Origin of the sequence: Alkalihalobacterium elongatum, from assembly GCF_019024285.1 — a bacterium.
Lineage (GTDB): Bacteria > Bacillota > Bacilli > Bacillales > Bacillaceae_F > Alkalihalobacterium > Alkalihalobacterium elongatum.
The window spans coordinates 1-57,671 of record NZ_WMKZ01000024.1 but is presented as its reverse complement, the minus strand read 5'-3'; the positions used below and the strand labels follow the sequence as shown (position 1 = coordinate 57,671).

Annotated in this window: 55 protein-coding genes and 1 other annotated feature (1 of these 56 running past the window's edge); of the genes, 50 read left to right on the top strand and 5 right to left on the bottom strand. The window is 36.6% G+C overall.

Translation table 11 applies throughout. The features are described from left to right. On the bottom strand, positions 1 to 1,213 hold the 5' portion of the coding sequence (locus GKP30_RS18195; RefSeq protein WP_216830895.1) for an FAD-dependent oxidoreductase. The gene continues 275 nt to the left of window position 1, outside the view; only the first 1,213 of its 1,488 coding nucleotides appear in the window; the start codon lies at positions 1,211 to 1,213; its stop codon lies off the left edge, out of view. 269 nt (positions 1,214 to 1,482) lie between these two features. On the opposite strand from GKP30_RS18195, the gene GKP30_RS18190 reads away from it, so the two are divergent. Next, on the top strand, positions 1,483 to 1,761 hold the full coding sequence (locus GKP30_RS18190) for a YlbG family protein (RefSeq protein ID WP_216830894.1): 279 nt from the start codon (positions 1,483 to 1,485) through the stop codon (positions 1,759 to 1,761). Between the two features lie 43 nt (positions 1,762 to 1,804). Here the strand turns inward: GKP30_RS18190 and GKP30_RS18185 are convergent, their stop codons facing one another. Beyond that, a complete protein-coding gene (locus GKP30_RS18185) occupies positions 1,805 to 2,197 on the bottom strand; it encodes a DUF7147 family protein (RefSeq protein WP_216830893.1) in 393 nt (130 codons plus the stop codon). Between the two features lie 464 nt (positions 2,198 to 2,661). On the opposite strand from GKP30_RS18185, the gene rsmD reads away from it, so the two are divergent. Both rsmD and coaD read left to right on the top strand, forming a co-directional pair. Next, on the top strand, positions 2,662 to 3,213 hold the full coding sequence (gene rsmD / locus GKP30_RS18180) for a 16S rRNA (guanine(966)-N(2))-methyltransferase RsmD (protein WP_216830892.1): 552 nt from the start codon (positions 2,662 to 2,664) through the stop codon (positions 3,211 to 3,213). A gap of 27 nt (positions 3,214 to 3,240) precedes the next feature. Continuing rightward, positions 3,241 to 3,729, top strand: coding sequence for a pantetheine-phosphate adenylyltransferase (gene coaD / locus GKP30_RS18175; RefSeq protein ID WP_216830891.1), 489 nt, complete (start codon positions 3,241 to 3,243; stop codon positions 3,727 to 3,729). Positions 3,730 to 3,753: 24 nt separating this feature from the next. Here coaD and ylbJ read toward each other — a convergent pair whose 3' ends face one another. Then, on the bottom strand, positions 3,754 to 4,971 hold the full coding sequence (gene ylbJ / locus GKP30_RS18170) for a sporulation integral membrane protein YlbJ (RefSeq protein ID WP_407928636.1): 1,218 nt from the start codon (positions 4,969 to 4,971) through the stop codon (positions 3,754 to 3,756). A 136-nt stretch (positions 4,972 to 5,107) separates the two neighbouring features. Between ylbJ and GKP30_RS18165 the strand changes: the two genes are divergently transcribed. Both GKP30_RS18165 and GKP30_RS18160 read left to right on the top strand, forming a co-directional pair. Further along, on the top strand, positions 5,108 to 5,926 hold the full coding sequence (locus GKP30_RS18165) for a patatin-like phospholipase family protein (RefSeq protein ID WP_216830890.1): 819 nt from the start codon (positions 5,108 to 5,110) through the stop codon (positions 5,924 to 5,926). Continuing rightward, complete coding sequence (locus GKP30_RS18160) at positions 5,895 to 6,941, top strand: YlbL family protein (protein ID WP_216830889.1); 1,047 nt, start codon at positions 5,895 to 5,897, stop codon at positions 6,939 to 6,941. Before GKP30_RS18165 ends, GKP30_RS18160 begins: the two co-directional genes overlap by 32 nt. Positions 6,942 to 6,991: 50 nt before the next feature. Here the strand turns inward: GKP30_RS18160 and GKP30_RS18155 are convergent, their stop codons facing one another. Further along, on the bottom strand, positions 6,992 to 8,218 hold the full coding sequence (locus GKP30_RS18155; RefSeq protein WP_216830888.1) for a nucleotidyltransferase: 1,227 nt from the start codon (positions 8,216 to 8,218) through the stop codon (positions 6,992 to 6,994). 341 nt (positions 8,219 to 8,559) lie between these two features. Here GKP30_RS18155 and GKP30_RS18150 point away from each other — a divergent pair, with 341 nt between their 5' ends. The 4 genes from GKP30_RS18150 (at position 8,560) to GKP30_RS18135 (ending at position 11,226) form a co-directional block, all read left to right on the top strand. Further along, entirely contained in the window at positions 8,560 to 9,072 is a 513-nt protein-coding gene (locus GKP30_RS18150) for a YceD family protein (RefSeq protein WP_216830887.1), read from the top strand. A gap of 117 nt (positions 9,073 to 9,189) precedes the next feature. After that, on the top strand, positions 9,190 to 9,363 hold the full coding sequence (gene rpmF, locus GKP30_RS18145) for a 50S ribosomal protein L32 (protein WP_075385538.1): 174 nt from the start codon (positions 9,190 to 9,192) through the stop codon (positions 9,361 to 9,363). Positions 9,364 to 9,579: 216 nt separating this feature from the next. Continuing rightward, positions 9,580 to 10,341: an enoyl-CoA hydratase/isomerase family protein gene (locus GKP30_RS18140; RefSeq protein ID WP_216830886.1), complete on the top strand. Its 762-nt coding sequence runs from the start codon at positions 9,580 to 9,582 to the stop codon at positions 10,339 to 10,341. 261 nt (positions 10,342 to 10,602) lie between these two features. Then, entirely contained in the window at positions 10,603 to 11,226 is a 624-nt protein-coding gene (locus GKP30_RS18135; protein WP_216830885.1) for an RsfA family transcriptional regulator, read from the top strand. A 38-nt stretch (positions 11,227 to 11,264) separates the two neighbouring features. Here the strand turns inward: GKP30_RS18135 and GKP30_RS18130 are convergent, their stop codons facing one another. Beyond that, positions 11,265 to 11,756, bottom strand: a complete 492-nt coding sequence (locus GKP30_RS18130) for an N-acetyltransferase (protein ID WP_216830884.1) — start codon at positions 11,754 to 11,756, stop codon at positions 11,265 to 11,267. Between the two features lie 400 nt (positions 11,757 to 12,156). Here GKP30_RS18130 and GKP30_RS18125 point away from each other — a divergent pair, with 400 nt between their 5' ends. The 41 genes from GKP30_RS18125 (at position 12,157) to carB (ending at position 57,596) form a co-directional block, all read left to right on the top strand. Next, positions 12,157 to 13,071 (top strand): 2-dehydropantoate 2-reductase, encoded by a 915-nt coding sequence (locus GKP30_RS18125; protein WP_216830883.1) that lies wholly within the window; start codon positions 12,157 to 12,159, stop codon positions 13,069 to 13,071. After that, positions 13,064 to 13,447, top strand: coding sequence for a DUF3397 domain-containing protein (locus GKP30_RS18120; protein WP_216830882.1), 384 nt, complete (start codon positions 13,064 to 13,066; stop codon positions 13,445 to 13,447). The genes GKP30_RS18125 and GKP30_RS18120 overlap by 8 nt, the downstream gene beginning before the upstream one ends. 91 nt (positions 13,448 to 13,538) lie before the next feature. Next, positions 13,539 to 15,161 carry a bacillithiol biosynthesis cysteine-adding enzyme BshC gene (gene bshC, locus GKP30_RS18115; RefSeq protein ID WP_216830881.1) on the top strand — a complete coding sequence of 541 codons (1,623 nt, stop codon included), beginning with the start codon at positions 13,539 to 13,541 and terminating at the stop codon, positions 15,159 to 15,161. A 163-nt stretch (positions 15,162 to 15,324) separates the two neighbouring features. Beyond that, positions 15,325 to 15,756 carry a division/cell wall cluster transcriptional repressor MraZ gene (mraZ, locus tag GKP30_RS18110; RefSeq protein ID WP_216830913.1) on the top strand — a complete coding sequence of 144 codons (432 nt, stop codon included), beginning with the start codon at positions 15,325 to 15,327 and terminating at the stop codon, positions 15,754 to 15,756. A 38-nt stretch (positions 15,757 to 15,794) separates the two neighbouring features. After that, the gene (gene rsmH, locus GKP30_RS18105; RefSeq protein ID WP_216830880.1) at positions 15,795 to 16,727 is read left to right on the top strand and encodes a 16S rRNA (cytosine(1402)-N(4))-methyltransferase RsmH; all 933 of its coding nucleotides are present in this window, start codon (positions 15,795 to 15,797) and stop codon (positions 16,725 to 16,727) included. A gap of 14 nt (positions 16,728 to 16,741) precedes the next feature. Beyond that, positions 16,742 to 17,110: a cell division protein FtsL gene (gene ftsL / locus GKP30_RS18100; RefSeq protein ID WP_216830879.1), complete on the top strand. Its 369-nt coding sequence runs from the start codon at positions 16,742 to 16,744 to the stop codon at positions 17,108 to 17,110. A gap of 103 nt (positions 17,111 to 17,213) precedes the next feature. Continuing rightward, a complete protein-coding gene (locus GKP30_RS18095) occupies positions 17,214 to 19,394 on the top strand; it encodes a penicillin-binding protein (protein ID WP_216830878.1) in 2,181 nt (726 codons plus the stop codon). A 106-nt stretch (positions 19,395 to 19,500) separates the two neighbouring features. Further along, on the top strand, positions 19,501 to 21,435 hold the full coding sequence (locus GKP30_RS18090; RefSeq protein ID WP_216830877.1) for a stage V sporulation protein D: 1,935 nt from the start codon (positions 19,501 to 19,503) through the stop codon (positions 21,433 to 21,435). 211 nt (positions 21,436 to 21,646) lie between these two features. After that, on the top strand, positions 21,647 to 23,116 hold the full coding sequence (locus GKP30_RS18085) for a UDP-N-acetylmuramoyl-L-alanyl-D-glutamate--2,6-diaminopimelate ligase (RefSeq protein WP_216830876.1): 1,470 nt from the start codon (positions 21,647 to 21,649) through the stop codon (positions 23,114 to 23,116). Beyond that, positions 23,113 to 24,471 (top strand): UDP-N-acetylmuramoyl-tripeptide--D-alanyl-D-alanine ligase, encoded by a 1,359-nt coding sequence (locus GKP30_RS18080; RefSeq protein ID WP_216830875.1) that lies wholly within the window; start codon positions 23,113 to 23,115, stop codon positions 24,469 to 24,471. Before GKP30_RS18085 ends, GKP30_RS18080 begins: the two co-directional genes overlap by 4 nt. A 19-nt stretch (positions 24,472 to 24,490) precedes the next feature. Next, the gene (mraY, locus tag GKP30_RS18075) at positions 24,491 to 25,468 is read left to right on the top strand and encodes a phospho-N-acetylmuramoyl-pentapeptide-transferase (RefSeq protein WP_216830874.1); all 978 of its coding nucleotides are present in this window, start codon (positions 24,491 to 24,493) and stop codon (positions 25,466 to 25,468) included. Next, entirely contained in the window at positions 25,469 to 26,827 is a 1,359-nt protein-coding gene (gene murD, locus GKP30_RS18070) for a UDP-N-acetylmuramoyl-L-alanine--D-glutamate ligase (RefSeq protein ID WP_216830873.1), read from the top strand. Positions 26,828 to 26,927: 100 nt separating this feature from the next. Beyond that, positions 26,928 to 28,028 carry a stage V sporulation protein E gene (gene spoVE / locus GKP30_RS18065; protein WP_216830872.1) on the top strand — a complete coding sequence of 367 codons (1,101 nt, stop codon included), beginning with the start codon at positions 26,928 to 26,930 and terminating at the stop codon, positions 28,026 to 28,028. Between the two features lie 459 nt (positions 28,029 to 28,487). Next, positions 28,488 to 29,588, top strand: a complete 1,101-nt coding sequence (murG, locus tag GKP30_RS18060; protein ID WP_216830871.1) for an undecaprenyldiphospho-muramoylpentapeptide beta-N-acetylglucosaminyltransferase — start codon at positions 28,488 to 28,490, stop codon at positions 29,586 to 29,588. 107 nt (positions 29,589 to 29,695) lie between these two features. Further along, positions 29,696 to 30,613 carry a UDP-N-acetylmuramate dehydrogenase gene (murB, locus tag GKP30_RS18055; protein ID WP_216830870.1) on the top strand — a complete coding sequence of 306 codons (918 nt, stop codon included), beginning with the start codon at positions 29,696 to 29,698 and terminating at the stop codon, positions 30,611 to 30,613. A gap of 114 nt (positions 30,614 to 30,727) precedes the next feature. Next, positions 30,728 to 31,507: a cell division protein FtsQ/DivIB gene (locus tag GKP30_RS18050; protein WP_216830869.1), complete on the top strand. Its 780-nt coding sequence runs from the start codon at positions 30,728 to 30,730 to the stop codon at positions 31,505 to 31,507. Continuing rightward, positions 31,491 to 32,204 (top strand): DUF881 domain-containing protein, encoded by a 714-nt coding sequence (locus GKP30_RS18045; protein WP_216830868.1) that lies wholly within the window; start codon positions 31,491 to 31,493, stop codon positions 32,202 to 32,204. The genes GKP30_RS18050 and GKP30_RS18045 overlap by 17 nt, the downstream gene beginning before the upstream one ends. 4 nt (positions 32,205 to 32,208) lie before the next feature. Then, a complete protein-coding gene (locus GKP30_RS18040; protein WP_216830867.1) occupies positions 32,209 to 32,916 on the top strand; it encodes a DUF881 domain-containing protein in 708 nt (235 codons plus the stop codon). Between the two features lie 7 nt (positions 32,917 to 32,923). After that, positions 32,924 to 33,283 carry a small basic family protein gene (locus tag GKP30_RS18035; protein WP_216830866.1) on the top strand — a complete coding sequence of 120 codons (360 nt, stop codon included), beginning with the start codon at positions 32,924 to 32,926 and terminating at the stop codon, positions 33,281 to 33,283. Positions 33,284 to 33,530: 247 nt separating this feature from the next. Then, on the top strand, positions 33,531 to 34,808 hold the full coding sequence (ftsA, locus tag GKP30_RS18030; protein ID WP_216830865.1) for a cell division protein FtsA: 1,278 nt from the start codon (positions 33,531 to 33,533) through the stop codon (positions 34,806 to 34,808). 156 nt (positions 34,809 to 34,964) lie between these two features. After that, positions 34,965 to 36,107 carry a cell division protein FtsZ gene (gene ftsZ / locus GKP30_RS18025; protein WP_216830864.1) on the top strand — a complete coding sequence of 381 codons (1,143 nt, stop codon included), beginning with the start codon at positions 34,965 to 34,967 and terminating at the stop codon, positions 36,105 to 36,107. Positions 36,108 to 36,305: 198 nt separating this feature from the next. After that, on the top strand, positions 36,306 to 37,229 hold the full coding sequence (gene spoIIGA / locus GKP30_RS18020) for a sigma-E processing peptidase SpoIIGA (protein ID WP_216830863.1): 924 nt from the start codon (positions 36,306 to 36,308) through the stop codon (positions 37,227 to 37,229). Between the two features lie 27 nt (positions 37,230 to 37,256). Next, on the top strand, positions 37,257 to 37,970 hold the full coding sequence (sigE, locus tag GKP30_RS18015) for an RNA polymerase sporulation sigma factor SigE (RefSeq protein ID WP_216830862.1): 714 nt from the start codon (positions 37,257 to 37,259) through the stop codon (positions 37,968 to 37,970). A gap of 121 nt (positions 37,971 to 38,091) precedes the next feature. Beyond that, on the top strand, positions 38,092 to 38,910 hold the full coding sequence (sigG, locus tag GKP30_RS18010) for an RNA polymerase sporulation sigma factor SigG (protein WP_236035179.1): 819 nt from the start codon (positions 38,092 to 38,094) through the stop codon (positions 38,908 to 38,910). Between the two features lie 167 nt (positions 38,911 to 39,077). After that, on the top strand, positions 39,078 to 39,347 hold the full coding sequence (locus GKP30_RS18005; RefSeq protein WP_216830860.1) for a YlmC/YmxH family sporulation protein: 270 nt from the start codon (positions 39,078 to 39,080) through the stop codon (positions 39,345 to 39,347). A 135-nt stretch (positions 39,348 to 39,482) separates the two neighbouring features. Continuing rightward, a complete protein-coding gene (gene pgeF, locus GKP30_RS18000; RefSeq protein ID WP_216830859.1) occupies positions 39,483 to 40,310 on the top strand; it encodes a peptidoglycan editing factor PgeF in 828 nt (275 codons plus the stop codon). A gap of 20 nt (positions 40,311 to 40,330) precedes the next feature. Beyond that, positions 40,331 to 41,005, top strand: a complete 675-nt coding sequence (locus tag GKP30_RS17995) for a YggS family pyridoxal phosphate-dependent enzyme (RefSeq protein ID WP_216830858.1) — start codon at positions 40,331 to 40,333, stop codon at positions 41,003 to 41,005. 26 nt (positions 41,006 to 41,031) lie between these two features. Next, a complete protein-coding gene (locus GKP30_RS17990; protein WP_216830857.1) occupies positions 41,032 to 41,478 on the top strand; it encodes a cell division protein SepF in 447 nt (148 codons plus the stop codon). A 20-nt stretch (positions 41,479 to 41,498) separates the two neighbouring features. Next, a complete protein-coding gene (locus GKP30_RS17985) occupies positions 41,499 to 41,756 on the top strand; it encodes a YggT family protein (protein ID WP_216830856.1) in 258 nt (85 codons plus the stop codon). A 16-nt stretch (positions 41,757 to 41,772) separates the two neighbouring features. After that, positions 41,773 to 42,546, top strand: a complete 774-nt coding sequence (locus GKP30_RS17980; protein ID WP_216830855.1) for a YlmH family RNA-binding protein — start codon at positions 41,773 to 41,775, stop codon at positions 42,544 to 42,546. Positions 42,547 to 42,628: 82 nt separating this feature from the next. After that, on the top strand, positions 42,629 to 43,123 hold the full coding sequence (locus tag GKP30_RS17975) for a DivIVA domain-containing protein (protein WP_216830854.1): 495 nt from the start codon (positions 42,629 to 42,631) through the stop codon (positions 43,121 to 43,123). 54 nt (positions 43,124 to 43,177) lie between these two features. Continuing rightward, positions 43,178 to 43,409 (top strand) — a binding site (T-box leader). A gap of 103 nt (positions 43,410 to 43,512) precedes the next feature. Further along, positions 43,513 to 46,275: an isoleucine--tRNA ligase gene (gene ileS / locus GKP30_RS17970; RefSeq protein ID WP_216830853.1), complete on the top strand. Its 2,763-nt coding sequence runs from the start codon at positions 43,513 to 43,515 to the stop codon at positions 46,273 to 46,275. A gap of 152 nt (positions 46,276 to 46,427) precedes the next feature. After that, on the top strand, positions 46,428 to 47,078 hold the full coding sequence (locus tag GKP30_RS17965) for a TraR/DksA C4-type zinc finger protein (RefSeq protein WP_216830852.1): 651 nt from the start codon (positions 46,428 to 46,430) through the stop codon (positions 47,076 to 47,078). Between the two features lie 166 nt (positions 47,079 to 47,244). Further along, the gene (lspA, locus tag GKP30_RS17960) at positions 47,245 to 47,712 is read left to right on the top strand and encodes a signal peptidase II (protein WP_407928637.1); all 468 of its coding nucleotides are present in this window, start codon (positions 47,245 to 47,247) and stop codon (positions 47,710 to 47,712) included. Beyond that, complete coding sequence (locus GKP30_RS17955; protein WP_216830850.1) at positions 47,712 to 48,617, top strand: RluA family pseudouridine synthase; 906 nt, start codon at positions 47,712 to 47,714, stop codon at positions 48,615 to 48,617. The genes lspA and GKP30_RS17955 overlap by 1 nt, the downstream gene beginning before the upstream one ends. Before the next feature lie 264 nt (positions 48,618 to 48,881). Next, complete coding sequence (pyrR, locus tag GKP30_RS17950; protein WP_216830849.1) at positions 48,882 to 49,430, top strand: bifunctional pyr operon transcriptional regulator/uracil phosphoribosyltransferase PyrR; 549 nt, start codon at positions 48,882 to 48,884, stop codon at positions 49,428 to 49,430. Positions 49,431 to 49,607: 177 nt separating this feature from the next. Beyond that, positions 49,608 to 50,906: a solute carrier family 23 protein gene (locus tag GKP30_RS17945; RefSeq protein ID WP_216830848.1), complete on the top strand. Its 1,299-nt coding sequence runs from the start codon at positions 49,608 to 49,610 to the stop codon at positions 50,904 to 50,906. A 221-nt stretch (positions 50,907 to 51,127) separates the two neighbouring features. Further along, the gene (locus GKP30_RS17940) at positions 51,128 to 52,015 is read left to right on the top strand and encodes an aspartate carbamoyltransferase catalytic subunit (protein ID WP_328703182.1); all 888 of its coding nucleotides are present in this window, start codon (positions 51,128 to 51,130) and stop codon (positions 52,013 to 52,015) included. Positions 52,016 to 52,018: 3 nt separating this feature from the next. Then, on the top strand, positions 52,019 to 53,302 hold the full coding sequence (locus GKP30_RS17935) for a dihydroorotase (protein WP_216830847.1): 1,284 nt from the start codon (positions 52,019 to 52,021) through the stop codon (positions 53,300 to 53,302). After that, positions 53,299 to 54,387: a carbamoyl phosphate synthase small subunit gene (locus GKP30_RS17930; protein ID WP_216830846.1), complete on the top strand. Its 1,089-nt coding sequence runs from the start codon at positions 53,299 to 53,301 to the stop codon at positions 54,385 to 54,387. Before GKP30_RS17935 ends, GKP30_RS17930 begins: the two co-directional genes overlap by 4 nt. Positions 54,388 to 54,407: 20 nt before the next feature. Further along, positions 54,408 to 57,596, top strand: coding sequence for a carbamoyl-phosphate synthase large subunit (gene carB, locus GKP30_RS17925; RefSeq protein ID WP_216830845.1), 3,189 nt, complete (start codon positions 54,408 to 54,410; stop codon positions 57,594 to 57,596). Positions 57,597 to 57,671: the final 75 nt, after the last annotated feature.

Genomic DNA, 57,671 nt, shown 5'->3' with positions numbered 1-57,671 from the left:
GAGTCCGATTAAATATCTTCTGTTCTAATTGTAACTTATTTTCTTTATAGTTTTCCATATTAAACCATCTATTAACATCTGTATGGGTTGAGATCGTTAAGGTTCTAAAGCCATTAGGTGCTCTTAATGTATCACCTTTTTTTGATAGTGATAAAAAAATATGTTCTCCATCACTCAATTTATTTTCTTGTGAGATAACTTGTTGAAACAAAGGTAATTTGTCTAAAGACTGGTCTTCTTTCAAAGCCAAATACATCGTAAACGCTCCCCAAGTAGGAGTACTTGCATTTTTTCTATATTTTAAAGGAAGTTGTTCGAACAGTGCTGGATTAAGGATTTCTCGTAATGAGTGGATAGGGACATTAAATATTACATGGGAACCATGCCATGTATCACCTTTTTGATCTGATAATACCCATTCATTTCCTTTTTTGTTCACATTGACAACTTTCCTTCTTTTCAGCGCCTGGCCACCTTTTTCTTTTATATGATGAACAAGTAGTTCTGCAATAACGTATAAACCACCTTCAACATAAAAAGCACCCTCATGATAAATATCCAGTGCTAAAGCGCCAAGAATGCATTGACAATGTTTACTCGTTGTTTGCATGCTATCGATTAACTGGCCATCAATATATTGCGTAAAAAGGTGATCTTCCTCAAAACCACAACTCCTCAAGAGACTTAATAAGGTTTGATTTATATAAGGAAATAATTTTAGAGATGATGGTGATAAAGATTGAAGGAGAAAAGTCCATTCTCTCATGTTTTGAGGAGGGATAGTAGGAAGCTTTATCATAAGCTTTTTAACTTCGTTTGATAATTTCCAAATTTTCTTGTAAAAAGCTTCGATCGCTAGTTTATCTCTTTGAAAATGAGATTTTAAATTATTTAGATGTTCAAGTCGATCTTGCAAGACCTGTATTTGCATCTTATTTTCAATGTGTACAGTCATAATGTGGTCTAAGCGCTGAGATGTAACAGACAGATTTAAATAATCGATAACACGCTTATGGATACCGCCCTTTTCAAAGCCCATACCTAAAGTTGCACCGACTGGAAAAAGAAAACCCTTCCTACTAAATTTTCCTGCACAACCGCCCCATTCATTAGACCCTTCGAGTACAGTAATATCGTATCCATTTTCGGCTAATAAAGCACCAGCAGTTAATCCACCTATCCCGCCACCAACTACTAAAATTTTTTCACCCATAATTAATCCCTCTTTTATAAAAAAGTTATACAATTATTATACAATATTAGCTATATTTTTCTAATTAATTGTATGGTGCTGCAGATCGGACATCTATCTTGTTTTATCAAGTTTAACTAGTGCTAAGACTCGACTTCAAACCTTTTGAGGAAGCAAAAAAGCTTCATTTATGAGAGTGCTTTCAAAAATAAATTTGCATTCTATTGCTCGATAACATTAATTCTGCTAGACTGAAGAAGTTATATGATATGTGAAAAGGGGAAATATATATGCTTGCTAGTCACAGACAAGGCTTGGCAGTATGGTTACATTCGTTAAAATATGCCAGACAATTACGAAAATTCGGCAACGTTCATTATGTCTCTAAAAAGATGAAATACGTTGTGTTATACTGTGACCAAGAGGATATTGATGGCATGGTTGATCGCCTCCAATCACTTCACTTTGTTAAAAATGTAGAAGTTTCAATGAGACCTTTTGTTAAAACACAATACCAAAATGCAAAGCCTGATAAAGCAAAAGAATACGATTATAAAATGGGCATATAAAAAAAGGGACTGTTATTCAGTCCCTTTTTTTATAAACATTCCCTTAGAATTTCAGTTCTGGAATAAAATGATTTAAGCGTAAAACTCCAATTAAATATTGGTAAAATAATTGCTTTTCATTAAAGATATTTGAAGGCTTTACTTCTAGTTGGAAAATATCTTGGTTTAGGTTTAACGCTAATTTTTCAAAGAGGGAAAAACGTTTATTTTCTTTCCATTCGGGCTGTGGTATACCTTCTCGGCATATGTATAAAGGCATATAGTTCCCAGGATTTACTGGCTTTAAAACAACAACTAATGAAGTCATCTTCTTTTCATCAATAGTAGTATCTAAGCGAATGAGATGATGAATGCGGTGATGGTTACTTTTAGCAATTTCCATCAATTCATAAAGGTCAGAATACCCTTCTCCTAATTCAATAAAACGTTGCAGCATAATCGGTCTCTCCTTATTGGTCCTTTATTAACGCAGTGTTCGACATACTTTTTTAGCATTATAAAGATTTCTTGTTCAGTGTGAATAGCCAAGCGTCTGCTTGGCTATGGTCTAGATGTATATTACCATATATATTCATAAATTATGTAGAAACGAAAAAAATCCTCGCAAGGATTTCCTTGCGAGGTGCCCTACAACATACAATGTATGTACAAGGCTATGGGAGAGGAGAAACCGGAGGAAGAACTTATGGGGAAACGTAAGTCTTCTCCGCGGTTGTTGCAACATCTCTCAATGTTGCTAATCTTATTATGACCACAATAATTTTGACTAATACATCGATTTCAAATTTTTTTCTAACAATAACTGAATTTATGATATTCTTTAGTTTTTAAACCTTTTGTGATAGGATAAAAAAAACAATGAAGATCGCTAGCAACCCATGAAGGAAAGGTGTATATACATTGAGAGTCATTTCAGGTGAAAAAAAAGGGCAGCCATTAAAAGCTGTTCCAGGAACAACAACGAGGCCTACAACAGATAAGGTGAAGGAATCGATATTCAATATTATCGGACCATATTTTGATGGGGGATGGGTGCTTGATTTATACGGGGGAAGTGGTAATTTAGGTATTGAGGCACTGAGTAGAGGAGCAGAGAAAGCAATATTTGTCGATCAAAATAGAAAAGCTGTTGATATTATTAAAGAGAATTTAAAAGTATGTTCTTACACAGATTGTGCTGAAGTGTATCGAAATGATGCCAAACGAGCATTAAAGGCACTTATTAAGAGAGAAGTATCATTTACATATATCTTTTTAGATCCACCGTATGCCGAACAAAAAATTGAGGCTGAAATTGGGATAATTCATGATTTTAATTTATTAAAGGCTGGCGGAACAATTGTTGCTGAACACGATGCATCGATTGAACTTGCCGAAAACATCGGCTCTTTCTCCTGTAAAAGACGAGAGATATATGGGGATACAGCTATTTCATTTTATTCGTATGATTAATTAATAGGTACATGAGGAGGAAGAACAATGGCCAGTATTGCAGTATGTCCTGGAAGTTTCGATCCAGTTACATTTGGACATCTAGACATTATTACAAGGGGTTCCAGAGTTTTTGATAAAGTAATCGTTGCAGTTTTAAATAACCGCAATAAAACGCCTCTATTTACAGTTGAAGAAAGAGTAAAACTCTTACAGGAAGCTACCGCTCATATTAATAATGTTGAAATTGATTGCTTTAATGGGTTATTAGTCGATTATGTAAAGCAGAAAAAAGCGTCAACCATTATTAGGGGGTTGAGAGCCGTATCAGATTTCGAATATGAAATGCAAGCGGCTTCAATTAACAGAAAACTTGATCCAGAGGTTGAAACTTTCTTTATGATGACGAACAATCAATTCTCATACTTGAGTTCTAGCATTGTTAAAGAAGTTGCAAAATACGGGGCAAACGTTTCAGACATTGTTCCAGATGTCGTAGAGGCAGCATTACGAACTAAATATACAGACTTAAAATAAAAACCATTTCATATGAAATGGTTTTTATTTTACCGCTAAGGCTCGCTTCGACTGGATTAAAATATAGATTAGAAGTGAGAAAAGAGTGATGAAAGATCCAAACTGAACGAGTCCATTCCAGCCTATTACTAACCAAGACCAGGATTGTTCTTGAAGAAACACTGGGACTGTTCCATCTGGATGAGCACTAACTTGATTTAGATATAGTGGCTTCCATAGAAGAATAGCGATTACTGAAGCAAATAAACCGTGTAAAATCCGGGCAATGAAATATGGTTTAAAACGAATATCCGTTTCTGCTAGTATACTAGCCACTTGAGCTTGGACGGAAAAGCCACTAAAGGCTAAAATAAAACTAGCGACAATTACTTGTTGAAACAACGATGCGTCTGCTTCTGAAGTTAATTGGCTGCCGAGTGTTATTTCAAAAAGTCCAGCGATAAGAGGCATACTTAATTCATTAGGTAAAGATAAAAAAGTAAAAAGAACTGAAATAAAAGAAGATAATATTGTAAGTACACCTATCAAACTTAAAAGCTTGTTTAGAACTGAAAATAAAATTATAAATCCGCCAATCATTAATAGAGTATTAATGGAAGATTGAACGGCATCACCTAGTAATTTTCCGATCGGCCGACCATCTTTTAAGCGTTCTTCGTGAAGAGAGTTAATGGCTTGTTTGAAACTTTTCGTATGCGAAACACCTGGTGTATTGGGGGGTGTTTCTTTACCACCATGAAATCGCATGATGAAACCAACACAAAAATTCCCTAAATAATGGGCAATAGCAAGGATAACTCCTAAAGCTGGATTATGAAAGAAACCTACTGCAACTGCACCAAAAATAAAGAGTGGGTTCGAAGCATTAGTAAATGTTACGAGCCGTTCAGCTTCTAACCTACTAAGTTTCTTTTCTTGGCGTAAGCGTGCAGTTAACTTTGCACCAGCTGGAAAACCAGATGCTAAGCCCATTGCCCACACGAAACCACCGACACCTGGTACTCTAAACACTGGCCTCATAAATGGGTTGAGTAGTGTACCAATAAAAGTAACGACACCGAACCCTATAAGGAGTTCTGAAACGATAAAAAAAGGCAATAATGAAGGAAACACAACTTCCCACCACATTGTTAAACCACGCAGAGAGGCTTCAAATGATTCTTTTGGATAAATCATTAATGAGGCGGTGAGTGAAGTAGCTAATAATGCAAGTATAATTGTTTTAAACATTGAAGAATTCAAGAGGGCTTCCTCCTTTTTGAACACACACTTGAAACCAATTCAACCTGTCCCACTATTCAATATACGTATAGCTCGTCAAATTAGACCATATGATTGAAAACAGGGGTTGTAAGCTGTAAGATAGGAGTTGATATTTTTGGACCGTCCTAAAATTGGATTAGCTCTAGGGTCTGGTGGCGCTAGAGGTTTTGCTCACATCGGTGTATTAAAGGTATTAGAAGAAGCCAATATACCAATTGATTTCATCGCAGGAAGTAGTATTGGGTCACTAGCTGGGGTTTTATATGGTGCTGGGCAAAATCCTGATACCCTTGAAAAATTTGCAAAGTTATTCCGGCGAAAGTATTATTTGGATTTTACGGTACCGAAGATGGGCTTCGTTGCTGGGAAAAAGGTAAAAGAGCTTATTCACATATTAGCTAAAGGGAAAAACCTAGAAGAACTTTCTCCACCAGTTTGGGTTGTTGCCACAGATTTACTAAAAGGCGAACGTGTTGTTTTTAAAGAAGGGCCAGCTGCACCAGCAATAAGAGCCAGTATATCTATCCCAGGTATCTTTGTTCCAGAAAAATGGAATGGGCGCCTTCTAGTTGATGGTGGTGTTATTGATCGGGTACCAGTTTCTGTTGTAAAAGAAATGGGAGCAGATATAACTATAGCTGTTGACGTTTCGTATTTTCAGGTCGATCCACCTATTTCGTCGATCTACAATGTAATATTACAAACGATGGATATCATGGAACGAGAGATGGTTCGTCTCAGGGAAATTGATACCGATATCATGATACGTCCAATGGTTAAGCAAGCAAGCTCAATCGCTTTTACAAATGTGGAAGAATATATTCGACTTGGTGAGGAAGAGGCAAAAAAACATCTCGACTCAATTCGTGAACAAATTGACATGTGGAAGGAGAAACAATCGGATGGTCATCGAAAAAAAGAAAAAGATCAGTAAGATTTGGATAGTTGGTGCAATATTAATTATCCTTCACTTTTATAAGCTCCCCTTTTATTACTCTCAACCAGGAGATGCAAAAGAGTTAGCTCCGTTTGTAGAAGTAGAAGGTGGTTATAAGGAAGAGCAAGGGACCTTTATGTTAACTACAGTATTAATGGGTCAAACGAATGTATACTTTTATGCCTGGGCTCACCTAAGTGAGTATAGAGATATCTATCCAGAGGATCAAATAAAACGTCCAGATGAAACAGAAGAAGACTACCTTCATCGCCAACAAATGATGATGAATACATCACAAGACGCTGCAAAAATTGCAGCTTATGAACATGCTGGTAAAGAAGTAGATATTTCATATAACGGAATTATGATTACTTCATTTATTGAAGGAATGTATGGAGAAGAATACTTAAAATATGATGACCGTATTTTAGAAGTAGATGGATACCGGGTTCAAACCGTGACCGAATTAAATAAACGACTTACTGGGAAAGAATCAGGAGAAGAAGTAGTTCTAACAGTTCTTCGCGCTGGTGATGAAATTGAAATTACTGTACCATTATCACCATTTCCAAAAGATGTAGAAGGTGGGGAAGGAAGAGTTGGGCTTGGGATCATGTATCCTGTTGCTGACCGAACACTTTCATTTAATCCAGAAGTAACAATTGACGTTCGCAATATCGGTGGACCTTCTGCAGGGTTTATGTTTGCATTAGAAGTACTTAACCAATTGACTCCAGAAGATTTGACGAAGGGGTATAATATTTCGGGTACTGGAACGATCGACGAACAAGGTAACGTTGGACGTATAGGAGGGGCTAAACAGAAAGTAGTAGCTGCTCATAATGCAGGTTCTGATATATTCTTTGTGCCTAAAGAAGGCGGTCGTGAAGGTTCAAACTATGAAGAAGCAATTTTAACAGCAAAAGAATTAGGGACTATAACACAAGTGGTTGGCGTGAATACATTAGCAGAAGCAGTAGAATTCTTAGAGGGTCTTGATAGAAAAAAATAGGTTAATATGAATAATGAAAGAGGAGTGACTTTTATTTGTCACTCCTCTTTTTATTGGGGATAACGTATCGGAGACTGGTAGTATTCGTCTTTTAGCCGTTCTGTTTGTACTGACCTTGGTAATGCAAGGGCATAAACCGTAGCAACCTTTTTATCTATATCTAAAAGTTGATGATTATAAGAAGTGACTTTTGTAATAATAGGAATATCAACCGATTTTTTAATGTTACTTAGGTATGCTTGTCCCTTTTTACTCATCCCAAGCAAGCGAAGGTATGGAGGTTGCTTCTTTGTACTTGCCCATTCCATATCAGTTTTTTTTGTGTTTGTCAAAATATGTAAGCAATATCGTTGCAAACGATTCCAAGTGTATCGTTTTGTCTTAATTAAATTCATAAATTCATTAAAGCTGTTAGCAATACTAATAAATCGCTTTAAACGATGCTCCAACCCTTCTTCTCCTTCATAAATAGTAGCTAGCTCTGCTTCTGTCGATGAGAGAATTCGATACTTTAACATAGGAAAATACAATTCCCAGTCATGAAGAGTAGAAAACAACGTTTCGTATTCTGTTAACAGTTCCAATGTACTACTTGGTATTACTCGGTCAATTGTATGTTTAGAGTTATTCTGTTGATTAAATATAGCATTTCTAATACTCGTCGCACTTGCAATCGTTTCAGATGCAAAACCTTCATCGTGGTATTGAGCAGATTTTCTCTGAATCGTCTGGCCCTTCATTTTGCTTCCTAGTTGATAGATCGCTTCTACATAATGATAACCTAATATATTATTAGGTTGAGACAAGTCAAGCATTTGTTGATCGCCTTTAATCGAGGAAAATGCTAATGAGGTAGCTTTTGGGTAGCTGTTTCCTTGACTCATATAAGTCTGAATTTTGTCGTTAAAACATTGTTTATTTTCTGTAATAAAATGATATAGTTCATGGAAAAGGTCAATATTCCCTGCCTCGCTCCCAAAACAAACCTCCTTTACTCCTAGCGCTTGTAGTAATGATATAGAGCCAAATGCAAAAATCTCGGCCTTTTGAGTAGAGTATGCATATGGTAGTTCAATAACAATATCTACACCTGATGCTAATGCCATTTTTGCTCTTTGCCATTTTGATACGATGGCAGGTTCGCCTCTCTGTAAGAAGTTTCCGCTCATTACGGCTATAACAACGTCTCCATCTGTTACACGCCGTGACTCTTCCAAATGAAAAAAATGTCCGTTATGAAAAGGGTTATATTCAACAACAACTCCAACAGCCTTCATAATCTATCCTCCAAATAAAATACCAATACAACATCGGTAAGCTTTAATTTTAATTCATTGACGATTATAGCAATAAAAATACGTAACTTTTGCACGCTTATTTTAAAGTACTTATTATAAAAAATGTACCTTAACACAACCTCTAGTAATGAGGTAAACTAGAATATGTCAACGAAAATATTTAAACTATTCGTCTTTAAAAAGTATAGCATCTCTAAAAGAACTTGCAATTTAAAGGGGAAAAATGATAAAGTAAACTCTTGAAAATAGTGTAAAGAAAATAAGTTGACAAATAATAATTACACAGCTATAATTACTCTTGTTGCCTTGAGGTGATTCTTTTGAAATGGACAATTCAACAACTGAATGGTTTAAAAAGTAAAGGATTAACATTTGACGAAACATTAGATCTTAGTGATATTAAAAAAATTGATCCGCAGATCAGGGATATTAGTCCTGTTCGAGTGATTGGTGAAGCGATATTTTCTAAGAACCTAATTTCGTTTCCGCTTGAAATAAAGGGAGAAATGACGTTACCTTGTTCTAGGTCGTTAATAGATGTAAGGTTCCCTTTTCACCTTCAAGTAAAAGAAGTTTTTAGTTTAGATGACCATGCATGGATAAGTGAAGATGAAGAGGATGATGTTCACTCAGTTGAAGGAGAAGCAATAGATCTTGTTCCATACATAATGGAGCATATCCTTCTAGAAATTCCACTTCAGCTTGTTAGTAAAGAGGCAGATGAAAAAGGTCTTCAAGCTGGCCAAGATTGGGAATTAATTACGGAAGAAAATAAAAAAGACCGTATTGATCCTCGTCTAGCAGATCTAGCTAAATTCTTTGATAAACAGTAATATTGGGAGCATCGGCTTTTTCGGCCTTAATTGTTCTGGTTAGCAGAAACTAACCGCATAAATTCATAAATGTAAAATTTAAAGTAACAGTGATAGCCCTTTAAGGAGGTGGGAATGATGGCAGTACCTTTTAGAAGAACTTCAAAAACTCGCAAAAGAAAACGTCGTACTCACTACAAATTAGCAGTACCAGGTATGGTAAAGTGCCCTGAGTGTGGAGAGTTAAAGATTGCACACCGTGTATGTAAAGAGTGTGGATCTTACAAAGGCCAAGACGTTTTAAACAAATAATAAAATGAGTTTCATAAACAATAAGCAAAAGGGCGTATCCTTTTGCTTATTTTTTATTGTTTATTATGTTTTAGGATCCGAGGAGCCCTTATTCATACAAAACAAAGTTCTCTAACAGAGCCTACACCTTAAGAAAAATGGAAATATATTTTCTGATTTTTCTGGAGGAAATTCAAAAATAATGTCGAAATACTTGTAAGAAAAAAGGGGGAAATGATGTTGGAAAAGGTACAATTAATTAGAGAAGACGGTATTGCTTGGTTAATTATTAACCGTGAGGATAAAAGAAATGCTGTTGATTATGATGTAATGAACTTGTTAACAGAAAAACTAGATGAAATCGAACAAAATGAGGAAGATAAGTTAGTTGTGATACGGGGGAAGGGAGATCAAGCTTTTTGTTCAGGTGGGGATCTTTCTATCTTTCACTTACTACATACAAAAAAAGAAGCAGAACAAATGCTTTCAAAAATGGGTGAAATATTATTTCGATTATTTTTCTTTCCGAAGCCGACTGTTGCAGCGATTAATGGTACTGCGGTAGGAGGAGGGTGTGAATTAGCAACGGCTTGTGATTTTAGGATAGCCGCACCACATGCTAAAGTAGGGTTTGTTCAAGGAACACTAGGGATTACGACTGGATGGGGCGCATCAACTATGTTATTTGAACGTATTGACCAGGCAAACGCTCTCCAAATGTTAATGACTGCTAAGAGATTCGGAGTTGAAGAAGCAGTAAAACTTAATTTTATTCAACAAATTATTGATGCTGAAAATTTTGAAGCTGGGTGTAAGGAATGGGTAACTCCATTTTTAAAGCAATCGACACCTGTATTAAGAGCATATAAAAAACGCTTTAACGACCAGTTTGATAAAGCGAGTGTGAAACATAGATTTTTAAATGAAATTGAAGAATGTTCAACGCTGTGGGAATCAGATGAGCATCACGCTGCCGTAGAAAGGTTTTTATCTAAATAGAATATTGTCATCTGCTTTCGTAAAATTTGATGCATTTGATCGTTAACTGAGCATACGCTCGGTTAACGATTAAGCAACATTCTTCAAGAAAAGATTCTTTTATAAAAAGTCTCACAAAAATGCTAACTATAAAACTCATTATTCACTGGGAGGAATACTTTAATTAAATCGAGGACATAATCCTTTAATAGAACATAAAAGTCTATCTTATCTAGTAGATGCATAAGTATAGACAAAAGATGTTTTAGGAGGGATAATAACATGTCTATTATTCGGCAGGATGCTTGGACGAATGATGAGGATTTAATCTTAGCTGAAGTGGTTTTACGTCATATACGAGAAGGTAGTACACAACTAGCTGCATTTGAAGAAGTAGGAGAGAGATTACAACGTACATCTGCGGCTTGCGGCTTCCGGTGGAACTCTGCAATTCGAAAAAAATATGATGCGGCGATAGCGTTAGCGAAAAAGCAACGTAAAAAAGGCAAAGTGATGAAAGAGGAAGATCAAGCAAACTATGAAGTTGAAGCTAGTCAGGAAGTGGCCGTACCGACTATTCAAAAATCAGTTGAGAAGGAAAGTGAGCCTGTCACTCCTGTTGCAGTGGAGCAACATGTGAATTCAAATAACATGACGCTTGAAGATGTCATTGATTACTTGAAGACATACGCTAGTAAGTTAGGACAGAGTAATGAGCTTGAAAATGAAAATGATAAATTAAAACGAGAAAATGAAAAATTAAAAGAGTCTAATGAGAAGTTAAAAAAGGAAATAAAGGCAGTTAAGAAAGAAAAAGAAACTATTAATGAAGATTATAGGACGTTAATCAGCATAATGGATCGTGCTCGAAAGATGGCTGTTTTACCTGAAGAGAAAACTAATTAAAAAAAGGAGGTCAACTTTTTTGAGTTGACCTCTTTTTTCTAACGTTGTTCTTGTGATAAGACTTGTTCTTTAACGCCTTCAGGATACCATACATAAGGATTTTCTCCTCGGTCACGCATCGGTTGATAGGTAACAGATTCAAAATCCATCTTATTCCAAAATTCATCAGAACGTTGCCTTGCGTTCGTTTTTATCGGCAAATTAAAGCTTTTTGCAAAATCTACTAAAGCTTTTCCATATCCTTTATTTTGATATGCTTCTAGTACTTCAAGTTTAAATAACTCTAAATAATCCTGTGGTGGCTCGAAGTATTGATCAAATTTTCCTTTTACTCGGTAAAGACTCATTCTTGCAACTAGTTTATTCCCGTAGTAAATTCCATAAAACGGCGATTCGCTATCATTTTCAATGATATTTGCTTGAAGGTCTTCCTTCATTGAAAGTTCTGGTGCTCCATACTCTCTAAAGTTCTGAAACTCCTCTAATGTTTTATAATTAATAAGTAAGCGCTTAACTTCTGGTTTCTCCATAAGATGACCTCCCTAATTGATAGTAATATTTTATGTGTAAGAAATTAATCATCACTCACTCTATTTTACTACAAAAAGAAATACACATTGATAAAAAACTAAAAATTCTACTAGAATTAAAAAAAGAAAAAATTTTTCGAAAATAATATTATAAAGATAGAAGGATCCATTAATTGACTCAGCGTGTGAGATTTTAATATCACACGCCTTTCAGGAACTTAAAGGTTTTCTATAATGAGTCCAAAAACAACAACAAGCATTAACAGCACCTTCTCAAAACCAGTGAAGGCAGCATAAATAAAAACTGAAATCGTCATTCGTCTTTTTCCCTAACTGTGATATTATTTAGTTTAAGAATAGTCGACTCGTTAACTAAGATCTAGTTGAGTGGGGTGATAATGTGAGACTTGGAGTTATTGGTGGTGGTGCAATTGGACTTCTTACAGCCGCCTATTTAAGAAAATTTGGAAATGAAGTAACTGTATTTACACGAAGTCCATTACAAGCAAAGCAGCTTAGAGAACGTGGTGTTACGTTACATAGAAATAATAAACTTGAAGTTTTTTCTGTACATGCTCAAGCAATTGATGAGGTAGTTGAATTAAATGCGGATATCTTATTTGTTACAGTTAAACAATTTCATATTGAGGACTTATTTCAAACCCTCCAACAGAAGTCTTTCATTCCTCAAGCAATGGTTTTTATGCAGAATGGTATGAGTCATCTCAACTTTATAAAGGAACTTCCTATTCATTCACTTTTTATTGGTATTGTTGAACATGGTGCTATGAGGTTGTCTGGCACAGAAGTCGAACATACTGGAGTAGGAATAATAAAAATTGGAGCAGTTAAAGGTGGATCAAACAACTGGGATGACCTCTGGAAATCGATAAGTCATAAAGAATTTCAGGTAGTTGTATTAAGTGATTGGTTAAAAATAATGAACCGTAAGCTGGTCGTTAATTCATGTATTAACCCATTAACGGCATTATATCGAGTAAAGAATGGAGTTTTAGTCTCAAACACACACTTCTTAAAATTAATGCGAGCTGTATTTGATGAAACTGTTTTAAGTCTTGAATTAGATGATATAGAAGAAATGTGGAATGAAGTTTTGTTAGTTTGCAAGAAAACAGCAAATAACAGATCATCTATGTTACGTGATATAGAGAAAAGAAATGAAACAGAAATAGATGCAATCCTAGGGTATGTTTTGAGCATAGGGGAACAGAAACATTTGAAACTGCCTATCACGAAGTTTTTGTTTGAAAGCATTAAAGGAATAGAACAGGAAGAGAGGGAGAAGGTTGAGTAGTGCTTTCGCATGGTTTATAGCTACGGTTGTTACGCTACCTATTATAGGGTGGTACATAGTATATATTATTACAGTTAAAATAACAAAAAAGAAAAGTTATTCTATTCGTCTTGCTGCGGATATTTCTTTAGTGTTTTTTATTAGTGCAGTTTATTTTATCAGTTATGAAATATGGAACCAGTCATTTTTATGGATCATTTTAATTGTTTTTTTTATCGTAGCTATTTGTTTTACTGTAATTCATTGGAAAGTGGCTAATGACGTTCACTTGATTAGATTATTTAGAGGGATATGGCGATTTAATTTTATTTTATTTTTTATTGCGTATATTATTTTAAGTACAATTGGGTTGATAACGCGTATTTTTATTACATAGAGGTGCTAAGCATTTTATTTTGTGTACGTTTATCATTTTGATATAATCAAATCGTTCGAGTTTTTAGTTTTTAATGAAAGGGCGTTACATAATGAACGTGAAAGAAATTCAACTTTCACCCACAACAAAAGTAGCTAGTGCCTATCTTAATAAGGATGCAGATCTCCTTTCGTTTTTTGAGTATGATTACGAAGAGCAAACAACATATTTAAGTAGGTATGAATATTTAAGGAATCGTACATATAATCGAGCAGGCTTAGTTGATGCTTTAACAAAGTATAACGAACATCTTGTTCACTGTGAAAAAACATTAACCCAAATAGAACGTCTAAAAGACCCTAATAGTGTTGTTGTAGTAACAGGTCAACAGCCAGGGTTATTGACAGGGCCTTTATATACTGTATATAAAGCGTTAACAGTTATTAATTTGGCAAAGGAACAAGAGAGGTTATTAGGTATTCCTGTAGTTCCAATTTTTTGGGTGGCCGGGGAGGACCATGATTTTCTTGAGGTTAATCATTTGTTTATCCAAGAGAATGAAGCTCTAATCAAACATCAACTAATGGATCAATTAGACGATCTAAAAACACCGCTGTCTGAAAGGCCAATAGATGTCGATATAACCACAAAGTGGATCGAGGACGTTTTTTCTTCGATGCAAGAAACGAACTTTACAAAAGAACTTCTTGAAATTGTGACTTCATTATTAAAGAGCTCAACTAACTATTCCCAGTTTTTTAGTCAATTGATGGCTTGGATTTTTAAAGAAGAAGGTCTAATATTACTCGATTCAGCAGACACTAACATTCGCAAGATAGAATCTTCAATGTTTTCTCTACTGATAGAGGAGAACGAAGCGATCCAAAAAGCATTTCTTATACAGGGTCAAGAAATTGCGAAACTAAACTTTGGGACCCCGATTGAGCCCAATGAAGAAAATACCAATCTTTTTATTATAGATGGAGGCCAAAGGCATAGAATCGATCGAGTAGATGAAGTAACTTTTGTAGCTAATGAGAAAAAATATACAAAACATGACTTAGTTTCCATTGCACAGTACGCACCAGAAAAATTAAGTAATAATGTTGTTACCCGTCCGATTATGCAAGAGTTTCTATTACCTGTCCTTGCTTTTGTTGGTGGTCCTGGAGAAATCGCCTATTGGTCTACGTTAAAGAAAGCCTTTGAAACTGTAGAAATGAAAATGCCTCCTATTGTTCCGAGGCTTTCTTTAACATTGTTAGAACAAAAACATTTAGATTGGTTAGGTAAAAAAGGGATTAATATTGAGGATGCATTATCTTTATCTCTAACTAAAATGAGAGATGATTGGTATGAGCAACAAAAAACATGGGATATCGAAAAAGTAGCTAATCAAGTTAAGGCGCAGATCGTTGAAATTCATGAACCACTTCGTCAAATTGCTGAACAATTAGATGAAACGTCTAAAAAGCTTGCGGCTAAAAATATTAAAATTTTAATCGATCAAGTTGAATTTCTTCATCAAAAATTAGAACGACAACAAAAAGAAAAATATAAATATGAATTATTGAAATATGATGCATTACAACAAGTGACCCTTCCAAATCAGAAACCACAAGAACGAATTTATAATATATTTCAATTTTTAAACCTTTATGGTTTCTCATTGTTAGACGATATTAAAGAACAAGACTTAACGATAAATGTATATCATAAGGTTATTGAAATATAAAATATGAGTAAAGCTAAAATATTAACAAATAAAGTGAAATCGTTAAAAAAATCCTGCTTTTTAGCAGGATTTTTTATTTGGGGGGAGAATTAGAAAATCTAGTGGTATAAAGTGGGGGGATGTGGTAACTTAGAGGTATAAAGTGGGGGATGGTGAAACGACTATGTTCATGGGTGAATATCGACATAATGTCGATGAAAAAGGAAGACTCATTATTCCTGCCAAGTTCCGTGAAGAACTTGGTGAGTCATTTGTTGTTACTCGTGGACTTGATCGGTCTTTATTCGTCTACCCACAAGATGAGTGGAAAATTCTAGAGGGTAAGTTAAAATCTCTTCCATTTACAAAAAAAGATGCCAGAGCCTTTACTCGATTTTTCTTTTCAGGAGCAACTGAATGTGAGCTCGATAAACAGGGTAGAGTAAATATTGCCTCACCACTTAGGGAATATGCACATATTGAAAAAGAGTGTGTCATTATTGGGGTTTCAAACCGGGTGGAAATTTGGAGTAAAGCAATCTGGGAAGACTATTTTATGGAGTCGGAAGAGTCATTTAGTGAGATTGCTGAAAATATCGTTGATTTTGACCTTTAGAATTACATCTTAGAAAAGCATATAAGAGGTGGTAGCTAATGTTTAATCATATAACTGTTTTGAGAGAAGAGTCTGTGGAAGGGTTAAATATAAAAAAAGATGGAATATATGTAGATTGCACTCTTGGTGGCGCTGGTCATAGTGAATTAATCATTTCTCGTCTTAGTTCTGAAGGGCATCTATATGCTTTTGATCAAGACGATACAGCGATAGCAAATGCAAAGGAAAAATTAAGTCATTATGAAGGTAAATTCACGTTAATTAAGAGTAATTTCCGCTTTTTAAAAGAAGAGCTAAGAGCTAGAGGGATTGAACAAGTTGATGGTATTTTGTTTGATCTTGGAGTTTCATCACCTCAATTAGATGAGGCGGAGAGAGGGTTTAGTTATCACCAAGATGCACCTCTTGATATGAGAATGGATCAATCCGCTCAATTGAGTGCTTATGAGGTAGTGAATGAGTGGGAGTTTGGAAAACTAGTCTCGATCATTTCGAGGTATGGAGAAGAAAAATTCGCTAAGCAAATAGCTAGAAAGATTGAAGCCGCAAGAGATAAGCATCCTATTCAAACAACAGGTGAGCTAGTGGAAGTTATTAAATCAGCAATTCCAGCTCCAGCAAGAAGGACAGGAGGGCATCCAGCTAAGCGAACATTCCAAGCAATCCGGATTGCTGTTAACGATGAATTAGGTGCCTTTGAGCAAGCACTTGCTGACTCGATCGAGATTACAGCACCTAAAGGGCGTATCTGTGTGATTACATTCCATTCACTTGAAGATAGAATTTGCAAAGACATGTTTAAAAAGGAAAGTAAAGGTCCTGAATTGCCTCCTGGTATGCCGATGGTTCCTCAAGGTTATGAGCCAAAGCTTAACTTAATTACAAGGAAACCTATCATAGCAAGCATAGATGAATTAGAAAAGAATAATCGAGCTCGGTCAGCAAAGCTGCGAATAGCAGAGAAAAATTAAAAGGAGGTAACACTATGAGTAATTTAGCTCGTCAATATCAGCAACAGCCAAAAGAAATTAACCACCAGCAGCAACAACCAAAAAAGGCACCGAAAACACAAAGGAAGTTTTCAGTTACTAAAGGTGAAAAAGGATTAGTTTTACTAGCAGTTGTTGCTTTTTCAGTAGCAATTACGTTCATTATTGCAAATTATGCATCGGCTTACTCTCTCAATAGAGATATCCATAACCTCCAACGCGACATCCAACAACAATCACAAGTAAATGATGGTCTTCAGTTGCAAGTGATTGAATTAAGTGCACCCGATAGAATTCTACATATCGCAACGGAAAAACTTGGAATGTCTTTAAATGACAATAAGGTAAAAGTTATACAAAACTAGTTCCGCTGTGAGCTAGTTTTCTTTTTAAGCAAAAAAGAGTAATATAGAACTTTAAGTCAGTTTTTAGTTTCTTTTGCTTTTTGATGATAGGATGTGATGACAAATGGAAATTCATAAGAGACCTGTTACTAACAAGAGAGCCGTTTTCATTATGGCTATTTTTCTTATTTGTTTTGTCATACTGATTGGAAGAATAATTATGATACAAACAACAAAAGAAGTAAGTGGTCATGATCTACAACAAATGGCTGAACAAAGGTGGATGACTAAAAATATAATTGAAGGAAATCGTGGAACGATTTTAGATCGTGATGGTAGTGCCCTGGCCCAAGAAATTAACTCGTATACAATGTTTGCTGTTTTAGATAGGGGCCAAAATAGCTTTGTGAAGGACCCTAGGAAAACAGCCGAAATCTTATCACCTCATATAAATATGTCTGTAGAAAACCTAGAAAGGCTTCTCTCTAGTGATCGTTTCCAAGTTGAACTAGGTGCTGGGGCAAAAAATATGAGTCATGAGGAAATGACTGCAATTAAAGAGTATGAGTTACCTGGAATAGAATTTAGAAAAGAACCACGTCGTTACTACCCAAAACAAACATATGCTTCTCATGTCATTGGTTATACAGAAAGAGATATGGAGAAATCTAGAATGGGTTTAGAACTTAGTTTGGATGAATTATTACGCGCAGAGCATGGTTCTGTTATGTACCAAAGAGATCGCAAAGGTATTCGTTTACCTGATCCAAAGGAGACGATTGAGCTCCCGAAAAATGGTCATGATGTCTATTTAACTTTAGACTCTAACATCCAAACTGCATTAGAGCAAATTATGACAAAAGTTGAAGAGGATTACAAACCTGAAAGAATGATAGCTATTGTGGCTGACCCTAAAACTGGACAAATATTAGGAATGAGCAATCGCCCAAGCTTTAACCCAAATCTATATGAGGAAATTACTAACTATAGAAATTTTGCTGTAAGTGATCGGTTTGAGCCAGGATCAACGATGAAAATCTTTACTTTAGCAGCAGCTATCGAAGAAGGTGTCTATAACGGTAATGAAGAATTTAAATCTGGTACTTACCGCTTAGGATCAAGGGTAATATCTGACCACAATCAAGGTAGAGGGTGGGGAACAATTACTTATGATGAAGGCATGCAACGATCTTCCAATGTAGCATTTTCAAAGATTGCTAATGAAAAATTAGGTTCTGATAAATTATATGAATACCTTGATTTGTTCGGATTTACTCGTCCGACAGGGATAGATTTACCGAGTGAAGCAACGAGTTTAGTTGCAGCAAAAAATGCATCTAATGCGATATCTACAGCTTTCGGTCAAGCTACTGCTGTAACCCCTATTCAGCAGGTCCAGGCGGCAACTGCAATTGCAAACAATGGTGTGATGATGAAACCATATGTGATTGATCGAGTTGTTGACCATGACACAGGGAAGGTTATTGAAAAAAATGAGCCAACTTCTGTTGGTCAACCTATCTCAGAAGCTACAGCAAAACAAGTTATCGATGTACTAGAAACGGTTGTCACATCTTCCGCTGGGACTGGTACTCCTTATTATATTGAAGGGTTTGACGTAGTTGGAAAAACAGGTACCGCTCAAGTACCAAATCCAGATGGACCAGGGTACCTAAGAGGACATGGAAAAAACATTTTCTCATTCTTGGGAATGGCGCCTAAAGATGATCCTCGAGTTATCGTTTATGTAGCTGTAGACCGTCCCAATTTAAAAGAAACAGAGGCTGGTTCTGCACCAGTTTCACAAATATTTAATACGGTTATGAAACACAGTTTACAATACTTAAGTATTAATCCAGGTTATCAAGAAGTAGTTGAAAACGAACAAATTGGTTTTCAGCTACAAGACTATAAAGGTAAAACGTTAGAAACGGTAAAAGCTGAATTGGAAAGTGAAGGTATGGATGTTATTGTCCTTGGTGATGGCAAAAAAGTTGAGGGGCAACAGCCAGTTTCAGGGAGATATGTAATTGAAAATGAGCGTATTATCTTAGTTTCTGATGGTGAAGGGTACACAATGCCAAATATTGAAGGTTGGTCATTCCGAGATGTAATGAAATTATCAAAAGCATTAGACCTTAATATGAATATATTTGGGACAGGCTATGTAACAAGTCAAAGCATTACTAAAGGAAGCCCTTTAAGGGTGGAAGAACATATTACTGTTGAATTACAGTTACCTAGTTACGAAACTATACAACAAGATGAAGATCTAGAAGAAGACGGTTCACTTGAAGAACAATAAGTATTCCCCTAAAAGTTCTAATTATATAGATTTCAGCATATAAGTTAAACAAGCATGACAAGCCTTAATATTGTGAAATCTAGGTTAGAAATCGGGGGTACAAGTAGTGCGAGTGTCCAATGTTACCGTACGAAAACGTTTAGTGTTTGTATTAATAAGTGGTTTAATCATCTTTTTAATCATTGCCATCCGCCTTGGCTATGTACAATTCGGGATGGGTAACTGGTTAACTGACAGAGCAGAAGATTCTTGGAGTCGTGATATTCCTTTTGAAGCGAAACGAGGAGAGATATTAGATCGAAATGATGAGATTTTGGCTACCAATGTTAGTGCACCATCGATACTAGTAGTTCCTCGTCAAGTAAAAGACCCAGCACAGACAGCCGAGAAGTTAGCTAACGTTTTAAATATGGACCGACAGAAAGCATATGAATTAATCACGAAAAGTGCATCGTCAGTTAGGATTAATCCAGAAGGAAGAAAAGTATCAAAGGAAAAAGCTAACGAAGTTAGAGCATTAGATTTAGCAGGTGTTTATGTTGCAGAAGATAGTAAAAGACATTACCCGAATGGAAAGTTTTTAGCTCATGTACTAGGTTTTGCAGGGATTGATAACCAAGGGTTAACAGGACTAGAGTTAACTTATGATGAACATTTAAGTGGAAAAAAAGGACATGTATCCTTTTTCTCAGACGCTAAAGGTAAGAGGTTACCAGATTTAGCAGATGAGTACACGCCTCCAGTCGATGGACTTAATTTAAGACTAACGATTGACAGTAAAGTTCAGACGATCATTGAACGAGAATTAGATATAGCAGAAGCAACTTATAATCCAGATGGTGCAATTGCGATAGCGATGGATCCAAATACAGGTGAAATCCTTGGGATGTCCAGTCGGCCACATTATAATCCTGAAAACTTTCGTGAGGTTCCACCAGAAATATACAACCAGAATAAGCCTGTTTGGATGCAGTATGAGCCAGGCTCCACCTTTAAGATCATAACGATCGCAGCTGCTTTAGAAGAAGGTGAAGTTGATTTACACAAGGAAACTTTTAATGACCCTGGTTTTATCGAAGTATCTGGACACCGGTTACGTTGTTGGAAAAAAGGTGGGCATGGACACCAAACATTCTTAGAAGTTGTACAAAACTCTTGTAACCCTGGATTTGTCGTTTTAGGTGAACGACTAGGTAAAGATCGTTTATTTGACTACATTGAAAAGTTTGGTTTCGGTTCAAAAACGGGTATTGATCTCCAGGGTGAAGGAAAAGGTATTCTTTTTAATCGCGACAGAGTAGGTCCGCTAGAGCTCGCTACCACCGCTTTTGGTCAAGGGGTTTCGGTAACACCTATTCAACAAGTTGCAGCTGTTTCCGCTGCGATTAATGGAGGATATTTGTATCAACCGTTCATTGCAAAAGAATGGATTGACCCACAAACAGGACAAGTGGTTAGTTCACAAGCTCCTATTTTAAAAAGGAGAGTTATTTCTGAAAAAACTTCTAAAGAAATACGTCATGCATTAGAAAGTGTTGTTGCACTTGGTACTGGTAAAGGTGCATATGTTGATGGCTACCGTGTTGGAGGTAAAACAGGTACAGCACAAAAGGCCAAAGACGGTCGATATCTTGAAAATAATCACATCGTCTCATTTATTGGTATGGCCCCAGCAGATAACCCAGAAATTGTTGTATACGTAGCAATTGATAATCCGAAAGGAACCGTTCAATTTGGTGGTGTTGTTGCAGCCCCAATTGTTGGTAAAATTATTGGCGATAGCTTAGCTGCCATGGGAGTTGAAAAACGGTCAGACCAGATCGAAAAAGAAAAAGCTTGGAATGATGAGCCAATCATTGAAACTCCAGATCTTGTTGGGCTCTCTATTCGTGAAATTAATCAAGCTTATTACGATCTGAAAATTGATGCTTCTGGGAGTGGGTCCAAAGTGTTAGCCCAAGCACCAGAACCTGGTGTAAAAGTAAAAGCAGGTTCAACGATACGACTTTATATGGGTGACAAATCCGACACAACCGACTAAAATGGTTCTGTAACACTTTTATTTCCCTCCGGTATTTATTTCGGGGGGATTCATTGTGTTATAGAGGTACATTGTAGGAAATGGGACTTCTCCATGAGGTGTGAACATACACTTGTAATAGAAAACGAAATAAAATCGTTAATTTTGATTAAATAAGGCTTATTTTTCCTACGATAGATATTAAATGTAAGTAATAGAAAGGGTATTGATTATGAAATTAGAGCAACTGGTACAACAACTTCAGCATGTTACTTTTTTAAACGATCAAACGAATCCTTCAATTACATCAATTGAGATGGACTCAAGAGAGGTACAAGAAGGTAGTTTATTTATTTGTATTAAAGGATATACGGTTGATGGTCACGATTATGTAGATCAAGCGCTTAGCAATGGAGCAAGTGCGATAATAGCAGAGAGAAAAGTGAATGCAACTGTTCCTGTAATTATAGTTAATGATACAAAACGAGCTATGGCAATTCTTTCAAACCACTTCTATGCTCACCCAACAAAAAAACTTTCACTTATTGGAATTACTGGTACAAACGGAAAAACGACAGTGACACATCTAATTGAGAAAGTTTTAAATGATGTAGGTGAGCGTACTGGTCTAATCGGTACGATGTATACAAAAATTAGTGATCGAACATATGAAACGAAAAATACAACACCTGAGTCACTTACATTACAGAAGACATTTAAGCAAATGGTAGATGAAGAGGTAGATACTGCTATTATGGAAGTATCCTCACATGCACTTCATCTTGGACGAGTAAGAGGTTGTGATTTTAATATCGCTGTTTTTACAAATCTAACACCAGATCATTTAGATTATCATGAAACGATGGAAGCATATAAATATGCAAAAGGACTTCTCTTTTCACAGCTAGGTAATACATATGATCACACTAGTACAAAAATTGCTATTTTAAATGATGACGATGACGCATCAAATGAATATAAAAAGATGACAGCTGCCCAAGTTATTACGTATGGAATTAATGATACGAGTGATGTTAGAGCCAAAGATATTAAGATGACATCAGGTGGAACAACATTTACCCTAACAACTCCTGAAGGCGAGACAAACGTTGAATTGAAGCTAATTGGAAAGTTTAGTGTATATAATGCTTTGGCTGCTACTGCAGCTTGTTTAGCGCATGGAATTAGATTAGAGGATATTAAAAGAAGCTTAGAAGGTGTAGAAGGAGTTTCCGGTAGATTTGAGACGGTGGATGCAGGTCAAGATTTCACGGTCATTGTTGATTACGCTCATACTGCTGATAGTCTAGAAAATGTGCTGACAACTGTTAAAGAGTTGGCTAAAGGAAATATTTATTGTGTAGTAGGGTGCGGAGGCGACCGAGATCGAACCAAACGACCAATCATGGCACAGATCGCTGTCAAATATGCAAATAAAGCTATATTTACATCTGACAATCCGCGGAGTGAACAGCCAGAGCAGATCTTAAAAGATATGGAAGCAGGAGTGAAAAGTAATAATTTTATTTCAGTTATTGATCGAAAAGAAGCAATAGAACATGCAATTTCTCAAGCAAAAGAAAATGATGTTGTATTAATTGCTGGAAAAGGCCATGAAACGTATCAGATTGTTGGTAATGAAGTCATTGATTTTGATGACAGACAAGTAGCAAGAGCGATCATTGAGGAGCGAATGAAATGAAATTACTAGGAAAGCTAGTTGAAGAAGTTTCAGATGGAGTACGAAAGGAAAATATTAATATGTCTTTTACTGGGGTATATACAGACAGCCGTAAGCCAATGGCCAATGGTTTATTTATACCTATAGTAGGTGAACGTTTTGATGGTCATGATTTTTTACATTCTGCGATTGAAAAAGGAGCTACAGCTTCATTGTGGCAACAGGATAAATCTATACCTGACAACTTACCTGAAGATTTTCAACTGTTTTTTGTCCAAGAAACGTTACAGGCATTGCAGCAACTTGCAAAAAAGTATTTAGCATTTATTGATCCCATTGTAGTTGGAGTAACAGGGAGTAATGGTAAAACGACGACAAAAGATATTTTAGATGCTGTTTTATCGACTTCATTTAAGACATATAAAACCCAAGGCAACTACAATAACCACATTGGTTTACCGTTGACGATATTGGGGATGGAGAATGATTGTGAGCTACTCATATTAGAAATGGGTATGAGTGATTTTGGTGAAATTGAGTTATTGAGTAATATTGGAGAGCCTCACTTTGCAGTAGTTACAAATATTGGAGAATCTCATATTGAACAATTAGGTAGTCGCGAAGGGATCGCTCAAGCTAAAATGGAGATTATATCAGGTTTAAGGGATACAGGAAAAGTATTTGTTGATGGTGATGAGCCATTACTTACCCCTTTTTACCGTGAGAATGTAAGTACTTGTGGTTTTGCAGATACATGTGATACACAGATTACTGATGTTTCCTCAAGTGAATACGGCTTTACTTTTACTCTAAGAGGCCAAGAAACTATATATGAGCTTCCACTACTAGGTCGTCATAATATTAAGAATGCAACTTATGCAATTATGGTAGGTCGCAAGCTAGGATTAACAGAAAAAAGTATACAGAGTGGATTAAAACAAGTAAACTTAACAGGGATGAGATTAGAGCGTCTCCAAGGCTCAAATGGTTCCACTATAATTAACGATGCTTACAACTCCAGTCCGACTTCAATGAAAGCTGCAATTCAAGCTGTAAAGGAACTCCCAGACTTCTCTAAACGGGTATTAATTTTAGGAGATATGTATGAGCTTGGTCCTGATGAAAAACAGCTTCATCACTCGGTAGCAAGCGCAATTGAAAAGCCAATTACCCACTTATTTACAGTGGGGGAAAAAGGACAATGGATTCTTGACGCATTTAATGAGAAAAATGACCATACGCTTATAGTACAAAGTTTTTTAAATAAAGATGATGTAATTGATAGTACTAAAAGACTCTTAGATAACGAAACGATTGTGCTCATAAAAGCTTCGAGGGGACTACAATTAGAAACGATTACTAAACATTTAATGTAATAGAAAGGAGGCAATGACTATGTTTGAACAGATCACATTATTATTTACATTAATAGCATCTTTCCTCATTGCCGTAATACTATCCCCAATTATCATTCCTTTTCTGCGAAGGTTAAAATTTGGACAAAGTATAAGAGACGAGGGACCGAAATCCCATCAAAAGAAAAGTGGAACTCCAACGATGGGTGGGGTAATGATTTTATTATCTATCCTTCTTACGACTATTATTATCGTCTCAAAATTTTTAACTTTTACGACAGAAATATGGTTATTATTGTTTGTAACTTTAGGCTACGGTTTATTAGGATTTTTAGATGACTTTATTAAAGTTGTAATGAAGAGAAACTTGGGTCTAACATCTAAACAAAAATTAGTAGGTCAGCTTATTATTGCTATTATCTTTTACTTAGGATTACGTATGCTTGACTTCTCAACAGAAATAGCTATACCAGCTACAAACTTTTCAATTGATTTTGGATGGCTCTATTTCCCACTGATCATAGTTATGCTCGTTGGAGCATCAAATGCAGTTAATTTGACAGATGGATTAGACGGCCTACTTGCTGGAACTGGCGCAATAGCATTCGGGGCATTTGCGATATTAGCTTGGAATGCAGAAATGTTCGATGTGGCAATCTTCTGTGGAGCAGTCGTAGGGGCAGTTTTAGGATTTTTAGTATTTAATGCACACCCTGCGAAAGTATTTATGGGCGATACGGGTTCACTCGCTTTAGGTGGAGCAATTGCAGCGGTTGCAATTCTAACAAAATTAGAAATTTTACTAGTTATAATCGGTGGGGTATTTGTTATTGAAACTCTATCAGTCATTATTCAAGTTATCTCATTCAAAACAAGAGGTAAGAGGGTATTCAAAATGAGTCCTCTTCACCATCATTACGAGCTATCTGGCTGGTCGGAATGGCGAGTAGTTGTTACATTTTGGTTAGTAGGTATGCTATTTGCTATATTAGGAATTTACTTAGAGGTGTGGATCTAGATGAAGAACGAACAACAGTTTAAAAAACAACATGTACTCGTCCTTGGCTTAGCAAAAAGTGGGGATGCTGCGAGCCGCCTATTATTCCGACTAGGTGCACACGTGACAGTCAACGATGCTAAACCATTGGAAGAAAATCCTCAAGCAAAGGATTTAGAAAGCTTAGGAATAAAGGTCGTTTGTGGTGCTCATCCATTAACATTATTGGATGGGCCAATTGACTTTATCGTTAAAAATCCAGGGATACCATACAGTAATCCACTAATTGCTGAAGCTTTGAAGCGAGGAATTCCTGTCGTTACTGAAGTAGAATTAGCGTCTAAAATATCTGAAGCTGAAATGGTTGCAATTACAGGTTCAAATGGAAAAACGACAACAACAACATTAATTGTTGAAATGTTAAAAAATAGTGGTAGAGATCCTTTAGTTGCTGGAAATATTGGTACAGTAGCTTGTGAAGTTGCTGAAAAAGCTACTAAAGAAAATATTATTGTGACAGAAGTATCAAGCTTTCAACTTCAAGGAACAGAAAATTTTCATCCTAAAGTTGCAGTATTGTTAAACTTGTTTGATGCTCATTTAGATTATCATGGAACGAAGGAAGCATATGGTCTTGCTAAGGCTAAGATATTTGCTAATCTGGATGACGATGATTTTTATGTTATTAATGTTGACGATGAAGATGTTGTAAAGCTTGCAGACAGTGTAAAAGCAGTCAAGGTTCCTTTTTCAACAACAAAAGAAGTCGTAGACGGAGCGTATCTGAAAGATAATTTTGTTTATTTTAAAGATGAGAAAATTATGAGTGTAGCAGATATTGTTCTTCCTGGTATGCATAACTTAGAAAACATTCTTGCTGCTATCGCTGCTTCGAAAACGATGGGAGCAAATAATGAGGAAATCATTAACGTGTTAAAGACATTCACTGGTGTTAAGCACAGAGTTCAGTACGTTGCGACATTCAATGACCGGAAGTTTTTTAATGACTCAAAAGCAACAAACATTTTAGCGGCTCAGGCTGCAGTTTCTGCTTTTACTGATCCAGTCATCCTCTTAGCGGGAGGTCTGGACCGTGGCAATTCCTTTAATGCTTTTATCCCTTCACTAGAAAAAGTGAAAGCTGTAGTTACTTTTGGAGAAACAAAAGAAAAGATCAAGGCTGCAGCAAAGGAAGCAGGTGTTGCAATAATTGAGGAAGTGTTAGACGTAGCAGAGGCCGTACCAGCTGCTTATAATCTTTCCAGTGCTGGTGATGTTATCCTACTTTCACCTGCGTGTGCTAGTTGGGATCAATACAAAACATTTGAACAACGTGGAGATATATTTATTAATGCGGTTGAAAAGTTAATACAAAGATAAAAGGACATGTTCTTACAGTCTGGTGCATATGTTTAGGTAATAGAGGTTGTACGATTGAAATTAATTGTACGCACACTTTTTAGTTAGTGAGGTGTTACAGTTGCCTAAAACAAAAACGGCACCAGATTTTCTTTTGTTAATTGCAACAATTGCACTATTAACGATAGGTGTTATTATGGTGTATAGTGCAAGTGCGGTATGGGCTCAATATAAGTTCGATGATTCATTTTTCTTTGCCAAACGTCAAATATTCTTTGCAGGGGCTGGGGTCGCTGCGATGTTATTCATTATGAATGTTGATTATTGGACGTGGAGGAAATGGTCAAAGGTATTGCTAATCATATGTTTTATTCTGCTTATTATCGTGTTAATCCCTGGAGTTGGACTCGTTCGTGGTGGGGCCCGAAGTTGGCTAGGAGTTGGAGCGTTTTCCATTCAACCATCAGAATTTATGAAGATGGCGATGATTGCTTTCCTAGCAAAATACTTATCTGAAAATCAAAAGAAAATTACTTCGCTAAAGCAAGGATTAATACCATCACTATCCTTAGTCATGTTAGCCTTTGGGCTAATTATGATGCAGCCCGATCTTGGGACAGGTGCGGTAATGGTTGGAACATGTGTTATTATGATTTTCGTTTCAGGCGCACGAATTGCTCATTTTGTTGGTTTAGCTTTAATTGGTGTAGCTGGGTTTGTAGCGTTAATCGCTTCAGCTCCTTATCGTATCAAACGTATTACATCCTTTTTAGACCCATGGTCCGATCCTCTAGGAAGTGGCTTTCAAATTATTCAATCATTGTACGCGATAGGTCCTGGAGGGCTACTTGGATTGGGACTTGGAGAAAGTCGGCAAAAGTATTTCTACTTACCTGAACCACAAACAGACTTTATATTTGCAATACTAACTGAAGAATTAGGGTTTATCGGTGGTGCAGTTGTTATCTTTTTATTTGGAATACTACTCTGGCGTGGAATTAGAGTCGCCTTAGGTGCTCCAGACTTATTTGGTAGTTTCTTGGCAGTAGGTATTATATCCATGGTTGCAATTCAAGTTATGATTAATATTGGGGTAGTAACGGGGCTTATGCCAGTAACAGGAATTACCTTACCGTTTTTAAGTTACGGCGGTTCCTCTCTCACCCTCATGCTTGTTGCAATAGGAGTTTTACTTAACATTAGTAGGTTCTCAAGGCTATAATTATATGTCCCTCTCGGTAAGGTATCTCCTAACTAGAGGGATATTTCTTTGTGTTAGTGCATTACTGTTAATATCGGTTCCTAACTTTAACAGTGTTTTTTGTATAAGATTATGTTTTGAGATTGCAGGTCCTGTTTACAATTGAATAAAAAGAACACTAAATTAGTACACTTTATAAAATTTTACACAATCCTTTATAAGCATTATGTATAATCCAAGGTATCGTTCTGATAAAATGGTAATAGAAAATAGTTAATATGGAGTTTACGGAACTTTTACTTCTTTTAAATATTTGGAAACTTTTCATATGGCACTTTTCTTAACGCTTGTATGCTATTGAGCGAATAACCAAGCATTCTTGGTTATTCAGGCTTTAACGTGAAGCTAAAAACATCCAATAGCAACCGAAATTTACGAGAACAGCCATTTATATTAAGACAGAGATGATGGAGGAATTAAATGAGAGTAGTTGTTAGTGGTGGAGGAACTGGAGGGCATATATATCCTGCCTTGTCATTAATCAAAGAAATAAAAAAGCATTATAAGGATGCAGAAATTTTGTACATAGGAACAGAGAATGGATTAGAGAGTGAGCTTGTTACTCGTGAAAATATCCCATTTAAAACGATAAAAATTACTGGGTTTCGTAGAAAGATTTCTTTTGAAAATGTAAAGACGATTTATCGTTTCCTTAAAGGAACAAGCGACTCTAAGAAGCTCATTAAACAGTTTAATCCTGATGTTGTAGTAGGTACTGGTGGCTATGTTTGTGGCCCAGTTGTTTATGCTGCCTCACAATTAAAAATCCCAACAGTAATTCATGAACAAAATAGTGTACCTGGACTTACTAATAAATTTTTAAGCCGTTATGTAGATAGGATCGTCTTATCATTTCCCGAATCTAAAAACTTCTTTCCAGAGACTAAAACGGTTTATCTTGGAAACCCAAGGGCGTCAGAAGTAATCTTAACTGATGCAGAGCGTGGAAGAGAGTCAGTTGGGCTTAATGCGGAGAAAAAATCGGTGCTTATAGTTGGTGGGAGTCGAGGAGCTAGACCGATTAATGACGCATTCCTAGAAGTCCTTCCAGAGATGAATAAATTTGATTATCAGTTCTTATATGTAACTGGCCAAGTTCACTTTGATAGAGTCATGGAAGAAGTGAAAGCGAAAGGTAACCCTGAAAATGTTATTATTAAGCCGTTTATTCATAACATGCCTGAAGTATTAGCTGGGGTCGATCTAATTGTAGCCAGAGCTGGGGCAACAACTTTAGCTGAAATAACAGCCTTAGGCCTTCCTAGCATTTTAATACCGAGTCCTTACGTAACGAATAATCATCAAGAGAAAAATGCACGTTCTTTAAGTGTAAAAGGTGCAGCAATTGTTAGGTTAGAAAAAGAAATGAGTGGTACAGTTTTACTTGAGGATATTGATGAAATTTTTAAAAAGCCTGGAAAATGGGAAGAAATGCATAATGCAGCTCTATCACTTGGAATGCCTGAAGCAGCGAAGCACTTTGTAGAGCTCCTTGCTGATTTGTCCCAATCTAAAAAATAATAAGGTGAACACGCGGAGTAGGCGGCTGCATACAATAATAATAAAATTTTAAGGTAGTTTACCACTTGTAGTTAGTTATTTTTCAATAAGTGAGGAGATAAAAGACGATGGAACAATTTATTCAACAACTTAGAGAAAAAAATATTGGCAAAGTCCTCGTCCAAGAACCATTAGCCAACCATACAACATGGAAGATTGGAGGGCCTGCTGAATTATTAGTGGAGCCAAATGATGTTGAATCATTAAAGGAACTAATGAAATTAATTCGTAAAGAAAACATTCCTTGGCGTGTAATCGGAAGAGGATCTAACTTACTTGTAAGTGATAATGGTATAGAGGGAGTAGTCATTAAATTAGGAGATGGCATTAGTCATCTTGAAATTGATGGCGAAGAAATCAAAGTGGGTGGAGGCTATTCTGTTATCAAATTAGCAATGGTAATTAGTAAAAAAGGTCTTTCTGGTTTAGAGTTTGCTAGTGGAATACCAGGTTCTATCGGTGGAGCAGTATTTATGAATGCTGGTGCCCATGGGTCTGATATATCCCAAATATTATCAAAGGCACACATCCTATTTGAAGATGGGAGTATGAAATGGCTAACCAATGAGGAGCTAGACTTTTCTTATCGTACATCTAGATTACAAAAGGAAAAAGCAATTTGTGTTGAAGCAGTTTTTCAGCTGAAAGCTGGAGATCGTGATGAGATTGTAAAGGTCATGCAGAAGAATAAAGATTATCGAAGGGTATCACAGCCATGGAATTATCCGTGCGCTGGTAGTGTATTCAGGAACCCGCTACCCAATTATGCTGGACAATTGATTGAAAAAGCAGGGCTAAAAGGGTTCCAGTTAGGTGGTGCCCAAGTTTCAGAGATGCATGGGAATTTTATTGTCAATATAGCTGATGCTAAGGCTGATGATGTTTTAAGTTTAATTCAACATATCAAATCAACCATTCGTGAAAAGTTTGCAGTCGAAATAGAAACAGAAGTAGAGATTGTCGGAAAAAAAGAAAACAACGAATGAGCATAACCTTCTATTTGTGTTATAATACAATAATGTAACCTTAAATTTTATGTGAACGGCATAAATCTTTTATGCCGTTTTCTAAGTATAAACACTTGCAATGGAGGTTGGATTATGGTTGATGAAAAGGTCATTACCATCAACGACAGAATACCTAAGTTAAAGGAACAAAGAAAACAACGGGCAAACCGTAGATTAATTTTCTTTTTGTCGTTTTTCTTTTTACTTATCCTCTTAGTTATTTATTTTCAATCTCCTTTAAGTCATATTAAGACGATTGAAGTACGTGGAAACTATTACTTGCCATCAGAGACAATCGTTAAAGCCTCTAGATTACAGAGTGGGACAAGCATTTGGAAACTAAATGAAGACGAAGTTATACAAAGGTTGATCAATTTAAAAGAAATTGAATCAGTAGACCTTTCGAGAAAATTCCCTAATACTATTGAACTTCATGTCGTTGAACATCAACGAGTTGCTTATATGTACCAAGAAGGAAAATATTTTCCCATTCTAAGTACAGGTGTATTCTTAGATGAGTTACCTCCTAATGAGATGCCTGTTGATGCACCAATTCTAAAAGATTGGGAACCTGGTCCTGTCGCACAAGAGCTAGCAACAGAAATAACCAAGTTATCCGATGGATTGTTTAATAGAATATCGGAAATTTATTATACGCCAACGGAAACGGACCCTCTTAGAATAATTGTTTATATGAATGACGGGTTTGAAGTGCATTCCACTGTTCGAAACTTTTCAGAAAAAATTGCACCATACCCTTCTATTGTTAAAGAAATAGATTCAAATAAATTAGGTATAATTCATATGAGAATGACGCCATATTTTGAGGAGTTTATTGGTGAGGAGGAAGAGGAAGGTGAAGGTGAATGGTAAACATGTTATTCTTTCACTTGTCCTATTGGTAACAGGTTTTATATTAGCAATATCTTATCAATTCGCTAAAGAGCATCAAGATACAAACCCGATCACTCAGCGCCAATGGAGACATGAGGATGAACTTCGTAACAACATAATATTAGAACAAGCAATAAATAGGAATTTACAAGAAGATTTACGAGGATATCAAACACAGTTGAGAGAAATTGAAACACAAATCTCAGATTTAACTGTGGAACAGGAAGTACGAGTTGCTTCTTTAATAGAAGATTTAGATAGACTCCGAAAATTAGTAGGAACTGTAAAGGTTAAAGGTCCAGGAATTGAAGTTACACTCGCTGATAGTTCGTATATACCTGATGGAGCAAACCCTAATGATTATATCGTCCATGAAGAGCAAATACAGAAGGTTGTTCAAGAGTTGTTAGTTGCGGGCGCTGAAGCCGTGGCGATCAACGGATATCGTTTATCAAATAATTCTTTTATTCAATGCATTGGCCCTGTTATCTATATCGATGGTTACACGTCTTATGCTCCATTCGTTATAACTGCAATTGGAGACCCTTTAAATTTAGAAGGATCCATGACGCTACCAGGAGGAGTCAGAGACCAATTGGTTAATGATTTTATTGAAGTAAGGATGCAACAAAAAAACGAGATCATTATGGAACCTTACTTAGCTGAAAGTAGGTGACCTCATGAATAAAAAAATTATTTTTATGATTGTGACTCTCATCATTGGCTTCATGCTGGCCATTCAATTTCAGTCTACCAAAGAACCAGTTGTTAGGGATACAAGAGATATTAGAGAGTTAAGGAAAGAACTAAGAGCCGAGCAGGATAGACATCAACAGCTTACACAGGAGATTGAAAAATACGCTACACTAATCGCTCAGTATGAAGCATCCTTAAATGACAAGAAGGAAGATGTTGAAAGTGTAATGGAAGAGCAAATAGAAAGCCTCAGAAAAGATGCTGGTTTAACAGAGGTTACAGGAGAAGGGATTATCCTTACTATTGAACCACTTTATCAAGATCAATTTTTTGGTCATCAAAGACATTCCATTTCTCCAGTTTTACTCCGCTTTCTCATTAACGAATTGAACTTTAATGGTGCCCAAGAAATTGCAATCGGTAATCAAAGAATTATTTCGACAACTGCATTTCGAGAAGTAAATGGTGTAACTCGTGTAAATAATAGGAGGCTACCGCCATTGCCAATACAAATCAAAGTCTTAACAGATGATGCACAGAAACTTCATAACGAAATGGTTGTTTCAGAATCTGTAGAATACTTTGAAATAGATAATTTAAAATTAACGTCTACACCGATTAATTTTCTTGAATTACCAGCTTTTGATGATACACCAAGAGTGAGGTTTATGGAGCAAGTGAAGGAGGATTAACCAACCAATGTGGTTGCCAATTATTGGATTGATTTTAGGGGTAATATTAGGTTTTTTTACAGAATTTCGTATTCCTGACGAGTATTCCAATTATTTATCAATTGCGGTATTAGCTGCATTAGATACATTATTTGGTGGAATTCGTGCACATTTGCAAAATAGTTTTGATTCAAACGTATTTCTGACTGGTTTCTTTTTTAATATCCTTCTTGCTGCAGGTTTAGCTTTTCTAGGTGTTCATCTTGGTGTAGACTTATATTTAGCAGCAATTTTTGCTTTCGGTGTGCGACTATTTAACAACATCGCTGTAATTCGTCGAATGTTGCTGTCGAATTGGAAAGAAAGAAGGAATGAGAACAAAGCTTAGAGACATATTTTCATAGTCTCATAAGTGATGAAAACAAGCAAATTTTTGAAAAAATGTGAGATTTTTAAAGAAAAACAAAAAAATAAGAGGGAAAAGCTATTTAATGTTGAATTATTTTATAGTTAAATAAATTTTCCTTCTCTATTTTCTCGCTAGAGTTTTTAAACATTATGGCATTTGATAATCTTAGAAAATTAGTTATTATTTAGCAGTCTTTTGCTACACAGAACAAAAGGAGGTGCCACAGATGAACAACAATGATATTTACGTTAGCTTAGACATCGGTACATCCAATGTAAGAGTAATCATTGGAGAAATGGCCAATGGATCACTAAACATCATTGGTGTTGGAAATACGAAATCCCATGGGATTAAGAAAGGCTCCATTGTAGATATTGATGAAACTGTAAAATCAATTAAGAGAGCTGTCGATCAAGCAGAAAGAATGATCGGTTTATCAATAAAGCAAGTAATTGTAGGTGTGAATGGTAACCATGTCCAATTACAGCCATGTCATGGTGTAGTTGCAGTATCAAGTCCAGACCGCGAGATTGGTGATGAAGATATTGCTCGTGTTATAGACGCGGCTCAGGTGGTATCCATTCCGCCAGAACGTGAAATTATTGATGTCATCCCTCGTCAGTTTATTGTAGACGGTTTAGATGAGATCAATGACCCAAGAGGCATGATTGGTGTTCGGCTAGAGATGGAAGGCACTATTATCACTGGATCAAAAACGATATTACATAATTTATTGAGATGTGTAGAACGTGCTGGACTACAAATAGCTGATATTTGTCTCCAACCACTTGCTGGGGGAGCAGTTGCGATTTCAAAAGATGAGAAGAGCCTTGGAGTTGGTCTTGTAGATATTGGTGGTGGCTCAACTACAATTTCTATCTTCGAACAAGGAACACTTAAAGCGACTTCAGTTATCCCTATTGGTGGTGACCATGTTACAAATGATATTGCTATTGGTTTAAGAACTTCTGGTGAAGAAGCTGAACGCATTAAGTTAAAGCATGGACATTCCTACATTGATGAAGCTTCTGATGCAGAAATCTTCAAAGTTTCTGTTATTGGAAGTAATGATCAAGATGAGTTCTCTCAATACGATATCGCACACATTATTGAGGCACGGATGGATGAGATCTTTGAACTTATCGAAAAAGAAGTTCAACGCTTAGGCTATGGAGTTTTACCAGGAGGCTTTGTACTAACTGGTGGGGCAGTAATGGTTCCAGGTGTGCTAGAACTAGCCCGTGAAGTTCTACGTTGTAATGTGAGAGTCGCTATTCCAGATTATATTGGAGTTCGTGAACCACAATATACAACTGGAGTAGGCTTAATACAATTTGCATACCGCAATGTAAAAATTCAAGGGAAAGAAGTGGCAGCATCAGTTTCTGACTTGAATCAAGGAGAAAAGACTAATTCTAAGAAGGAAAAAGCAGCTCCTAAGGCGAAAGAGGATAAAGAAGGTATGAAAAAAGTAAAAAGTTGGTTTAAAGTATTTTTTGAATAATAGTGCGTGTTCAAAAAGAAATAGAATCCTAGAATTTAATGAGTGTTGGCTTAAATATTGTAACACGTTAGTAATTCATTAGAGGTGTTTCTTATACTTTTTGGATAACCTTCAATATTGATTTACGGCATACATGATGAATTAGGAGGACCTTACATGTTAGAGTTTGAAATGGATATGGATCAACTAGCGACAATTAAAGTTATTGGCGTTGGTGGAGGCGGAAGTAACGCTGTAAACCGTATGATCGAAAATGGTTTACAAGGCGTTGAGTTTATTGCTGTGAATACAGATGCGCAAGCCTTACACCTGTCGAAAGCAGAAATAAAGCTACAATTAGGTGGAAAGCTTACGCGTGGACTTGGTGCAGGAGCAAATCCTGATATCGGAAAAAAAGCTGCGGAAGAAAGTAAAGAACAAATTGAAGAGGCTTTACAAGGTGCTGACATGGTCTTTATTACAGCAGGGATGGGAGGCGGAACTGGTACAGGTGCTGCACCAGTAATCGCTGAAATTGCTAAAGAACTAGGTGCCTTAACGGTCGGTGTTGTTACAAGACCATTTACATTTGAAGGACGTAAGCGTTCAAATCAAGCTGGTGGTGGTATTGACGCGTTAAAAGAAAAAGTCGATACGTTAATTGTTATCCCAAATGATCGCCTATTAGAGATCGTTGATAAGAATACACCAATGCTTGAAGCGTTCCGTGAAGCTGATAATGTACTTCGTCAAGGTGTACAAGGTATTTCAGACCTCATTGCAGTTCCAGGTTTAATCAACTTAGACTTTGCCGATGTAAAAACGATTATGGTGGATAAAGGATCTGCATTAATGGGGATCGGAATTGCGACGGGTGAAAACCGTGCAGCAGAAGCGGCCAAGAAGGCTATTTCTAGTCCATTACTTGAAACTTCAGTAGATGGAGCTCAAGGTGTTCTAATGAACATCACTGGTGGCTCTAATCTAAGTTTATATGAAGTACATGAAGCAGCTGAGATTGTCTCTGCGGCATCGGATCCGGAAGTTAATATGATCTTTGGATCTGTTATCAATGAAAATTTAAAGGATGAGATTGTAGTAACGGTTATTGCGACAGGTTTTGAAGATAGTGAGAGTAATACGATGGCTCCGCCGCAATTACAAAGACCATCCGTACAACAAAAGGTTGGAAATACAGCTCCGAAACATGAGGAAGTTAAAGAACCTAGGTTAAAACCACAAGTTCAACAACAACCTGAACAAACAGAAACATTAGATATTCCAACATTTTTACGTAACCGTAGAAGACGTTCTAAGTAAAAATGTTAATGAACTGGCTCATATGGGTCAGTTCTTTTTTTATGCAAAAAATTGTCAATCAATTACCATGTTCCTTTGACAGTATAAGTGCAAATCTATCAAAATAACTATTTAATCTCGTCATAAACTGACAGACTTATAAATAGAATCTGATATATACTTGGCTAAACATACCAAAAATGATTGAGAGGACATGCAATGACCATTTATTTGGATGTTATTTGGTTTCTTAATTTATGTATTGACTTTCTCTTAATCTGGATAACTGCAATAACACTCAAAAGAAACATACATAAATGGCGGTTATTCTTAGCAGCTCTTTTTGCGTCACTTATTGTCTTTTTTATGTTTACACCAATTGGCCATTTGTTTTACCAGCCTTGGATGAAAATTCTTTACTCAATGGCAATCGTATGGATCGCATTTGGGTTTTATCGATTAACGTACTTTATTCAAAATTTATTTATGTTTTACTTTGTTACTTTTATGACGGGGGGAGGCTTGTTTGCTCTTCACTTCTTTTGGCAAACGGAGATTGAGATATTGGATGGAGTTATGTTTACAAAAACATCGGGATTCGGAAGCACATTTAGCTGGATATTTGTTTTAATCGGTTTCCCTCTTGTATGGTTGTTTTCTAAACATCAGTTAAAACAAGTGGAAACAAGAAAAATTCATTATGAACAAGTGGTAAATGTGGAAATCTCAATTGGTCAAGATATGTTAAGCATGAAAGGTCTAGTCGATAGTGGGAACCAATTACATGATCCAATTACTAGAGCTCCAGTTATGGTCATAGAAAAGGACGCATTACATTCTATGCTAAACAACGAAGAAATTGAACTACTTCTCGATTATGAAAATTTAGAGAAAATATACGAAAAGAACCATCCTTTCTGTGAAAGGATTAGAATTATCCCATATCGAGTTGTAGGCAAGGACCAACAATTTATGATTGCTATTAAGCCTGATCATGTTAAAGTGACAACGGCTAATGAGCAGCATCTTGTAAAAAAAGTGCTAATTGGGATTAACGATATTAAACTATCAAACGATGGAGACTATCAATGTATTGTTCATCCGAAGATGCTTGTTGCAGGAGAAGGAAAAAAATTAGCTTAGTTTTACATTTATTGAGGAGGCAATAACATGCTAAAGTTGAAGTTTACGTTGATGTGGCAGAGAATATTATACCGCTTGGGAATGAAACCAGACGAAATATATTATATAGGCGGAAGTGAAGCGCTACCCCCACCATTATCAAAAGAAGAAGAAGCACATCTATTAAGTAAGTTACCAACTGGTGATAAGGCTGTTCGTGCCATGTTGATTGAACGAAACTTAAGGCTTGTCGTATATATTGCACGTAAATTTGAGAACACGGGCATTAATATCGAAGACCTAATTAGTATTGGAACAATTGGATTAATTAAAGCAGTTAATACTTTTAACCCAGAAAAGAAAATTAAATTAGCAACATATGCTTCACGTTGTATAGAAAATGAGATACTTATGTATTTACGACGTAATAACAAAATTCGTTCTGAAGTTTCTTTTGATGAACCGCTCAATATAGATTGGGATGGAAATGAATTACTATTGTCAGACGTACTTGGAACTGAAGAAGATATTATTACAAAAGGAATAGAAGAAAAAGTTGACCGTAAATTACTAGTAAAAGCATTACACACATTAAATGATCGAGAAAAACAAATAATGGAACTTCGTTTTGGTCTAGCTGGAGATGAGGAGAAAACTCAAAAAGATGTTGCTGATTTACTAGGGATATCTCAATCTTATATCTCACGCCTTGAAAAACGTATTATTAAGCGATTAAGAAAAGAATTTAATAAGATGGTCTAATTTTCGATAAAAAAATATTTGAATGCCTACAAACGTTGTAATACCATGAACTGATTTGATTTATCAGAATTTAATCGACGAGTTTTAGTGCATATTTTTCCCTCTCAAGGAGATACTTTACATGAACATCATTCTCCTGTTGGGAGGGAAAGAATTGACACGAAATAAGGTTGAAATTTGTGGAGTTGACACAGCGAAATTACCTGTACTAACGAATAAAGAAATGCGTGAGTTATTTACGCAAATGCAAAGCGGTGACATTAGTGCCCGTGAAAAGTTAGTCAATGGTAATCTTCGGCTTGTCCTAAGCGTAATCCAACGCTTTAATAACCGTGGTGAATATGTAGATGATCTTTTTCAAGTTGGTTGTATAGGTTTAATGAAATCAATCGATAATTTCGATTTAAGCCAAAATGTAAAGTTTTCTACATACGCTGTCCCTATGATCATCGGTGAAATTAGAAGGTACTTAAGAGATAACAATCCAATTCGAGTGTCGAGGTCTTTGCGTGACATTGCTTATAAGGCTTTACAAGTTCGAGATCAGCTAATGGCTGAGAAGAACAGAGACCGCGAACCAACGGTACAAGAAATTTCTAAAGTACTGGATGTTCCAAAGGAGGATGTTGTGTTCGCTTTGGACGCTATTCAGGATCCGGTATCCCTTTTTGAGCCGATTTACAATGATGGTGGAGATCCAATTTACGTAATGGACCAAATTAGTGATGACAAGCAAAAAGATGTTAATTGGGTTGAAGAAATTGCACTTCGTGAGGCGATGATCCGGTTGAATGACAGGGAAAAGTTAATTTTAAATATGAGGTTTTTCCAAGGAAAGACTCAAATGGAAGTTGCAGACGAAATCGGTATCTCACAGGCACAAGTATCTAGGCTTGAAAAAGCAGCCATCCAACAAATGAATAAACACGCTCAAAGCTAATAAAAAGACCGGGTAACAAAAATGTTACTCGGTCTTTTTCAATGGCTTTTTTTTCAAGGCTGTTTTTTTGTATACTTTAGTACCTTTGGATATTTTTTGAGATATTATTGGTTGTATTATCATATAGATGAAGTATTACAGCATCGTTATGGAAGGTGGCGTTAATTATGATGAAAATATCTGATCTCCAATCAAAGGATATAGTTAATATGGAAAATGGGAAACGACTAGGTAATTTAACTGATCTCGATATCAACCTATCGACAGGTCAAATTGATGCTATTATTATCAATGGAACAGGCAAAATGATGAGTTTTTTTAATCGAGAAACACAAGAGTTTGTCATTCCTTGGAGTAATATTGTTAAAATAGGAAACGATGTTATTTTAGTGCACTTACCAGAGCCTTATCAACCATATTCGACAGGTGGAAGTTAAGAAAAACGAGGGATAAAAGGCGAAACTTAATACTCTTTGCAAGAAAAATATGCTAAAATAGATAAAAACAATCAAAATTATGGCATTTTTTGTTGTTTAAAGCTTAACGAAAAAACATGGATAGGAAGTGATTTTTTGGTCCATGAACCGTTTAACCAAACGGGAGACGAATTATTAGTAATCTCGGATTGGGAAAAGAAGGACAATAATCTCTGTGTAGGCTTTAGTACTCGTCTAGGAGGTGTCGGCAAATCACCATATGACTCATTAAATGTAGGGCTACATGTATATGACGAGGACTCTATCGTTCTAAAAAATCGCCAAATTGTAGCTGAATTTCTTAATTTTCCTATTGAAAATTGGGTAGTAGGTGAGCAAGTTCACGATGCCAAGATAAAAAAAGTGACTAGTGGTGATGCCAGTAGAGGTGGACTTTCAACCAAGACAGCTATCGATGGTGTAGATGGATTATATACAAAAGAAAAAAACATTCTACTTGTCAGTTTATATGCTGACTGTGTACCGTTATACTTCTTTGCACCAAAACATGAGCTGATCGGTTTAGCACACGCAGGTTGGAAAGGAACGGTTGGTAAGATTGGTCCTAAAATGATTGAAGATTGGACAACCGTTGAGGGAATAGATGTGAATGATATCATGGTTGTAATTGGACCAGCAATTAGTCAAGAAGAGTATGAGGTTGATACTAATGTTATTCGAGCAGTCGATAATGCATTACCAAGTAGTGAGGAGCGACCATATATTCCTTCTAAACCTGGACACTACTTATTAGATTTAAAGAGGTTAAATAAGCAATTACTGATTAATGCAGGTATTCCAAGTGATAATATAAAAACTAGCCAATATTGTACAGCTAGTAAGACAAATTTATTTTTTTCTCACCGAAAAGAGCTCGGGAAAACGGGCAGGATGATGAGTTATATAGGATTTAATTGTATGTAAATAGAAAGGAGAACGCTCGATTGACAGTTAAAGAAAACCTACAGAAAATACAAGAAGAAATTGCTGCTGCCTGTCAACGTTCAGGGCGCAACCTTAATGATGTAAAAATAATTGCAGTCACTAAATATGTGACTGTTGAAAGAACTCAACAAGCATTAGATGCAGGTGTTTTTCATATTGGTGAAAACAGAGTAGAAGGTTTACTCGAAAAAACAAATTCCATTAATGCGGATCCAGTTTTACATTTTATCGGATCTCTTCAATCGAAAAAAGTCAAAAAAGTGATAGATCATATCGATTATCTTCACTCATTAGATCGTTTATCCTTAGCAGAGGAAATACAAAAAAGATGGAGCTCACAAGAACCATTGAAATGCTTTGTTCAAGTAAACGTCTCGGGTGAAGAATCGAAGTCAGGCCTTGATCCAAATCAAATAATCTCGTTCATCCATGATCTCTCTTTATTCCCTGCAATTCAAGTAGTTGGACTTATGACTATGGCTCCTTTTGTTGAGAATTCAGAGGAAACTCGCCCTGTATTTAAGCAGCTTCGATTATTACAGCAAGAAGTACAAGCTTTATCACTTGAACATGCTCCGTGCACAGAATTGTCAATGGGGATGTCAAATGATTACATAATTGCAGTAGAAGAAGGTGCAACTTTCATTCGGATCGGATCTTCGCTTGTCGGTTAAAAATCGAGGTCAAAGGAGGAATTTTAGTGGGTATGAAATCGAGGTTTAAACGTTTTTTTGAATTGGAAGAAGATTCGCAAGATTATGAATCTTATAATGAGGAAGTTGCTGCAGCCCAAGAAGAGGTACCACAGCACCGTAGGAATGAGAAACAAGCTAAAAATCAAAATGTTGTCAGTCTGCAGAGTGTACAAAAAGCGGCAGCAAAAGTTATTTTAATTGAACCTAGAACGTATGACGAGGTTCAAGATATAGCAGACCACTTAAAAAATAGGAAAGCTGTAATTATAAACTTACAACGAATTTCAAATGAGCAAGGAAAGCGAATTGTCGATTTTTTAAGTGGAACAGTGTATGCTATAGGAGGAGACATTCAAAAGCTTGGAGTAAGTATATTTTTATGTACTCCAGATAATGTAGACGTTTCTGGATCAATAACAGAAATGATGCAAGAGAGATTTGAACAACGTTAGAATGGTGGTGGATTAATTAAATGCAAGGAATTGGAGCTTTATTAAATTTAGCAATTATGGTTTATTCATACATGATCATTGCGTATATTCTAATGTCATGGTTTCCAAACGCAAAGGAGTCTTCTATCGGTCAATTCTTAGGTTCAGTTGTAGAACCTTACTTAGCACCGTTTAGAAAGTTTATTCCTCCTCTGGGTATGATTGATATTTCGCCAATTGTAGCTATTTTTGCCTTATCATTTGCACGATACGGAGTTGCTGCATTATTCGGAATGTAACTGGTGATAAAAAAATATGAATATTTACCAGCACTTTAGGAATGAAGAACGAGTATTTGTTGATCAAGTATTAGATTGGAAACAGGAAGTTATCGTTCAATACACATATAAACTAACTGACTTTCTTGATCCCCGTCAGCAAGATATATTAAAAACGATTATAGGTAAAGATGAGGAAATATGCCTCTCCTTTTGGGGAGGCACTTCTTATACCGAGCGCAAACGTGCTATGATCTATCCTTCTTTTTTTGAACTTTCTAAGAATGACTTTCAAATTCAAGCTTTTGAGCTAAGATATCCTAGAAAGTTTATAACATTAGAACATCGAGATATACTCGGCTCTATGATGGGATTAGGTATGAAGCGAGAAAAATTTGGCGATATCATCTTAAATAGTGAAGTGGTTCAGTTAATGGTCGCCCATGAAGTAGGCAGCTTTATTGAATTAAATTTACAAAAAGTTGGACAAGCTAAAGTTAAAATTGTTCCAATAAATGAAGAAGATATCGTTGAAACACTAGAAGAGTGGACTGAAGAGTCAACAACTATTTCTTCCTTACGACTAGATACCTTGCTCTCTGGAATGTACAATATTTCTCGAACTAAATCATCTCTTTTTATCGATAGAGGACTAGTTAAGGTGAATTGGAAAACGGTTGAAGATGGAGCCTTTCAGATCCAAGAAGGAGATTATTTTTCTGTAAGAGGACTTGGGAGAAGTAAGTTATTATCGATCGCTGGTTCTACAAAAAAGGGAAAAATTCGCATTTTATTTGGAAGGAAAAAATAAATTATTAATAGAAAAAGAAGGATATGTTCATTTTCTGTCGAATATATCAAAGAATTTAACGACAAGATTTGGAGGTGGAGTTGTGCCTTTAACACCGCTTGATATTCATAATAAAGAGTTTACTCGCGGATTCCGTGGTTACGATGAAGATGAGGTTAATGAGTTTCTTGACCAAATCATAAAAGATTATGAAGCTGTACTACGGGAAAAGAAGGAAATGTTTGAACGGGTACAGGACCTTGATGGGAAATTAGAGCATTATAACAAAATTGAGGAAACTTTAAATAAATCAATTTTAGTAGCTCAAGAATCTGCCGAAGAGGTTCGTCGTAGTGCTCAAAAAGAAGCACAATTAATTGTTAAGGAAGCAGAGAAAAATGCGGATCGAATAATTAATGATGCATTAACGAAATCAAGAAAAGTGATGTTAGAAATTGAAGAGTTAAAGAAACAAGCTTCTGTTTATCGTATAAGATTTAAGATGCTTGTAGAAGCACAGTTAGAAATGCTCCAAACCGATGATTGGGATGAACTCTCAAAAGTTGAGGAAACAGTGGAAAAAGAAACTGTAGAATAAACATCATTTGACATTTGTATAAATTTTTTATATAATTCGTCTCAAACTGAAAAGATGGAAACTATGATAGGGAGAGTACCTTTACCAACCTTCGTTATAGCGAGTCAGGGGCGGTGGGAGCCTGATATGAAGTGTTAATGGGAAAATCACCCTTGAGTTCTATACCGAAAGTTTTTCTAGTAGGCTATAGCGGTTTATTCCCGATACGAATGAGAGTGAATAATGACAAATTTAAATTGTTATTATTTAGTAGGGTGGTACCACGGGTAACCTTCTCGTCCCTATAAGGCGAGAAGGTTTTTTTTGTTGTCTACCGCTTTTCGAATGTCTAGCTATAGCGTCCAGCGTCTACAGCTTTTCGTTTTACATATTATTTAGGAGGAAACAGAATGGAATATAAAGATACTTTATTAATGCCTAAGACTGAGTTTCCGATGCGTGGAAACTTACCTAATCGTGAACCTGAAATGCAAAAAAACTGGGATGAAATGAATATTTATCAAAAAGTACAACAACGAACAGAAGGTCGTCCGTTATTTGTCCTTCATGATGGTCCCCCATACGCAAACGGAGATATCCATATGGGGCATGCTTTAAATAAAGTATTAAAGGATATAATTGTTCGTTTTAAATCTATGAGTGGATACCATGCACCGTATGTGCCAGGGTGGGATACTCACGGACTTCCGATTGAAACTGCTCTTACAAAAAATAAAAAGGTTAAACGTAAAGAGATGAGTGTTGCTGACTTCAGAAAGCTTTGTGAAGAATATGCACTTGAACAAATAGATCGTCAGCGTGAACAATTTAAACGGTTAGGTGTTCGAGGTGATTGGGAAAACCCTTATATTACTTTAAACAAAGAATATGAAGCACAACAAATTAGAGTTTTTGGTGACATGGCTAAAAAAGGGTATATCTATAAAGGGTTAAAGCCTGTTTACTGGTCACCATCTTCAGAATCTGCTCTGGCAGAAGCTGAAATTGAGTACCATGATAAACGCTCTCCGTCAATTTATGTGGCTTTTCCAATTAGAGATGGAAAAGGTGTTTTAGATGGAGACGAGAAAATTGTCATTTGGACAACAACACCATGGACTATTCCAGCTAACCTTGGAATTACAGTTCATCCTGAACTTGAATATAGTGTTGTCCAAGTAGAAAACGATAAGTTTGTTGTTGCTTCAGGGCTGTTAGAAGCGCTAGTAACTGAATTAGAATGGGAAACTCACAGCGTACTAAAAACATTTAAAGGTGAGCAGTTAGAATACGTAATTGCAAAACATCCAATTTACGATCGAGACTCTCTTGTAATGTGTGGAGACCACGTTACTCTAGATGCAGGTACAGGTTGTGTTCACACAGCACCTGGTCATGGTGAAGATGACTATATCGTCGGTCAAAAATACAATCTAGAAGTATTATGTCCAGTTGATGATAAAGGTGTTATGACAAAAGAAGCTGTCGGTTTTGAGGGATTATTTTACGATGAAGCGAATAAGCCAATCACTGAAAAGTTAACTGAAGTAGGTGCTCTTTTAAAGCTGTCTTTTATTACTCACTCTTATCCGCATGATTGGAGAACAAAAAAACCAGTTATTTTTAGAGCGACGGCACAATGGTTTGCATCTATTAAAGACTTTAGAGAAGAGTTGCTTCAAGCTATTAATGAAGTAGAGTGGATCCCAACTTGGGGTGAAACACGTCTTTATAATATGGTTCGTGACCGTGGAGATTGGTGTATTTCACGTCAACGCGCATGGGGAGTACCTATTCCGATTTTCTACGGTGAAGATGGAGAGCCAATAATTACAGACGAGACGATTGATCATGTTTCAAGTTTATTTAGAGAGCATGGTTCAAATATTTGGTTTGAATGGGAAACAGAGCAACTGCTGCCAGAAGGCTTTACATCTGTCCATAGTCCAAACGGTAAATTTACCCGCGAAATGGATATTATGGATGTTTGGTTTGATTCTGGTTCATCACACCAAGCAGTTCTTGTAGAGCGTGATGATTTACAACGCCCAGCAGACTTGTATCTTGAAGGTTCTGACCAATATCGTGGTTGGTTTAACTCCTCATTATCAACAAGTGTTGCCGTTTCTGGTAAAGCGCCTTACAAAGGTGTTTTAAGTCACGGATTTGCCCTTGATGGTGAGGGCCGTAAGATGAGTAAGTCTTTAGGAAATGTCGTAGTCCCTAATGATGTCATGAAGCAATTAGGAGCAGATATTCTACGGTTATGGGTAGCTTCGGTTGATTATCAAGCTGATGTACGTGTATCTGATAATATTTTAAAGCAGGTTTCGGAAGTGTATCGAAAAATTAGAAATACATTCCGTTTCTTGCTAGGAAATCTAAACGGATTTGATCCGAAAACAGATGCAGTTGCGGTTGCTGACCTACCAGAATTGGATAAATATATGCTTGTGAAATTGCATGAACTTATTAATAAAGTTAACAAAGGTTATGAACAATACCAATTCTCTAACGTTTATCATGCGCTAAATAATTTCTGTACGGTTGAATTGAGTTCTTTCTATATGGACGTTGCAAAAGATACATTATATATAGACGCACCAAATAGTCATGCTCGACGTTCAATTCAAACGGTAATGTATGAGACAGTAGTTGCTCTAGCGAAACTCGTTTCTCCGATTTTATCGCATACCGCTGATGAAGTATGGCCTCACATTCCTGGCATCGAAGGAGAGAGTGTTCAATTAACCGATATGCCAAAAGCAGAAGCATTTACGAATGTAGATGAGCTAGTTAAAAAATGGGATCGTCTGATGAACGTGAGAAATGATGTCTTAAAAGCACTAGAAAATGCACGTAACGAGAAGAAAATTGGTAAATCTTTAACTGCACAAATTGCTTTGTACCCTTCAGAGGACTTAAAGGCAACTTTTGAAAATGTTGATTTACAAAAATTGTTTATCGTATCCCAAGCTGTAATTGGTGGAGAGAAGACTACAGCTCCAGAACATGCAGATGTATATGATGATTTAGCAATTGTTGTTAATAAAGCAGAAGGTGAAACTTGTGAACGTTGTTGGGTTGTTTCAAAAACTGTTGGCCAAAACGAGGCTCATCCGACATTATGTACTTCTTGTGCTACAATTGTTACCGAAAATTATATGGGTTAATTTACTTTGGGGGTTGTCCTGTTTAAGACAGGATGACCCCTTCTTTAATTGACATACATTACAAATGTTGTTTCGGCTAACAACAATCATTTCGGTCACACTAATATTGTACACGTTCATCATCAAAAGACTGTACAAAAAGGGGGAGAAGAATGCGACAATATGGTGATTTAAGACGGGAGCTAGAGCAGCGAAAAGCAACGTTAGAAGAACGAATAAAAGAAGCGGACCATTATGGATTATCTGTTACTTCAAGCTTCTCAACAGGAGAGTTGTCACAATATGATAATCACCCAGCTGATACTGCTACTGACTTATATGAACGCGAAAAAGACATTGCACTCTACGAAAAGTTGGAAAAAGAACTGGAAGATGTCAACTATGCGTTAAATAAAATGCAGAATGGATCCTATGGTGTTTGTGAAGTTACTGGACAACAAATCCCTTATGAACGACTAGAAGCCAACCCGACTGCACGAACTGTCGTTGAGCACTCTAAAGGTCAATTAGCTAATCATCGCCCAGTTGAAGAAGAAGTGTTAGGTAACTTTGATGAGTATAACTTCGATAATCGTGATGACGAGTCTGAATTTGACGCAGAGGACGCTTATCAATCAGTCGCATCTTTTAATGAAAATAGTATGGTATTTGAAGACTCTTCACTCGATCGTACGGGAGAATTAATCGGTTATGTTGAGGAACTGGAGGCATTTGCTTCTACAGATATTTATGGTTATCAAGGTGATGAATCTGTCGATTTTCAAAGAAATCTGCATTACGATCAGTATTTAAACGAAAAATAGAACAACGCTGGCTCTATAAGAGTGTCAGGTCTTACCTGGCGCTTTAGAGTCAGCCACTCTATATTGGATCGACTAATTATCAACGTTTATTTTAAACATAAGACACTTTCATCATTTTATGCTAAAATGCTAACGTATGCATAATGAGATGGAGGAAATGACTTTGATTTGGTTATATTATGTTATTGCATTATTTATTATTTTGTTTGACCAATGGACAAAATGGATTGTAGTACAAACAATGGAATTAGGTGAACGAATTCCACTAATAGAAAATGTACTTTACTTTACTTCGCATCGCAATCAAGGAGCAGCTTTTGGAATTTTACAGGGACAAATGTGGTTTTTCTATATCATTACAGTGTTTGTAGTAATTTTCTTAGTATATTACATTCAAAAAGAAGCTAAAAAAAGCATTCTACTTGGGGTTTCTCTAGGGTTAATCTTAGGTGGAGCAATTGGTAACTTTATCGATCGAGTTTTTCGGGGTGAGGTTGTAGATTTTATTGATACATTTATCTTTACATACAATTTCCCTATTTTTAATGTCGCTGATTCTGCACTGTGTGTTGGAGTTGCTCTGATCTTCATTAAAGTTATTAACGACGAAAGAATAGCAAAGGGGAAGAAATAATGGAGCAATATGAATTTATAATTACTGAGGAACAAGCAAATGAACGAATTGATAAATTAATGACGACTTTTCATTCAGATTGGTCAAGAACTCAAGTCCAGCAATGGATAAAAGAAGGAAATGTTACAGTTAACGGTGACACAATTAAAACAAATTATAAAGTACAGTTAAATGATTTATTGGTTTTAGAAGTTCCAGAACCAGAATTACTTGAAGTTGAGCCAGAACCGCTTGATTTAGATATCGTATATGAAGATGAGGACGTAATCGTCGTGAATAAACCACGGGGTATGGTAGTACATCCTGCACCAGGTCATTATTCAGGAACACTCGTTAATGGCCTGATGTATCATTGTAAAGATTTATCAGGGATTAACGGCGTTATTCGTCCAGGTATTGTTCATCGTATTGATAAAGACACATCAGGTTTGTTGATGGTGGCCAAAAATGATGCTGCGCATGAGTCCTTAGTAGAACAATTAAAAGCAAAAACGACCAAAAGAATCTACAAAGCAATTGCTCATGGTGTCATTTCACATGATGTTGGAACGATTGAAGCTCCAATTGGTCGTGATAAAAAAGACCGACAAAGCATGACTGTAACTGAAGATGGCCGTGACGCTGTTACTCATTTTACAGTACTAGAGAGATTCGATAATTATACGTACGTTCAATGTGAACTTGAAACTGGCAGAACTCATCAAATTCGTGTTCACATGAAATATATAGGATACCCACTAGCGGGTGATCCAAAATATGGACCGAAGAAGACATTGGATATTGATGGACAGGCGCTTCATGCTTCTGTATTAGGATTTGTACATCCTCGTACAAAAGAGGAACTAATATTTGAAGCTCCACTTCCTCAAGAAATGATAAAATTACTAGAAGAATTAAGAAGGTAAGTTATGTGAATTGTTTTACTATTGTTAAATTAGAAAAACAGATTGACTTTATTGTCGAATAGTGGAATAATAACGTTAACAACAATATAGATCCTTTAACTACAGTCCCGTGAGGCTGAGAAGGAAGCGGATTTAAGGTAACATTGGGTGGATTGTGCCCATTTATCGAACATTCACTAAACCTCTCATCATAACGGTGAGAGGTTTTTTGTTAAACCACCGCTTTCACGTTAGGACATACTATTTAGTGTGGAGGTGTTTCACATGGCGAGAATAATTTTAGACGAGCAAGCTATTCGCCGCGCAACAACTAGAATTGCACATGAAATAATTGAGCGGAATAAAGGTATTGAGAACTGTGTTTTAGTTGGAATTAAAACCCGCGGTATATATGTAGCAAAAAGATTAGCAGAACGAATCGAACAAATTGAAGGTGAAAAGATCCCAGTAGGTGAAGTCGATATTACACTTTACAGGGACGATTTAACTGTAAAAACGGATGACCAAGACCCTCTTCTAAAAGGTTCACAAGTTCCTACTGATATTACTGATCGGAAAGTAATCTTGATTGATGATGTGCTTTATACGGGTCGAACAGTTAGAGCAGCTTTAGATGCGTTAATGGATCTAGGAAGACCATCACAAATCCAATTGGCAGTCTTAATTGATAGAGGTCATCGTGAATTGCCAATTCGTCCAGATTATGTCGGTAAAAATGTCCCAACTTCGAAAAGTGAAATTATTACGGCTAAATTAAATGAAGTAGATGAAATTGATGAAGTGAGTATCATTCAAAAGGAAGAAATTAAATAAGACTCTTTAAAGCAGTCCAGTGAGGCTGACAAGAGACGAAAATACACTTACTTGGACTATGTCCTTTTTTAAAGTGTAAAAGCCTCTCGTCAACATTGGACGTAGAGGTTTTTTTAATAATTTCCACCATTTCAACAAAGCTTACTAACATGAGAAAGATTAAGGGAGGAAAATAAAATGTCACAACAACAAGAAATTGGTATTAATGAAGTACCAAGGTTTGATAAATGGTTAACATTTAGTATACAGCACTTATTTGCAATGTTTGGTGCAACCATTTTAGTTCCATATTTAGTTGATTTAAGTCCTGCAGTCGCACTTTTTTCAAGTGGATTAGGTACTCTAGCGTATTTGTTAATAACGAGAGGACAAATTCCAGCTTACCTAGGTTCATCCTTTGCGTTTATTGCGCCGATAATCGCAGCAACAACGATCGGTGGTCCAGAAGGAGCAATGATCGGAAGTTTTCTAGCAGGTATTATTTACGGGATTGTAGCACTTGTAATTAAGGCGAGCGGAGTAAATTGGTTACTCAAAATCTTACCACCAATCGTCGTAGGGCCAGTTATTATGGTTATCGGTTTAGGTCTAGCAGGAGTTGCGATCAATATGGCCATGTATGTTCCTGGTACAGACGAATATAGCGGAACTCTATTCTCGGTAGCTATTGTCACTTTAGGAATTACCATTTTATCAGCTTTCTTTCTAAAAGGATTCTTCGGTCTTATTCCATTCCTCTTTGGGATTATCGGTGGATATGTTTATGCATACTTTATGGGTGTTATAGATTTAACACCTGTAAGAGAAGCTTCAATTTTTGCAGTACCTGATTTCATCATACCGTTTGTCACTTATACACCAAGTTTTAGTTGGCAAATCGCAGCGATTATGGTACCAATTGCAGTAGTAACAATTTCAGAACATATTGGGGATCAAATGGTTCTGAGTAAAGTGGTAGGGAAAAATTTCATTAAAAAGCCAGGCTTACATCGTTCTTTATTAGGAGATGGGGTTGCAACAATGATCGCCTCTGTCCTTGGGGGGCCTCCAAATACAACTTATGGGGAAAATATTGGTGTACTTGCGATTACTCGAGTATTTAGTGTATTCGTTATCGGTGGAGCGGCTGTACTGGCTATGACACTAGCTTTCTTTGGGAAATTTGCTGCATTAATTCAAACGATCCCAACTGCAGTTATGGGTGGAGTATCAATCTTACTCTTTGGAGTTATTGCTTCATCTGGTTTACGTATGTTAATCGAAAATGGTATCAATATGGGATTAAAGCGTAACTTAATCATATCTTCTACTATACTTGTCATCGGTATCGGTGGAGCCTTCATCCAAGTTTCAGATGAAATCCAAATTGCTGGTATGGCACTAGCAACAATTATCGGGATTGTACTTCATTTGGTGCTACCAGATAAAGAAGTAAGTTACGGAACGAAATCTATGTTTGACGATGATAATCAATAATTAATAATTAACTATATAATCAGTAGAAATTAATCATCCTTTAACAAAGGTCCAGAGAGGCTTTGAAGGAGTTAGAACTAGTGGCAGTTGTTTTTTCTGCCTATCTTCAAGAGGATGACTCAATGATTTGTTTATGACATCTAAAAAGATGTGTAAACATTAATGAGCCATCCTTTCTTTTTATAATAAATGAAGTGAAAATTAAGGAGAGGAAGATGATTATGCACGTATTAACGATGCCATTACTAGAGACGAATGAAATTCACCAAATCTTACACGATGCTCAAGCTTTCCTAAATGGTGACCGTTGGATGCCCAACCGAGAAACATTCGTAGCCAATCTTTTCTTTGAACCGAGTACGAGAACCAAATTTAGCTTTGAAGTGGCAGAGAAAAAACTAGGTCTACAAGTTTTAAACTTTGAAGCTCAAACGTCGAGTGTAACTAAGGGGGAAACTTTGTACGATACGGTTAAAACGTTAGAGGCGATTGGAACAAATATTGTCGTTATACGTCATCAGCAAGATCATTACTTTGATGATCTTGTAGGGAGAATTTCAATTCCAATCATCAATGGAGGAGATGGTTGTGGCCACCATCCTACTCAATCTTTACTTGATTTATTAACTATTAAGCAAGAGTTTGGCACCTTCGAAGGATTAAAGGTCGTCATCGTCGGAGACATTAGACATAGTCGAGTAGCTAGATCCAATGCAGAAGTACTTCACCGCCTAGGTGCCAGCGTGTGGTTTTCAGGACCGCGTTCATGGATTGATGAAAGTATCCCTTATGGAAATTTCATAGATATTGATGATGCTGTGGAAATGGCTGATGTAATGATGATGCTCCGGATCCAACACGAACGCCATGCAGTTAAAATGGTGACGACAAAGAGCGATTATCACGAGCAATATGGTTTAACAATTGAAAGAGAGCAACGAATGAAAAAAGACAGTATCATTATGCATCCTGCTCCAATTAACCGAGATGTTGAGATTGCAAGTGAGCTCGTTGAATGTCCACGTTCAAGAATTTTTAAGCAAATGACAAATGGCGTTGCAGTTAGAATGGCAGTATTAAAACGTGCGATCGAAAAGGGAGGACTTTAATAAATGAGAACATTAATTAAAAATGGAAAGTTACTTAGTGAAGCTGGTGAATTAACAAATGGTGATATTTTGATCGAAAACAGTAAAATTATCAAAATCGGTAAGGAACTAGAAGAACAAGCAGATGAAATAATTGATGTTAACGGGAACTTAGTCATTCCTGGAATGATTGATCTGCATGTCCACTTAAGAGAACCTGGTGGTGAACATAAAGAAACAATTGAAACTGGAACATTAGCAGCAGCTAAAGGTGGATTTACGACAGTAGCACCAATGCCAAATACGAGACCAGTTCCAGATACGAAGGAACAATTAGATTGGCTGCAAAATCGGATTAAGGAAACAGCGCATGTTCGAGTACTTCCTTATGCTTCAATTACCATTCGTGAACTAGGTCAAGAATTAACAAACTTCGAAGAACTTGCAGAGAGTGGAGCATTTGCTTTTACAGATGATGGAGTGGGTGTACAAAGTGCAGACATGATGCTTCAAGCAATGAAGGCAGCTGCAAAAATTAAAAAAGCAATTGTTGCACACTGTGAGGAGAACACACTAATCCATAAAGGTGCGGTCCATGAAGGTGCGTTTTCAGAGAAACATGGCATTAATGGTATCCCCTCAGTGTGTGAATCAGTACATATCGCGCGGGATGTGTTACTAGCTGAAGCAGCGGATGCGCATTACCACGTATGTCATATTAGTACAAAAGAGTCAGTAAGAGTAGTTCGCGATGCCAAAAGGGCAGGAATTAAAGTTACAGCAGAGGTAACTCCACATCATTTACTACTATGTGACGAAGATATTTCAGGGTTAGATTCAAATTATAAAATGAACCCACCACTAAGAGGAAAAGAGGATCTTGAGGCTTTAATCGAAGGTTTACTAGATGGAACGATCGATTTCATCGCTACTGATCATGCACCTCATAGTGCAGATGAAAAGGCACTAGGTATGGAAAAAGCACCATTTGGGATTGTTGGTCTTGAGACAGCATTTCCATTGCTATATACAAACATGGTTGAAAAAGGAACGATTACATTAAAGCAATTAGTGGATTGGTTAACAATTAAACCAGCAGAAACGTTCGGCTTACCATATGGAACACTTGTTGAAGGTGTAGAAGCAGATATTACAGTTATTGATCTCTCTAATGAAGAGGTAATTAACCCTGAAACATTCGTATCTAAAGGGAAGAATACACCATTTGCAAATTGGAATTGTAAAGGTTGGCCGACACATACATTTGTAGCTGGAGAGCTTGTTTGGAAAAAGGGGGAGCAGCAATGAAAAGACAATTAATTTTAGAAGATGGAACGGTATTTGTTGGAAAAGCTTTTGGAAGTGAGAACGAAAAAGAAGGGGAAGTTGTTTTTAATACTGGTATGACAGGGTATCAGGAAATTTTATCAGATCCTTCGTATTGTGCACAAATTGTTACATTAACATATCCTTTAGTCGGTAATTATGGAATAAATAGAGATGATTTTGAGTCAATTGAACCTGCTATCCATGGTCTGATTGTTAAAGAAGCAGCAATTCATCCTAGTAACTGGAGATGTGAGGAGTCAATTGATGACTTATTAAAGGCGAAAGGTATTCCTGGCTTAGAAGGAATTGACACGAGAAAGTTAACACGTCTTATTCGTAAGCATGGTACGTTAAGAGGGAAATTATGTAGCATGGAAGTAAATATTGAAGAGGTTGTTAAACAATTAAATTCAACAGAAGAACCAAATGATCAAGTAAAGCGAGTTTCCACTAAAGATCCATACCATTGTCCAGGAAGAGGGCATCGTGTTGTCCTTGTTGATTACGGAGCAAAACATGGCATCATTCAAAACTTAATTTCACGAGATTGTGATGTAATCGTCGTACCTTATAATACAACGGCTGATGAAATTCTTCGTTTATACCCAGATGGCATTATGTTATCAAACGGACCAGGAAATCCAGTAGATGTACCAGAAGGTATTGAGATGATACAAAATTTACTAGGTAAAGTACCGATCTTTGGTATTTGTCTAGGGCATCAATTACTAGCATTAGCTTGCGGAGCAAGATCAGCGAAATTAACATTTGGTCACCGTGGGTCCAACCACCCAGTAAGAGAATTAGAAACAGGAAAAATCGATATCACATCGCAGAACCACGGTTATACAATTGAAAAAGACTCACTTGAAGATACGCGATTAATTGTTACACACGAAGCAGTTAATGACGGAACAGTTGAGGGAGTTGCTCATCTAGACTATCCAGCATTCAGTGTTCAGTATCACCCTGAAGCATCACCTGGACCAGAAGACTCAAACCATTTGTTCACAAAGTTTATTAATTTAATTGAAGAACATAAACAAAGTAAAGTGCGCGTTTAAACAAATAAGGGGGAGACAACATGCCAAAACGTACGGATATAAACAAGATCTTAGTGATTGGGTCAGGACCCATCGTTATCGGACAAGCAGCTGAATTTGATTATGCAGGAACACAAGCATGCCAAGCTTTAAAAGAAGAAGGATATGAAGTAATTCTTATTAACTCAAACCCAGCAACCATCATGACAGATACTACAATGGCTGATCAAGTATACATTGAACCAATTACGTATGAATTTGTTAGTCGTATCATTCGCCAGGAGCGCCCAGATGGCTTGCTTGCTACTTTAGGTGGACAAACTGGACTTAATATGGCAGTAGAATTAGAGGAAGCAGGCATTCTAAAAGAGTATGACATCGAATTATTAGGAACGCATCTTGATGCAATCAAACGTGCCGAGGACCGTGATTTATTCAGATCATTAATGAATGAATTACACGAACCTGTTCCAGAAAGTGATATCGTTCATAATCTCGAAGAAGCTTATAAGTTTGTTGAACGTGTGGGTTATCCAATTATTGTTCGTCCAGCATATACGCTTGGAGGAACTGGGGGCGGACTCGTATATAACGAAGATGATCTCATCGAAATCGTAACGAGTGGATTGAAGTATAGTCCAGTAACACAATGTTTATTAGAGAAAAGTATTGCAGGATTTAAAGAAGTAGAATACGAAGTAATGCGCGATAGTAAGGACCAAGCGATCGTTGTATGTAACATGGAAAATATCGATCCTGTTGGGGTTCACACAGGAGACTCCATTGTTGTAGCACCGAGCCAAACGCTTTCTGACCGAGAATATCAAATGCTTCGTAATTCATCATTAAAAATTATTCGTGCATTAGGTATTGAAGGCGGATGTAATGTTCAATTCGCACTTGATCCAGATAGCTATCAATATTACATTATTGAAGTAAATCCACGTGTAAGTCGCTCATCAGCACTTGCATCTAAAGCAACAGGTTATCCAATTGCGAAAATAGCTGCAAAAATTGCTGTTGGGTATGCATTAGATGAAATCATGAACCCTATTACGAAAACAACATATGCAAGCTTTGAACCAGCGCTTGACTATGTAGTAAGTAAAATTCCACGTTGGCCTTTTGATAAGTTTGAGTCAGCGAACCGGACATTAGGTACACAAATGAAAGCCACAGGAGAAGTTATGGCAATTGGTCGTAACTTAGAGGAGTCACTTCTAAAAGCAATTCGTTCATTAGAAGCTGGTGTTTTCCATTTAGAAAGAAGTGGTTTAGAAACGCTTGAAAATGACGAGTTGGAAAAACGTATTGCAGTTGCAGATGATGAACGTTTATTCGTTATCGGGGAAGCATTCCGCCGTGGATATACTGTACAGCAACTTTGGGAAATGAGTAAGATTGACCGTTTCTTCCTAAACAAAATGGAAGATATCGTGAAGTTAGAAAAAGATTTAAGAGATAACAAAGGTAACATTGAATTGTTAACGGAAGCAAAAGAAAAAGGTTTTGCTGATATAACAATTGCTAAACTGTGGGGCATGGAAGAAGGAGAAATCTTCGACTTACGTGAGCAAGAAGGAGTTATGCCAGTATATAAAATGGTCGATACTTGTGCAGCTGAATTTGAATCTGCAACTCCTTATTTCTATGGAACATATGAAGATGAGAACGAATCGTTCATTTCAGATAAAAAGAGTATTCTCGTATTAGGTTCTGGTCCAATCCGTATCGGTCAAGGAATTGAGTTCGATTACGCGACAGTTCATACGGTTTGGGCAATTAAAGAAGCTGGTTATGAAGCAATCATTATTAACAATAACCCAGAAACGGTTTCTACAGATTTCAGTACATCTGACAAGCTGTATTTTGAGCCATTAACACTTGAGGACGTGATGCATGTCATTAAACAAGAGCAACCAGAAGGTGTTATCGTTCAGTTTGGCGGTCAGACTGCTATTAACCTAGCCGATGGCTTAGCAGCACGAGGGGTTAAAATTTTAGGAACAGCTTTAGAAGACATGGATCGTGCTGAAGACCGTGACAAGTTTGAAAATACATTACAAGAATTAGCTATACCACAGCCATTAGGTAAGACTGCAACATCAGTAGATCAGGCTGTAAAAATTGCTAGTGAGATTGGATATCCAGTTTTAGTACGTCCTTCTTATGTTCTAGGTGGAAGAGCTATGGAGATTGTCTACAAGGAAGAAGAGCTACTAAACTATATGGAAAATGCAGTAAAGATTAATCCCAAGCACCCAGTTCTAATCGACCGCTATTTAACAGGGAAGGAAATTGAAGTAGATGCAATTTCTGACGGTGAAAATGTCTTTATCCCTGGAATTATGGAACATATTGAACGTGCTGGAGTTCACTCTGGTGACTCAATCGCTGTATATCCACCACAAACACTATCTGCTGAAATCAAAGAAAAAGTAATTGAGCGTACGATTTCGTTAGCTCGTGGATTAAAGATAATCGGACTTTTAAATATCCAGTTTGTACTGCATGACAATGAGGTATACGTGCTAGAAGTAAATCCGCGTTCAAGTCGGACAGTTCCGTTCCTAAGTAAGATTACAGGGGTAGCTATGGCAAACCTTGCAACAAAAGCAATCTTAGGTAAGAAGCTCCCTGAATTAGGATACGAAACAGGCTATCACCCTGAAGGAAAAGAAGTATCGGTAAAAGTACCTGTATTCTCATTTGCAAAGCTTCGCCGAGTAGACATCTCACTTGGACCTGAAATGAAATCAACTGGGGAAGTTATGGGCCGTGATTACACACTTGAAAAAGCTTTATATAAAGGGTTAATCGCATCTGGAATGAAAATTCCGAAGTTTGGTTCTGTCCTATTTACGATTGCTGATAAGGATAAGGAAGAAGGATTACAGCTAGTTCATCGTTTCCACCGTATCGGCTATAACATCTTAGCAACAGAGGGTACTGCACAATTGATTAAAGAAATGAACATCCCAGTAACGACCGTTAATAAAATTGGTGCTGAAAAGCCAAATTTATTAGATGTCATTCGTCAAGGGCAAGCTCAATTTGTTATTAATACATTCTCTAAAGGAAAACAACCAGCTCGTGATGGCTTCCGTATTCGCCGTGAAGCAGTTGAAAATGGAGTAGTATGTTTAACATCACTAGATACAGCAGAAGCCTTACTAAAAGTTATTGAGTCGATTACATTTGCTTCTGAAAGTATGCCAGCAATGCAATAAGAAAAGCGAAAGTGCCCGTTTAGCGACGTACGGACTGGAGCCCACCGTATGAGATAAAGGAAACACGGCGACCGT

Excerpts from the sequence above, each read along its gene's own strand:
- spoIIGA (WP_216830863.1), top strand. The coding sequence starts at position 36,306 with ATGACCATTTATTTGGATGTTATTTGGTTTCTTAATTTATGTATTGAC.
- ftsZ (WP_216830864.1), top strand. The coding sequence starts at position 34,965 with ATGTTAGAGTTTGAAATGGATATGGATCAACTAGCGACAATTAAAGTT.
- ftsL (WP_216830879.1), top strand. The coding sequence starts at position 16,742 with ATGAGTAATTTAGCTCGTCAATATCAGCAACAGCCAAAAGAAATTAAC.
- GKP30_RS18135 (WP_216830885.1), top strand. The coding sequence starts at position 10,603 with ATGTCTATTATTCGGCAGGATGCTTGGACGAATGATGAGGATTTAATC.
- rsmH (WP_216830880.1), top strand. The coding sequence starts at position 15,795 with ATGTTTAATCATATAACTGTTTTGAGAGAAGAGTCTGTGGAAGGGTTA.
- GKP30_RS17965 (WP_216830852.1), top strand. The coding sequence starts at position 46,428 with ATGCGACAATATGGTGATTTAAGACGGGAGCTAGAGCAGCGAAAAGCA.
- murB (WP_216830870.1), top strand. The coding sequence starts at position 29,696 with ATGGAACAATTTATTCAACAACTTAGAGAAAAAAATATTGGCAAAGTC.
- GKP30_RS17980 (WP_216830855.1), top strand. The coding sequence starts at position 41,773 with ATGAATATTTACCAGCACTTTAGGAATGAAGAACGAGTATTTGTTGAT.
- rpmF (WP_075385538.1), top strand. The coding sequence starts at position 9,190 with ATGGCAGTACCTTTTAGAAGAACTTCAAAAACTCGCAAAAGAAAACGT.
- mraY (WP_216830874.1), top strand. The coding sequence starts at position 24,491 with ATGTTTGAACAGATCACATTATTATTTACATTAATAGCATCTTTCCTC.
- ftsA (WP_216830865.1), top strand. The coding sequence starts at position 33,531 with ATGAACAACAATGATATTTACGTTAGCTTAGACATCGGTACATCCAAT.
- GKP30_RS18155 (WP_216830888.1), bottom strand. The coding sequence starts at position 8,218 with ATGAAGGCTGTTGGAGTTGTTGTTGAATATAACCCTTTTCATAACGGA.
- GKP30_RS17940 (WP_328703182.1), top strand. The coding sequence starts at position 51,128 with ATGCACGTATTAACGATGCCATTACTAGAGACGAATGAAATTCACCAA.
- bshC (WP_216830881.1), top strand. The coding sequence starts at position 13,539 with ATGAACGTGAAAGAAATTCAACTTTCACCCACAACAAAAGTAGCTAGT.
- GKP30_RS18005 (WP_216830860.1), top strand. The coding sequence starts at position 39,078 with ATGATGAAAATATCTGATCTCCAATCAAAGGATATAGTTAATATGGAA.
- pyrR (WP_216830849.1), top strand. The coding sequence starts at position 48,882 with ATGGCGAGAATAATTTTAGACGAGCAAGCTATTCGCCGCGCAACAACT.
- GKP30_RS18035 (WP_216830866.1), top strand. The coding sequence starts at position 32,924 with ATGTGGTTGCCAATTATTGGATTGATTTTAGGGGTAATATTAGGTTTT.
- murD (WP_216830873.1), top strand. The coding sequence starts at position 25,469 with ATGAAGAACGAACAACAGTTTAAAAAACAACATGTACTCGTCCTTGGC.
- mraZ (WP_216830913.1), top strand. The coding sequence starts at position 15,325 with ATGTTCATGGGTGAATATCGACATAATGTCGATGAAAAAGGAAGACTC.
- GKP30_RS18185 (WP_216830893.1), bottom strand. The coding sequence starts at position 2,197 with ATGCTGCAACGTTTTATTGAATTAGGAGAAGGGTATTCTGACCTTTAT.
- carB (WP_216830845.1), top strand. The coding sequence starts at position 54,408 with ATGCCAAAACGTACGGATATAAACAAGATCTTAGTGATTGGGTCAGGA.
- GKP30_RS18040 (WP_216830867.1), top strand. The coding sequence starts at position 32,209 with ATGAATAAAAAAATTATTTTTATGATTGTGACTCTCATCATTGGCTTC.
- GKP30_RS17935 (WP_216830847.1), top strand. The coding sequence starts at position 52,019 with ATGAGAACATTAATTAAAAATGGAAAGTTACTTAGTGAAGCTGGTGAA.
- GKP30_RS18050 (WP_216830869.1), top strand. The coding sequence starts at position 30,728 with ATGGTTGATGAAAAGGTCATTACCATCAACGACAGAATACCTAAGTTA.
- coaD (WP_216830891.1), top strand. The coding sequence starts at position 3,241 with ATGGCCAGTATTGCAGTATGTCCTGGAAGTTTCGATCCAGTTACATTT.
- GKP30_RS18095 (WP_216830878.1), top strand. The coding sequence starts at position 17,214 with ATGGAAATTCATAAGAGACCTGTTACTAACAAGAGAGCCGTTTTCATT.
- murG (WP_216830871.1), top strand. The coding sequence starts at position 28,488 with ATGAGAGTAGTTGTTAGTGGTGGAGGAACTGGAGGGCATATATATCCT.
- GKP30_RS18085 (WP_216830876.1), top strand. The coding sequence starts at position 21,647 with ATGAAATTAGAGCAACTGGTACAACAACTTCAGCATGTTACTTTTTTA.
- sigG (WP_236035179.1), top strand. The coding sequence starts at position 38,092 with ATGAACATCATTCTCCTGTTGGGAGGGAAAGAATTGACACGAAATAAG.
- GKP30_RS18140 (WP_216830886.1), top strand. The coding sequence starts at position 9,580 with ATGTTGGAAAAGGTACAATTAATTAGAGAAGACGGTATTGCTTGGTTA.
- GKP30_RS17955 (WP_216830850.1), top strand. The coding sequence starts at position 47,712 with ATGGAGCAATATGAATTTATAATTACTGAGGAACAAGCAAATGAACGA.
- GKP30_RS17930 (WP_216830846.1), top strand. The coding sequence starts at position 53,299 with ATGAAAAGACAATTAATTTTAGAAGATGGAACGGTATTTGTTGGAAAA.
- GKP30_RS18190 (WP_216830894.1), top strand. The coding sequence starts at position 1,483 with ATGCTTGCTAGTCACAGACAAGGCTTGGCAGTATGGTTACATTCGTTA.
- GKP30_RS18160 (WP_216830889.1), top strand. The coding sequence starts at position 5,895 with ATGGTCATCGAAAAAAAGAAAAAGATCAGTAAGATTTGGATAGTTGGT.
- GKP30_RS17945 (WP_216830848.1), top strand. The coding sequence starts at position 49,608 with ATGTCACAACAACAAGAAATTGGTATTAATGAAGTACCAAGGTTTGAT.
- GKP30_RS18130 (WP_216830884.1), bottom strand. The coding sequence starts at position 11,756 with ATGGAGAAACCAGAAGTTAAGCGCTTACTTATTAATTATAAAACATTA.
- ileS (WP_216830853.1), top strand. The coding sequence starts at position 43,513 with ATGGAATATAAAGATACTTTATTAATGCCTAAGACTGAGTTTCCGATG.
- GKP30_RS18080 (WP_216830875.1), top strand. The coding sequence starts at position 23,113 with ATGAAATTACTAGGAAAGCTAGTTGAAGAAGTTTCAGATGGAGTACGA.
- GKP30_RS17985 (WP_216830856.1), top strand. The coding sequence starts at position 41,499 with ATGCAAGGAATTGGAGCTTTATTAAATTTAGCAATTATGGTTTATTCA.
- sigE (WP_216830862.1), top strand. The coding sequence starts at position 37,257 with ATGCTAAAGTTGAAGTTTACGTTGATGTGGCAGAGAATATTATACCGC.